This window comes from Streptomyces sp. NPDC058637 (genome assembly GCF_042717325.1).
Classification (GTDB): domain Bacteria; phylum Actinomycetota; class Actinomycetes; order Streptomycetales; family Streptomycetaceae; genus Streptomyces.
Window position 1 is genome coordinate 24,736 of sequence record NZ_JBHXRD010000041.1, and the last position, 41,347, is coordinate 66,082.

At 67.5% G+C, this 41,347-nt stretch carries 36 protein-coding genes and 8 pseudogenes; 24 read left to right on the forward strand and 20 right to left on the reverse strand.

From position 1 onward, the window contains the following. On the forward strand, window positions 1-513 hold a 513-nt coding region (locus ACFWVP_RS30625; RefSeq protein ID WP_384501232.1), incomplete at its 5' end, for a pentapeptide repeat-containing protein. A gap of 91 nt (window positions 514-604) precedes the next feature. After that, a complete protein-coding gene (locus ACFWVP_RS30630; RefSeq protein WP_384501233.1) occupies window positions 605-1,885 on the forward strand; it encodes a pentapeptide repeat-containing protein in 1,281 nt (426 codons plus the stop codon). 427 nt (window positions 1,886-2,312) lie between these two features. Here ACFWVP_RS30630 and ACFWVP_RS30635 read toward each other — a convergent pair. Beyond that, window positions 2,313-2,573 (reverse strand): annotated as a pseudogene (locus ACFWVP_RS30635) (conjugal transfer protein TraA); the annotation flags it as partial. A 1,026-nt stretch (window positions 2,574-3,599) separates the two neighbouring features. On the opposite strand from ACFWVP_RS30635, the gene ACFWVP_RS30640 reads away from it, so the two are divergent. Both ACFWVP_RS30640 and ACFWVP_RS30645 read left to right on the forward strand, forming a co-directional pair. Continuing rightward, the gene (locus ACFWVP_RS30640) at window positions 3,600-4,283 is read left to right on the forward strand and encodes a hypothetical protein (protein WP_384501234.1); all 684 of its coding nucleotides are present in this window, start codon (window positions 3,600-3,602) and stop codon (window positions 4,281-4,283) included. A gap of 838 nt (window positions 4,284-5,121) precedes the next feature. Beyond that, a complete protein-coding gene (locus tag ACFWVP_RS30645) occupies window positions 5,122-5,388 on the forward strand; it encodes a hypothetical protein (protein WP_384501235.1) in 267 nt (88 codons plus the stop codon). Window positions 5,389-5,507: 119 nt separating this feature from the next. Here ACFWVP_RS30645 and ACFWVP_RS30650 read toward each other — a convergent pair. The 3 genes and pseudogenes from ACFWVP_RS30650 to ACFWVP_RS30660 all read right to left on the reverse strand — a co-directional run. Next, window positions 5,508-5,946 (reverse strand): annotated as a pseudogene (locus tag ACFWVP_RS30650) (integrase core domain-containing protein); the annotation flags it as partial. A 58-nt stretch (window positions 5,947-6,004) separates the two neighbouring features. After that, window positions 6,005-6,346 carry a DoxX family protein gene (locus ACFWVP_RS30655; protein ID WP_384501236.1) on the reverse strand — a complete coding sequence of 114 codons (342 nt, stop codon included), beginning with the start codon at window positions 6,344-6,346 and terminating at the stop codon, window positions 6,005-6,007. Window positions 6,347-6,354: 8 nt separating this feature from the next. Then, on the reverse strand, window positions 6,355-6,651 hold the full coding sequence (locus ACFWVP_RS30660; RefSeq protein ID WP_384501237.1) for a hypothetical protein: 297 nt from the start codon (window positions 6,649-6,651) through the stop codon (window positions 6,355-6,357). Window positions 6,652-6,734: 83 nt separating this feature from the next. On the opposite strand from ACFWVP_RS30660, the gene ACFWVP_RS30665 reads away from it, so the two are divergent. The 3 genes and pseudogenes from ACFWVP_RS30665 to ACFWVP_RS30675 all read left to right on the forward strand — a co-directional run. Continuing rightward, a complete protein-coding gene (locus tag ACFWVP_RS30665; protein ID WP_384501238.1) occupies window positions 6,735-7,433 on the forward strand; it encodes a sigma-70 family RNA polymerase sigma factor in 699 nt (232 codons plus the stop codon). Between the two features lie 202 nt (window positions 7,434-7,635). Next, window positions 7,636-8,544 carry a MerR family transcriptional regulator gene (locus ACFWVP_RS30670; RefSeq protein WP_384501239.1) on the forward strand — a complete coding sequence of 303 codons (909 nt, stop codon included), beginning with the start codon at window positions 7,636-7,638 and terminating at the stop codon, window positions 8,542-8,544. A gap of 1 nt (window position 8,545) precedes the next feature. Further along, window positions 8,546-8,772: pseudogene (locus tag ACFWVP_RS30675) on the forward strand (hypothetical protein); the annotation flags it as partial. A 203-nt stretch (window positions 8,773-8,975) separates the two neighbouring features. On the opposite strand, the gene ACFWVP_RS30680 reads toward ACFWVP_RS30675, so the two are convergent. After that, window positions 8,976-9,296, reverse strand: coding sequence for a hypothetical protein (locus ACFWVP_RS30680; protein WP_384501240.1), 321 nt, complete (start codon window positions 9,294-9,296; stop codon window positions 8,976-8,978). Here ACFWVP_RS30680 and ACFWVP_RS30685 point away from each other — a divergent pair. Next, the gene (locus ACFWVP_RS30685) at window positions 9,272-9,781 is read left to right on the forward strand and encodes a transposase (RefSeq protein ID WP_384501241.1); all 510 of its coding nucleotides are present in this window, start codon (window positions 9,272-9,274) and stop codon (window positions 9,779-9,781) included. The genes ACFWVP_RS30680 and ACFWVP_RS30685 overlap by 25 nt on opposite strands. A 69-nt stretch (window positions 9,782-9,850) precedes the next feature. Here ACFWVP_RS30685 and ACFWVP_RS30690 read toward each other — a convergent pair whose 3' ends face one another. Further along, entirely contained in the window at window positions 9,851-10,747 is an 897-nt protein-coding gene (locus ACFWVP_RS30690; protein ID WP_384501242.1) for an arginase family protein, read from the reverse strand. A 201-nt stretch (window positions 10,748-10,948) separates the two neighbouring features. Between ACFWVP_RS30690 and ACFWVP_RS30695 the strand changes: the two are divergent. Beyond that, window positions 10,949-11,535 (forward strand): annotated as a pseudogene (locus ACFWVP_RS30695) (transposase); the annotation flags it as partial. Between the two features lie 37 nt (window positions 11,536-11,572). On the opposite strand, the gene ACFWVP_RS30700 reads toward ACFWVP_RS30695, so the two are convergent. The 5 genes and pseudogenes from ACFWVP_RS30700 to ACFWVP_RS30720 all read right to left on the reverse strand — a co-directional run bounded on the left by ACFWVP_RS30700 (window position 11,573) and on the right by ACFWVP_RS30720 (window position 15,990). Continuing rightward, window positions 11,573-11,983 carry a hypothetical protein gene (locus ACFWVP_RS30700; protein WP_384501268.1) on the reverse strand — a complete coding sequence of 137 codons (411 nt, stop codon included), beginning with the start codon at window positions 11,981-11,983 and terminating at the stop codon, window positions 11,573-11,575. A 53-nt stretch (window positions 11,984-12,036) separates the two neighbouring features. Continuing rightward, entirely contained in the window at window positions 12,037-12,495 is a 459-nt protein-coding gene (locus ACFWVP_RS30705; RefSeq protein WP_384501243.1) for a hypothetical protein, read from the reverse strand. A gap of 251 nt (window positions 12,496-12,746) precedes the next feature. Then, a pseudogene (locus tag ACFWVP_RS30710) lies at window positions 12,747-13,933 on the reverse strand (IS3 family transposase). Window positions 13,934-14,205: 272 nt separating this feature from the next. Further along, window positions 14,206-15,017 (reverse strand): annotated as a pseudogene (locus ACFWVP_RS30715) (IS5 family transposase). A gap of 382 nt (window positions 15,018-15,399) precedes the next feature. Continuing rightward, window positions 15,400-15,990: a TetR/AcrR family transcriptional regulator gene (locus tag ACFWVP_RS30720; RefSeq protein WP_384501244.1), complete on the reverse strand. Its 591-nt coding sequence runs from the start codon at window positions 15,988-15,990 to the stop codon at window positions 15,400-15,402. A gap of 150 nt (window positions 15,991-16,140) precedes the next feature. Between ACFWVP_RS30720 and ACFWVP_RS30725 the strand changes: the two genes are divergently transcribed. Next, window positions 16,141-17,160: an aldo/keto reductase gene (locus ACFWVP_RS30725; protein WP_384501245.1), complete on the forward strand. Its 1,020-nt coding sequence runs from the start codon at window positions 16,141-16,143 to the stop codon at window positions 17,158-17,160. A gap of 231 nt (window positions 17,161-17,391) precedes the next feature. Further along, window positions 17,392-18,234 carry an IS5 family transposase gene (locus ACFWVP_RS30730; RefSeq protein WP_384501264.1) on the forward strand — a complete coding sequence of 281 codons (843 nt, stop codon included), beginning with the start codon at window positions 17,392-17,394 and terminating at the stop codon, window positions 18,232-18,234. A gap of 425 nt (window positions 18,235-18,659) precedes the next feature. Here ACFWVP_RS30730 and ACFWVP_RS30735 read toward each other — a convergent pair whose 3' ends face one another. Continuing rightward, on the reverse strand, window positions 18,660-18,848 hold the full coding sequence (locus ACFWVP_RS30735) for a hypothetical protein (protein ID WP_384501246.1): 189 nt from the start codon (window positions 18,846-18,848) through the stop codon (window positions 18,660-18,662). A 521-nt stretch (window positions 18,849-19,369) separates the two neighbouring features. Here ACFWVP_RS30735 and ACFWVP_RS30740 point away from each other — a divergent pair. The 7 genes and pseudogenes from ACFWVP_RS30740 (at window position 19,370) to ACFWVP_RS30770 (ending at window position 26,935) form a co-directional block, all read left to right on the forward strand. Continuing rightward, window positions 19,370-20,590, forward strand: coding sequence for a sensor histidine kinase (locus ACFWVP_RS30740; protein ID WP_384501265.1), 1,221 nt, complete (start codon window positions 19,370-19,372; stop codon window positions 20,588-20,590). After that, window positions 20,577-21,248 carry a response regulator gene (locus tag ACFWVP_RS30745; RefSeq protein WP_384501247.1) on the forward strand — a complete coding sequence of 224 codons (672 nt, stop codon included), beginning with the start codon at window positions 20,577-20,579 and terminating at the stop codon, window positions 21,246-21,248. The genes ACFWVP_RS30740 and ACFWVP_RS30745 overlap by 14 nt, the downstream gene beginning before the upstream one ends. Before the next feature lie 264 nt (window positions 21,249-21,512). Then, window positions 21,513-22,784, forward strand: a complete 1,272-nt coding sequence (locus ACFWVP_RS30750; protein ID WP_384501266.1) for a serine hydrolase domain-containing protein — start codon at window positions 21,513-21,515, stop codon at window positions 22,782-22,784. Window positions 22,785-22,992: 208 nt separating this feature from the next. After that, window positions 22,993-25,212: an MMPL family transporter gene (locus ACFWVP_RS30755; RefSeq protein WP_384501248.1), complete on the forward strand. Its 2,220-nt coding sequence runs from the start codon at window positions 22,993-22,995 to the stop codon at window positions 25,210-25,212. A gap of 124 nt (window positions 25,213-25,336) precedes the next feature. Next, window positions 25,337-25,699, forward strand: coding sequence for an RRQRL motif-containing zinc-binding protein (locus ACFWVP_RS30760; protein ID WP_384501249.1), 363 nt, complete (start codon window positions 25,337-25,339; stop codon window positions 25,697-25,699). Between the two features lie 58 nt (window positions 25,700-25,757). Continuing rightward, window positions 25,758-26,054, forward strand: a pseudogene (locus ACFWVP_RS30765) (NUDIX domain-containing protein); the annotation flags it as partial. Then, window positions 26,051-26,935: a hypothetical protein gene (locus tag ACFWVP_RS30770; RefSeq protein WP_384501250.1), complete on the forward strand. Its 885-nt coding sequence runs from the start codon at window positions 26,051-26,053 to the stop codon at window positions 26,933-26,935. The pseudogene ACFWVP_RS30765 and the gene ACFWVP_RS30770, both read left to right, overlap by 4 nt. Window positions 26,936-27,426: 491 nt before the next feature. On the opposite strand, the gene ACFWVP_RS30775 is transcribed toward ACFWVP_RS30770, so the two are convergent. Beyond that, window positions 27,427-27,873, reverse strand: a complete 447-nt coding sequence (locus ACFWVP_RS30775; RefSeq protein ID WP_384501251.1) for a hypothetical protein — start codon at window positions 27,871-27,873, stop codon at window positions 27,427-27,429. Between the two features lie 757 nt (window positions 27,874-28,630). Here ACFWVP_RS30775 and ACFWVP_RS30780 point away from each other — a divergent pair. From ACFWVP_RS30780 to ACFWVP_RS30795, 4 genes and pseudogenes are all read left to right on the forward strand, one after another. Continuing rightward, window positions 28,631-28,774: a hypothetical protein gene (locus ACFWVP_RS30780; RefSeq protein WP_384501252.1), complete on the forward strand. Its 144-nt coding sequence runs from the start codon at window positions 28,631-28,633 to the stop codon at window positions 28,772-28,774. A 2-nt stretch (window positions 28,775-28,776) separates the two neighbouring features. After that, window positions 28,777-29,107: pseudogene (locus ACFWVP_RS30785) on the forward strand (helix-turn-helix domain-containing protein). A 1,302-nt stretch (window positions 29,108-30,409) separates the two neighbouring features. Next, window positions 30,410-30,637 carry a hypothetical protein gene (locus ACFWVP_RS30790; protein WP_384501253.1) on the forward strand — a complete coding sequence of 76 codons (228 nt, stop codon included), beginning with the start codon at window positions 30,410-30,412 and terminating at the stop codon, window positions 30,635-30,637. A gap of 171 nt (window positions 30,638-30,808) precedes the next feature. Then, a complete protein-coding gene (locus ACFWVP_RS30795; RefSeq protein WP_384501254.1) occupies window positions 30,809-31,042 on the forward strand; it encodes a hypothetical protein in 234 nt (77 codons plus the stop codon). 456 nt (window positions 31,043-31,498) lie between these two features. On the opposite strand, the gene ACFWVP_RS30800 is transcribed toward ACFWVP_RS30795, so the two are convergent. Next, window positions 31,499-32,575 carry an oxygenase MpaB family protein gene (locus tag ACFWVP_RS30800; RefSeq protein WP_384501255.1) on the reverse strand — a complete coding sequence of 359 codons (1,077 nt, stop codon included), beginning with the start codon at window positions 32,573-32,575 and terminating at the stop codon, window positions 31,499-31,501. A 650-nt stretch (window positions 32,576-33,225) separates the two neighbouring features. Between ACFWVP_RS30800 and ACFWVP_RS30805 the strand changes: the two genes are divergently transcribed. Next, window positions 33,226-33,762 (forward strand): hypothetical protein, encoded by a 537-nt coding sequence (locus ACFWVP_RS30805; protein ID WP_384501256.1) that lies wholly within the window; start codon window positions 33,226-33,228, stop codon window positions 33,760-33,762. A 633-nt stretch (window positions 33,763-34,395) separates the two neighbouring features. Then, window positions 34,396-35,505: an NAD(P)-binding protein gene (locus ACFWVP_RS30810; protein ID WP_384501267.1), complete on the forward strand. Its 1,110-nt coding sequence runs from the start codon at window positions 34,396-34,398 to the stop codon at window positions 35,503-35,505. 368 nt (window positions 35,506-35,873) lie between these two features. On the opposite strand, the gene ACFWVP_RS30815 is transcribed toward ACFWVP_RS30810, so the two are convergent. From ACFWVP_RS30815 to ACFWVP_RS30840, 6 genes are read right to left on the reverse strand one after another with little or no spacing between them, the layout of a single operon-like run. Further along, on the reverse strand, window positions 35,874-36,542 hold the full coding sequence (locus tag ACFWVP_RS30815) for a hypothetical protein (RefSeq protein ID WP_384501257.1): 669 nt from the start codon (window positions 36,540-36,542) through the stop codon (window positions 35,874-35,876). After that, a complete protein-coding gene (locus ACFWVP_RS30820) occupies window positions 36,542-37,459 on the reverse strand; it encodes a RimK family alpha-L-glutamate ligase (RefSeq protein WP_384501258.1) in 918 nt (305 codons plus the stop codon). The genes ACFWVP_RS30815 and ACFWVP_RS30820 overlap by 1 nt, the downstream gene beginning before the upstream one ends. Then, complete coding sequence (locus ACFWVP_RS30825; protein ID WP_384501259.1) at window positions 37,456-38,097, reverse strand: hypothetical protein; 642 nt, start codon at window positions 38,095-38,097, stop codon at window positions 37,456-37,458. The genes ACFWVP_RS30820 and ACFWVP_RS30825 overlap by 4 nt, the downstream gene beginning before the upstream one ends. After that, a complete protein-coding gene (locus ACFWVP_RS30830; protein ID WP_384501260.1) occupies window positions 38,094-39,341 on the reverse strand; it encodes a hypothetical protein in 1,248 nt (415 codons plus the stop codon). Before ACFWVP_RS30830 ends, ACFWVP_RS30825 begins: the two co-directional genes overlap by 4 nt. Window positions 39,342-39,344: 3 nt before the next feature. Next, the gene (locus tag ACFWVP_RS30835) at window positions 39,345-40,169 is read right to left on the reverse strand and encodes an ATP-binding cassette domain-containing protein (RefSeq protein ID WP_384501261.1); all 825 of its coding nucleotides are present in this window, start codon (window positions 40,167-40,169) and stop codon (window positions 39,345-39,347) included. 10 nt (window positions 40,170-40,179) lie between these two features. Further along, complete coding sequence (locus ACFWVP_RS30840; protein WP_384501262.1) at window positions 40,180-40,785, reverse strand: hypothetical protein; 606 nt, start codon at window positions 40,783-40,785, stop codon at window positions 40,180-40,182. Between the last annotated feature and the right edge of the window lie 562 nt (window positions 40,786-41,347).

Genomic DNA, 41,347 nt, shown 5'->3' on the forward strand with positions numbered 1-41,347 from the left:
AGATTGAACTTCAGCTTGGCGGAGTTTTCCGGCGCCACGGTGGACTTCGGCCTCACGGTGTTCTCCGGCGGCACCGCGGACTTCGCCCAGGCGAACTTCTCCAGCGGGAAGGTGGACTTCCTCGGTGCGGTGTTCTCCGGCGGCACAGTGGACTTCCGTCGTGCCGTGTTCTCCGGCGCCAGATTGAACTTCAGCTTGGCGGAGTTTTCCGGCGCCACGGTGGACTTCGGCCTCACGGTGTTCTCCGGCGGCACCGCGGACTTCGCCCAGGCGAAGTTCTCCAGCGGGAAAGTGCCCTTCCGCTACGCCAGGTTCTCCGGCGGCGCCATGAACTTTACCAACGCGGAGTTCTCCAGCCGCACCCCGGACTTTAACTACGCGGAGTTCTCCGGCGGCGCCATGGACTTTACCAACGCGAAGGGACCGGTCCCGACTGGGCTTCTCTCTGCCGTCAACACTCCTGTTCCTGCGACGGTCCTCCTCCCTTCTACTTGGCTGCCCACATCCCCGTAACACCGGTGGGGGCGTAGTCGGTCGTTCATGTCCTGGCAGGTACATGGGGTCCATCTGCAACCGCAGACTTCCGTGCCTGGTCTTCATCGTCATGACAGCCAGCCGAAGGTCGCGGTCCTCCCTGAACGAACAGAAGCTGCGGCTGGTGAAGCCGAGGTGGGCGTTCGGCCTCACGTTCGTCGGCGCGGTTCTGGTCGCAGGCGGCATCTTCTACGGCTTGGTGGTGCTGCTCGACTTCCAGGAGATCGACTCGACCGCGAAGCTCGACGCGAAGACGCTCTTCGACTTGGTGAAGCTTTCCTTCGGGGTGGTTGCCGGGGCCGGCGCGCTCGTCGCTCTGGTCGTCGCCTACCGGCGCCAGCGCGTAGACGAGGCCGGAGCTCACCGCGAAGCCACCCGACTGCACGCCGAACGCTTCTCCCAGGCCGTCGACAAACTCGGATCCGACTCACCCGCCGTCCGGCTCGGAGGGGTCCACGCCCTGGCCGGCCTCGCCGACGACGCCCCCACACAGGACCTGCGCCAGACATGCATCGACGTCCTATGCGCCTACCTCCGCCTGCCCTTCTCTCCCGATCCCGGTGATCTGCCCGACCCCTTGCCCGACGGCAGCTCACCCACCGAAGAACGACGCGACACCCACCAGGACAAGACCGACCGATACCACGCACTGCGCGAGGTCCGGCACACGATCCTGCGCCTCATCGGAGACCACTACCGCATTCCGCGGGGCACTCACCGCTCCTGGCAGGGCTGCAACCTCGATCTCACCAGGGTCACCATCGACGGCGATATGAACTTCTGCGGCGCGACGTTCTCCGGCGGCATCGTGAGCTTCCACGGCGCGACGTTCTCCGACGGCAAGGTGCCCTTCACCCGCGCAACGTTCTCCGGCGGTGAGGTGTCCTTCGCCGACGCAACGTTCTCCGGCGGTGAGGTGTCCTTCAGCGGCGCGGTGTTCTCCGACGGTGAGGTGAGCTTCCACGCTGCGACGTTCTCCGGCGCCGAGGTGTACTTCACCACCGCGACGCTTTCCGGCAGTGAGGTGTCCTTCAGCGGCGCGGTGTTCTCCCACGGCACGGTGGACTTCGGCGCCGCGACGTTCTCCGGCGGCAGGGTGTACTTCCGTGCGGTGTTCTCTGGCGGCCTGGTGAACATCAGCGACGCGACGTTCACCGGCAGCGAGGTGTACTTGGGCGGTTCTACGTTCTCCGGCGGTGAGGTGTACTTCAGCGGCGCGGTGTTCTCCGGCGGCACGGTGAACTTCAGCAGCGCGACGGGTTCGACTCCCGCTGAGCTCCTCGCTGCCATCGGTGCTCCCGTTCCTGCAACGGTCACCCTTCCTCCTGCTTGGCTGCCCCCAGTTCGATAACTCTCGGGGAGGCGTAATCGGTCGTCTTAGCTCCCTCCGGCCGATCGAGGCGAGACGAACGAAAGGGGCGCATCGGTGAGCCGATCCAATCCCGTCCAATCCGGATTACGCCCCGCATTTCGGGAGTGACCAGGGTGCCTGAAGCCGATCCGCTTCCCCTTCCTGGGCTGCACCGGCCACCGCTTACATATCCGGAGTCCACGCGCTGACGCGTCCTCAGAACCGTCCGCACAGCACCTGAAGCGGGGCACCACGACCCCGGACGCCGCAGACGAATTCGCACAGCTCGACGGCGACGGCGACGACTTCCTCACCATCTACGACCTCCACAACGCGGCCTTCACCTACTTCACCCTCCCCGTACCCCGCCGGAAAGCCACTACGAGCGCGAACTTGCCGTTGACTACGGCAGATGCGGCCGTCGACATACGGGTTCGCCGCTGTACGTGTCCAGGATTCTCGGAACCCGCGCGCTTCCCGCCTCCAGGCGCTCGCGCTCGATCCGGTCGGCGTCCGGGTGTCGGCCTTCCCCCAGGAGCAGTTCGGCCTGCCGCTCGATCACCACGTCCCCGGCCGTGAGGCCGACCGCGGCCAGGCCCTGGCCCCTCCAGATCCCGGGCGGGACACCGGCCTGGTCCTGGGCGGCGCGCAGCGACGTGCCCGCGGGGCGGTGGCCATCGCCGACCATCACGCCGCGGAAGTAGTAGCGCCACCCGTCACCCGGGCGGACCTCCGATTTGCTGATCACCGGGCCATGGAACACCGGCTTTGACCTGCGGAAAAGAGCGATCCGGGGTCCTTCCCGCCGGGCGGGAGGCCATCACCACCGAATCTTTACCGTGGGGCCCGCCAGGCGGGCCGTCACACCAGCCCGAGACGGTAAGCCGCCGACGTGTGCACAGTGCGCCGCATGAAAACGAATCTTCTCCACGGAGACCTCTGCCCGCTGTGCCGTCGCCCGCTCACGCGCCGCCCAAGGGTCGTCGTCCGCTCGGCTGGCGTGCCGTACCCCACACGGACCGACTACCTGCCCCACTGCACCCGCTGTACCAACGACCCGGTCATCGAGCAGAAGTGGAACGAACTGATGAACGGCCGCGACGGGAGCTGACGGCGGCCGTGCGAATACTGCGCACCGACCACACGAGCACCACCAGCCACGAAACACACAACGACCGACTCCACCGTCATCGCACGCACCAGCGCACCGCACCCCCGACAACCCACCACCCCTGACCGCGCCACGTCACCGACGCCCTTCAACACGAACAGCCGCCACCGCCCCCGGCCACCGGTCGGGGGCTTCGTGCTTCCCGGAGGAATTCGCCGTGCCCACGTACGAGACCCTGCCGCGCTTCACCGCCGACCTGGACCGACTCACCCCCGAACAGCGCCGTCGATTCCGCCGTGCCGTGGTGGCCTTCGTCGAGGACCTGCGCACCGGCAGCTTCCGCGCCGGCCTCCGCGAGCGCGTCCAGCGAACATCGGGCGTCTACGAACTGACCTGGTCCATGGGCACCGGCCCTCAGGACGTGCCACGTTCGGGTACGGGGCCGCTCGCCGCCCCGGCACTCCCCACATCATCTGGCGCCGCATCGGCACCCACGGGATTCTGGCTTGCCCCTGATTGGCAACCTACGGTTACGGGAGACTCGATCGTTGTAATCCGGCATGCACAGGCTTCCCACCACCAGGGCGTGGTCGTTGGTAGGTCATGCCAGAGAAGCAAAGTTGTCTGTCGTACGACGGAAATGAGAACCCCAGCGGCCTTGCGGTTCCTCCAGGACTGCAGGCAGTAGTCGACGCGCAGATCGAGGCGATCGCTGCCGCCTTGAGTCAGACGCTCAACCTCAACACGTCGCTGAATGAGGAGGTGGATCCGTGGCTACACCGCTTGCTGCGTGAGGCGGCTCCCCTCGTTCATGAGGTCGAGAAGCTGGGGGCGCTGCTCGTGGCGGGCGCCTTGGCTGCCGGATGGTCCGAGGAACAGGTCGCTTACTCCATGGACCGCCCCAAGGGGGACGTCAAGCACTGGCAATCCCAAGATGCCAAGGCAGCTATGACCGCAGCCGCTGGGGAGGAACTGGGTGACGACTGGAACATGGCCTCCGTCGAGGCTTACCTGCGCGCGAGCGCCGCAGTAGAGAACAAGAAGAGCCTACGCAGTCGGGCGTACCGGCTGATGTGCCTCCTCCTGCTGCACGACACCCCCTCCTACGCGGCCGACCGCCTGACGTGGGTAGATGACAAAACACGTCGCTGCATCAAAAACGGCTGGTTCCTTCAGGCCCGCCGTGCTGCGAGCAGCACTAACGCCACCGCGTCTGAATCAACAACGCCGCCGAAGCTTCCGGCCCAGGAAAAGGGGCCCGAAGCTCCCAAGATTCATAGTGCGTGACGGTGGAAAGCCACAGTTCTGACGGCGGCCGACAGCCCTGACCGCAGGACACGCAGCGGTCGCGTACGGGGCCGCCCTCCGCCCAGGCGCGCCTCACGCCATCTGGCGCCGTATCGGCACGCACGACATCCTCACCGGTCCGTGAGGCTCCACCAAACGGCCGGGCTCCCGGAAGCGGGAGTTCGGCCATTGCCTTGGAACGTTCGAGTTACTCCGACTTCGGAGCCTAATCGCCACCGCACCCGATCTCCCGCAGTTGGTGTCGACGACCACGCGTACCCGCCCAGTCATCCTGCGGCAGCAGCTGTATCAGTTCACGCAGTGCCGTCACGGAGTTCTTGAGCTCCGCCACCGCCTCGGAAACGTGTTGGGGAGCGTGGTTCCTCACCCTGCCCTCACGAACCAGCCAGAGAAGCCGGAACCGCCGTGCCCAGTCACGTACCTGCCGCGGAAGTTCCATCCGGCTGGCCTCTACTTCGAGAGTGCTCGGCACCCACACGCCCACGGGTGACCGAGGATCTGGTCAGCCCTCAGATCGAATTGCCGATCGCGTACCTGAGAGTTACTCAGGACGGATGGGTAGGCGGCTTCGATGTCGACCAGCTCGGACAGCTGGTCGACCTAACTGGGTGGGGGAACCTTCTTCGAGGTCCCCTGATGTTCCTCCACCGCGCCGATAGGCGGAACTGCTTGGAAGGATCCGCCGGCCGCCTTCATCAGGAGGGCGCCTTACAACCGCTAACACAATGACGTGGATCGGTCCTGTGACCGTGTCCGCGTCAGGAGTTGGGCGTTGTGCGGTCATGGGGACTTCGCCGTGGATCGTGTCGGATGACCTGTGGGAGCGGACTGCTCAACCTCGGTCTCCACGGTTCACGACGCGCTCACCCGCCTTACCACCCTGCGTCTGATCCAGCGCCCCGGCGGAACCACCCTCTACCGCGTCAATCCGCGGTTCTTCTTCGCACAGAACCCGGAGCTGGCGCAGCTCGCCATAGACGCACTGGATGCCCCAGACGTCCTGCCCGACGCCCGCGCCGGCCGTCCCCGCCGCGCCTCCCCTGCCGACGCCCAGCGCCGCCGCCAGGTACGCCCCGTCTCCTGACTCCGCGCCACGACCCCTAGAAACCGCCGGCGCAGGGGAGAGGCCGTCGTCGCTCCGGACTGGCCAGGGCACTGGCAACCGTCTCGCCACCCTGAGGGTGGCTCGCTGCCATCCGAGGGCTAGCTGTACGAGGCCATGACGTTGGTGACGCGTGGGTCGAGCACCGCGGCGGGTGGCTTGCCCCCAGCAGCGCCGTGGGGCCGGTGGTAGTTGTAGTGCACGTTCCAGATGCCGACGGCATCTGACCGGTTGCTGTTCGGAGGTCCAAGTGCGCGAGTAGAGGAATTCTTCGGACAGGATCCGGTTGTACCGCTCGACCTTCCCGTTGTGCTTGGGCGTGTAGGGCTTGGTGCGCTTGTGCTTCGCGCCGAGCAGCGCGCGCCCGAAGGCATCTGCGCGGTAGCAGGCACCGTTGTCGGTGATGATCCTCTCGATACGGGTGATGCCGTGGGCGGCGAACCAGGCCCTGGCCCGGTGTAGGAATGCGATCGCGGTGGCAGCTTTCTCGTCGGGCAACGGTTCGGTGTCTCTGCGGCGACGTGCGCAATCGGACGCGTTTTACAGCGTTCGATCAACCGGCGGCGGCCTTCCACGGAGAGGGGTGCGTTGGCGTGTGTCATATTTTGCCCACGAAGAAGCCGGTGCTGGCGACTGCGAGTAGCAGGTAGCCGCCCGGGAAGGCGATGTTGTAGAAGACGCGTGCGCGGACGTGAGCCAGGACCGCGCCGATGAAGAACGCGGTCAGGCCGATTCCTGCCGCCAGGCCCAGCCAGTGGACCCCGGACAGCCCTATGAGAAGGCCGGCAGCGCCCGCGAGTTTGAGGGTCGCCAGGTACGGCACCGCAGCTGGCGGGAGTCGAACCTCTGCAGAGTTCGCCAGCACGAACGGTGCCCGCGCGTAGTCCGCGATCGCAATCAACGCGTTCGCAACGATGCATCCAACAGTGGCGACAATCATTACGGAGCTCACGAGTTGTACGACCCCACGACGGTGAACGGTTCTGGTAGAACCGGCGCTCCCACGGCGCGGCTGATCAGGTCTCGTAGCTGAGCGGCTTGCGGCAGTCCCATCAACGGATTCTCTGCTGCCTCCTCCGTCTCGAGGGCCAGGATGAAATCCTGCCCCGACTCACTGGAGTACGCCGTGTACACCACGCTCTGGGGCGATGCCGCGTGGAGGGCGGCGAACACCCTTACAAGTTGCGACCGGACCTCGGCAGCTGTGCCGCTGTCGGTGCGGAACCGCACCATCTGTAGGCTCATGACGTTGCCATCTCCTCGGGATGCGAACAAGAACGGGTTGAACCAACCGTCCTGACGTCCGCAAACCCGGAAAGGTGACACCCATGCCGATCACGGTCGAAGAATTCGAGACCGCACGACCACATCTGCTGTCGGCTGCCCACCGCATGCTCGGCTCGGCTCACGACGCCCAAGACGCCGTCCAAGCGGCGTGGCTGCGGGTCATGACTGCCCGATCCTCACCATCGATTGAGAACCCGTCAGCCTGGCTCACGACGGTCACCGCCCGAGTCTGCTTGGACGAGCTGCGTGCCCGACGCCGTCGCAACGAAGCGCCGCTGCTCGCGGACGCCATCCCGGCCGCAGAACTGGCCGCGGACGAAGCAATCCTCCGCACAGAGGACGTCTCCCGGGCGCTCATGGTCCTGCTGCACCAGTTGACCCCGTCCCAACGGGTGGCGTGCGTCCTGCATGACCTGTTCTCTGTGCCGTTCGACCAGATTGCGCACGTGCTGGGCGGGACAGTGCCCAGTGCCAAGAAACACGCCAGCAGAGCTCGACGACGCCTCGATAACGCCCAGCACGCCTCGGAGCAGGACAGTCGACCAGACCAGCAGATCGTCGAAGCCTTCCTGTCAGCAGCCCAAACCGGGGATACGCGCAGAATGATCCAGCTGCTCGCGCCCGACAGCGTCCGCGACGCCGACGCAGCACTCCTGCCTCTGTGCGACATCCTGTGGGTTCCCGTGGTTCTTGCCAGGGCCCTGAGCCCCTGGCCTGGGGCTTCTCTCTCGCTCGCGTGATCGGCCGGTCAGTGACGTGACTTCGGGATTCCCGAAGCTTTCTCGTCCGATCTGATCAGTCTGCAGTCTGGTCGAAGGCGAGGAGGCGCATGCTGTCGGCGCTGGCGGTGGTGAGAAAACTCGGCAGAGCTCTGGAGAACTCACGGGATGTCGCACTGAGGCACTTGAGTCTCCAGCCGCCGGAGGGTTGAGGATCTAGCTCATGGACGACGAACGCCCCGACGTGCTCACCATTGGCCGGCTCGCGCGCCGCACCGGACTTCCGGTGCGTACCCTGCGCTTCTGGTCGGACGAGGGGGCGGTGCCGCCTGTGGCCCGCTCCGCGGGCGGCTACCGGTTGTACGACGCCGAGTCCGTGGCCCGCGTCGAGCTGGTCCGCACCCTGCGGGAGCTGGGCCTCGGGCTCGACGACGTGTGCCGCGTCCTGAGCGGCCGCACCACGGTCGCCGAGGTCGCCGACGCGCATGTGGCCGCGCTCGACGCGCAGATCCGCTCACTCAAGGTGAGCCGGGCCGTCCTGTCCACCGTGGCGAAACGGGGTTCGACCGTTGAGGAGACAACACTGATGAACCGGTTGGCGCGGCTTTCCGCGGCCGAGCGCAAGCAGATCATCGACGAGTTCAAGGAGGAGGTGTTCGGCGGCCTCGACGACCCGCGCCTGCGCGACCGCATGCGCACCTTCAGCATCGAATTGCCCGACGATCCCACATCTGAGCAGGTCGACGCCTGGATCGAACTGGCGGAATTGGTGCGGGACCCCGGTTTCCGCGCCCGGTTGCGCACATGGATGGAGCTCAACACGCCCGTACCGGGGCAGGGCCGTCCCCCCGGGGCGTCCATCTGGTGGGCCCGGCAGATCGTGCAGACCGTCGCGGAGGTCAGAAAAGGCGGGGTCGCTCCCGAGGGGCCGGCAGTGGCCGAGGTGCTGTCCGAGCTGTTCGGTGAGGCCGATCGGGCCGCCGTGCTGCGCAGCCTGGAGGCGGGGATCGAGGCAGGAGCGGAGAATTACCGCAGGCTCGTCGCCCGTGTGCGCGGGCAGGATTCGTCGCCCGACGCGACCGAGGAGCTGGAGTGGCTGGCGCGGGCCCTGCGCGCCGCGGATCAGACCTGACCTAGTGCTCGGCCTCGGCACGGGGCAGGCCGCCGACCTCGCGGTGCCGCTCGACCGGGACGAGCTGATCGCCTACGGACCGCGGCTGTCCGACAACGGCGCCACCCGGCTGGGGACGGCGGCGTTGGTCTGGAGGCCGGACCCGGACACGGCCCGCGCCATCCCGACCCCGGACCGGTGCGCCGACCTTGGGTGCACAACTGGCAGTTCGGCAGGCGGTCACGATGACCGAGGACATCCAGGCCGACGTCACCGCCGAGACCCTTCGGATCCCTCAGCATCCTCGTGTTTCACCCGAACCCACGGATGCATCGGCCTGACGCACACCGGCGGACCCGTGGGTTCGCGCTGAAGGACCTCCGGTTTCCTCGAACCCACGGAGATCTTGGGGTGCCGGTAAGAACGCTGTCACCAGCCGCAAACGAGGGGTGCTACGTCCTTCGACGTGCGGCGGGGTCGCGTTCGGCGACGTGCCGGACGACCGAGTCGAGGCCGGGGCGGGCGTATCGCTCCAGGGAGCGGACGGAGGCGTGGCGGGAGCGGGCCAGCAGCATCGGGGTCGAGGTGCCGTCCTCGGCGTCGTGTGTCAGGGCGCTGTGCCGGAGCCGGTGAAGCGTCCACCCGTCCAGGTCCTCGATGTCGTCGGGTGAGGCGAGGGCGTCCCATACGGACAGACGTATGCGCTTTACGGGAACGGCCTGGAGTCGGTGTCGCCCCGGTTCGGTGAGTGTCCAAGCGGGCGCGGCACCCAACAGGAACGTCCTGCACCCCGGCTTGGTGTTTCCCGCTACGGCCGAAACGGTGTCGTTCCCACGCGGTCGCTCTCTACGCTGACTGGCACACCGTCCCCCTGTCCGCCCCCGGCGGGCAGTACCACCAACGCAAAGCCACCTTCGGGGATTTGTGCACTGGATGCCCTCTGCGTGAGCGGTGCACCAAAGCCAGGGCAGGACGCATCCTGACCATCCGACCGCACCACGGCCTCCAGACAACCGCCCGCCATCAGACCGCCACCGACCCCGGCTGGCAGGCCGACTACCGCCGCTGGCGGCCACCGGTCGAACGGGCCGTCGCCTGGCTCGTCCACCACGGCAACAGGCGCCTGCGCTACTGCGGCACCATCAGGAACGACACCTGGCTCCACACCCGAACCGCCGCCCTCAACCTCCGCCGACTGATCAACCTCGGGCTCACCCACACCAGTGGCACCTGGCACCTCGCACCGGCCAGCACATGACCACGGGGGCTGTCCGGCCTGACGGCCGGACAGCCCCTCATCAAGATCTTCATCGGTCTTCTATTGCGGTCAGTGGAAGGTGAAGGCCGTCTGGAGGATGTCGGCGAGAAGGGCGGCACAGGAACCGTCGGGGTCCAGATCAGGATCGTAGATGGTGAGGTTGAGACCGACGCACCGTTCCGACTGCACCAAGGTCTTCAGCAACGGGGCGAGTTCGTGAGGCAGGAGCCCGCCAGGGTCGGGACTATCGACGGCAGGCATCACGGACGGGTCCAGCACGTCTGCATCCAGGTGCACCCAGAACCCTTCGGTGACGGGCCCCTCGAGAGTCTGCAGAACCGCGCCCGCCAATTCCTCGGCGCCCCGGGCCCGGATCTCCTCGACCGTCGCGTTCATGATCTTCAACTCTGTGAGCTCGGCCCGCTCTTCGTCATAGTCCCGGATGCCGAGGACTCGTACATCCTCGTCCTTGAAGTATGGCTGCAGCCCTTCGAGGTTTGTCAGGTCCCTCTGGCCACGTCCCGTTCCGATGGCTAACTCCTCACCGCCGGCAGCACCGATACGGTCGGAGTTCCCCGGGTGCCGAAAGTCCGCAGAACCGTCGATAACGGCGAGCCCGTACCGTCCGATGCGGCGCAGGGCGAGTGAGGCGCCGAGCTGGATGGAACAGTCCCCGCCCAGGACGACGGGGAAGTCCCGTGCCCGGACGTGGTGCTCAATGCGGTCGGCGAGTTTGCGCGTGTACGCGGCGATAGCCTGAGCGTTGAACACGCCGTCGCCCATCGTCCAGTCGCCGCGGTCGTAGCGGGGCGGAACCAGGACTCCGCCCTCATGCGCCCCGAGCCGCTGCACCAACCGCTGCTCGCGCAGCGCGCCCGCCAGTTTGTAACACCCGGGCACGGTGCCCTCGGCGGGCGGCCGGAGGCCGAGATTGGACGGAGCGTCAATGACCACGAGACGGCGCATCTGATTAGTCTGACAGCAAGGGACAGTGCGAGCCACACAAAAGCCCTGCATAACCGGAGCACTTGCCACCTCGTCCACACCACATCCGTCAGCTCACCGTCCCCATCGCAAGACCAATATTGAGCGCGCTCTCCCCGGCCGAGGGGACTGAATGGGACTGTAAAGCGTTCGACGTAACTCCCGATCATGGAAGATGCATCGATGACCAGCAACAACGTGACCGAGACCGAGCCCGTCGAGCCGTCTGAGACGGCGCCGTCGAAGTTTGTGGACGACCGGCTGATCGACGAGCTGGTGGGCCGGGCTCAGGCCGAGGGCCTGCAGCTGACCGGCGAGTGCGGGCTGCTCCAGCCGCTGACGAAGCGGCTCCTGGAGTCGGCCATCAGGCCGAGCTCACCGACCACCTCGGCTATGACAAGCACGATCCGGCGGGGAAGAACGGCGGCAACTCACGCAACGGCACCCGAGCCAAGACCGTGCTGACCGACGTGGGCCCGGTGGAGATAACCGTGCCCCGCGACCGCGAGGGCTCCTTCGAGCCGAAGATCGTCAAGAAGCGCCAGAAGCGCTTGACCGGCGTCGAGATGGTCATCTCACTCGCGGCGAAGGGCTTGACCACCGGTGAGGTCCAGGCCCACCTTGCCGAGGTCTATGGCGCCGAGGTGTCGCGCCAGACGATCTCCACGATCACCGACAAGGTCCTCGAAGGCATGGCCGAATGGCAGAACCGTCCCCTGGACGCCGTCTACCCGGTGGTCTTCATCGACGCCATCCACGTGAAGATCCGGGTTCTGTCGACGATCTTGTGATCCGGCCGGTCCGGACTCATCGTGCGAGCAGGACGCGTTTGCGAAGGAGATCGAGGCCGGCCCGGCCGAACATCTGGCACTTCAGCATCTTCAGCCGGTTGATGTTGCCTTCGACAGCGCCGGAGCTATGCGGCAAGGACAGGCCGTTGCGGACGGCGGCGAAGTCGCGGCGAAGGACGCCAGCGGGGCCAGGGTGTCCTGTTCGGCGCCAGTGATCCAGTCCTCGAAGGCGGTCGCCGTGGCGGCCGGTCATCATCGCGGCGAACTTCCTGACATGACCGGTGAGCCGGTCCAGCTCGCGATCGCGCTCACGCAGCCGATACAGCTTGCCGGCGTCCTCGTCCCGCAGCGCCACGGCGGTGACCGAGGGGGCGATGCTGTTCGCTTTCGGAGCGTGCGGGTCATTGATGTAGTCGACGCGGGCCATGACTCCAGCCTCGCACGATTGGTCGCTAGCCGTACTTGGACCTTTGCGGCCGCTCAGGTGCCGGTCTTGCGGATCTCGAACCCGTACCACTTGTCGGGGAGGGTGGCGAAGTAGAGCACTGGCTGCTCACCACTTCGTGCCACACCCAACTCCTCGACCTCCGTCTTCTCGGAGAATGACCCGCCGGCGTCGACGTACAGCAGGATGCTCGCCACGCTGTCGCTGTCCCCTACGGCCTCCCAGGTCCCGCTCCCGGACAACTTTCCGTCACCGGGGGGCGGATCGATGAAGCTGAAGATGACGGCGCTGCGCGGGATGCCGGTCATCTCGAACCGGCCATCCGCTTCCAGCTCAACCCGTGCCCCGTCGTCGCCGGTCCATGTGCCGACAATCCGTGCATGTTCGATTCGCTCGGGCCGCTCGGTCAAAGCGGCGAAGCAGCCTCCCACTGTGACCAGGGCCAAGGTGATCACGGCCGTGACGGCCTTGCGCCGAGAACTCCAGGACTTCACGATGCGCCCGCCTTACTTGTAGGCCCCCGCCCTCAGGGCGGATCCAGTGATTGGTGCCTCACAGTTGGCTCCACTGACAGGACGTGCTGATGGTCTCGTTCGCCCCCTTCAGCCCGCTCGCACACCCTAAGCAGCATGTTTGGCCGGACAGCCCTAGAGCGTTTCTTTCGGATCATCCGATCGTTGGTCTGAGTGTGCCGTTGACTGACGCCCAGTGGGCGGGGGCCTTGACCCCGAATCCTGAACACGGGTTATGCGGCTTGCACCAGCGTAGTTGGTGTGCGGTGGAGGGCGTTCTCGAAGGCGATCGGTGATCGTTGTCCGAGGTGGGAGTGTCGGCGTCGATTGTTGTAGCGGTGGAGCCATCGGAAGGCATCGAGTCGGGCCTTGCGCTCGGTCGGCCAGCTCTTTCGTCCTTGCAGGGTCTCGCGTTTGAAGGTCGCGTTGGCGGACTCGGCGAGTGCGTTGTCCGCGCTGGACCCGACCGCGCTCATGCTTTGCCGAACCCCTGCAGGCTTGGGCGAAGGCTCTGCTCGGGTACTGGGCTCCGTGGTCGGTGTGCATGATCGATCCGGCGAGGCTGCCGCGGGTTCGGACTGCCGCCGCGAGGGCGTCGGTGACGAGGTCCGCGCGCATGTGGTCGGCGATCGCCCAGCCGGCCAGACGGCGCGAGGCGAGGTCGATGACGGTCGCCAGGTAGCAGAACTTCCCGCCGTCGATGGGCAGGTAGGTGATGTCGCCGACGTACTTCGTGTTCGGCTCGTCCGCGGTGAAGTCGCGGCCGATCAGGGCGCCTTGGCCGCGGCCGCGTCAGAGACGGTGGTGCGGTGCCGGCGGCGCAACCGGACTCCTTCGATTCCCGACGCCCGCATGATCCTGGCGACCCGCTTGTGGTTGACCGCCTCACCGTTCTCCTCGCGCAGCTCGGCGGTGATCCTCGGGGCTCCGTAGGTGCCGTCCGATTCCTGGTGCACCGCCCGTATCCGGGCGGCCAGGCGGGCGTCGGCCACCTGCCGAGCGGCCCGGTCAGCGGCTGTCCGGCGCCAGTAGTAGAAGCTCGAGCGGCTGACGCCAAGGATGCTGCAGAGCCGCTTCACGCCGTAACGGCGCTGGAGGTCGGCGACACACTGGAAGCGGTTCACCAGCGCGTCTCCCCGGCGAAATACTTTGCCGCTTTGCGGAGTATTTCGCGTTCCTCCTCCAGCTCGCGAACCTTCTTCCGCAAGGCGGCGTTCTCCGCCTCCAGCGGCGTCGGCGGCGAAGACGGTTCCTGCGTCCGCCGTCCCCGGGGACGGCTTACCCCGGCTGCCCGGACCCAGTTCCGCAGGGTCTCCGGGTTGATCCCCAGATCGGCGGCGACCGACCTGATCGTCGCTTCCGGCCGCGACTCGTACAGCGCGACCGCGTCCGCCTTGAACTGCGGCGGATAGTTCTTCATCACTACGAGATGTCCGTTCTCAGATCCTCAGGATCCAGTGTCTCGTGTGTTCAACGTCAGGGGTCAAGGCCCGAGTGCCAGCTCCCCATGTTGCTCTCCTCTGCGGCGAAGCCGTACGCCGCCATGACGGTGACGGCCTCCTCCCGGCCCATCCCGAAGCGCAGTGGTCCAATGGTCTGACGTGGGACATACGTCCACTGATCCCGCTCGGAGTCCCCGAGCACCGTCCAGTAATCCGAGTTAACGACCTGATGATCGCCTAAGACCGTGTCCTACATGGTCAGTTTGAGGAACCGTTTGTAGCAGCAGAGAGCGGCTGCGAGGCCGAGAAAGGCCAGGTAGTTGCGGGGATTTCGTTCGTAGCGGTGGCTGAGTCGACGGTAGCCGGTCAGCCAGGACATGGTGCGCTCGATGACCCACCTTCGGCGGCCGAGTCGTTCGCTGGACTCGATGCCCTTGCGTGCGATGCGGACCCGATGTGTTTGCCCCAGAGCCATTTCCGCAGGTGAGGGATGTCGTACGCCTTGTCGGCATGTAGGCGGACCGGTTTGGATTCGGTCGCGTGGGATTCGTGTCCCATGTGGAAATGGGACAGCATCGGCTTCAGGGCCTGGCTGTCGTGGGTGTTGGCCGCGGAGAGTCCGACGCGTAGGGGCAGTCCGTCCGCATCGGACAGAACGTGCATCTTGGAACCTGGCTTGCCCCGGTCCACGGGGCTCGGACCTGCAAGTTCGCCCCTTTTTAGCGCGAACGTGCGCGGAGTCCAGGACCGCCCGAGACAGGTCGATCAAGCCCTGTTCATCCAGTAGCTGGAGAATCTTCTGATGCAGCTGGCCCCACACGCCAGCTCTCGACCAGATGACGAACCGACGGTGCACGGTCGACTTCGACGCCCCGAAGCACGGCGGCAATGCCCGCCAGGCGCATCCACTGACCAGCACGTAGATGATCGCTGCGAAGACAGCCTCATCATCGATGTTCGCAACCCCGCCACCTTGCGGCCGCACGCGCGCCGACGGCAACAACGGCCTCGCTGCTCCCACAGCCCGTCCGGAACGATCCATCCCCACCGTCCACTCCCCATAGCGAACACAACGACCAACTGACCATCTAGGACACGGTCTAAGAGGTCGCACAGATAGGCAGGTTGGGGAGTCCCTGGCGACAAGGCGGACACCGGTCCTGGTGATCACGAAGTTGCGACGCTCTGTGATCACTGGGCAGACCTGCGCACGTGCTGCCGTCATGCTCGAGTCTGAGCCCAGGTGGTGGCCGGTTTCAGCTGAGGGTTTCGCCGTCGTCGATGGTGATGTATCTGACCGGTGACGTAGTTGTTGACCATGGGGAAGAGGGCCGCGGTGGCGGCTTCCTCGGTGGTGCCGAAGGCGACCGAGGGGAGCGGTCGATCCGGGGTGGCGGTGATCGCGCGACCTCCTGGCAGAGCCGCACGCGCGAGGTCGCCGAGGTCAGTGGTGTGGTCGGCGTAGCCCTGCGATGAGCAGTTCGGTCATCCGGCGTGCGTCGTAGCGGGGATCGCTGTCCGCGCCGATGCAGAGGTTACCGACGCCACGCATGAGCTGATACGCGTCGATGTCGGGGCGGATCTCGCCGGCGACGGCTGCGGCTTCGAGCAGTTCGGTGCAGACGGGTAGGAGACGGTCGAGGAAGTAGGCATGCAGCGCCTCGAAGCCGGCGTTGTCGGCCTGTAGCACAGAGGCGAGTCCGTGTTTGGCCACCAGGAAATCGACGAAGAGGTTGATCCACTTCCCTAGGGCTGTGTGCGGAGAGCTAGTCGCCAAGAGGGCCGGACCGGCATCGGCGCAGGCGTCGACTTGATGCCGGTAGACGCCGATGATGAGGTCCGCTCGCGTCGGGAAGTGGCGGTAGATCGTCCCCAGCCCGACGCCCGCCTTGGCCGCGATGTCGCGTACCGGCGCGTCCACGCCTGACGTGACGAAGACCGCGGCGGCCGCATCGAGCAGGGTTTCCTTGTTACGTCGGGCGTCCTTCCGCCCAGACGGGGCCGCCTGTCCTGTGCCCTCGCAGCTGTCGCTCACCACGCGTTCCTTCCACTCACCGCTTGCAAAAACGGAACCATGTTCCGTATGGTTCCGGAACGAGGTTCCGTTTTGCTCATAATGCCAGAGCAGGAACCCGGTAACCAAGCCATGTAATGCACCACGCTTCCCCCATGAGGAGACACGGTCATGCAGTACCGCACCTTGGGCCGCACCGGTGTGCAGGTCAGCACCCTCGCGCTCGGCGCGATGAACTTCGGAAAGATCGGGCGCACCACCCAGGACGAGGTCACCGCCATCGTCGACGCCGCGCTGGAGGCGGGGATCAACCTGATCGACACTGCCGACGTGTACAGCGGCGGCGAGTCGGAGGAGATGGTCGGCAAGGCCATCGCCGGGCGCCGCGAGGACATCGTGCTGGCCACGAAAGCGACCATGCCGATGGGCGACGAGCGCAACCGCCAGGGCAGTTCGCGCCGCTGGCTGGTCACCGCGCTGGAGGACAGCCTGCGTCGGCTCGGCGTCGACCACGTCGACCTTTACCAGATCCACCGGTGGGATCCGAACACCAGCGACGAGGAGACCCTGTCAGCGTTGACCGACCTGCAGCGCGCGGGAAAGATCCGCTACTTCGGCTCCTCGACCTTTCCCGCCTACCGCATCGTGCAAGCCCAGTGGGCCGCCCGCGAGCACCACTTGAGCCGTTACGTCACCGAACAGCCCAGCTACTCGATCCTGCAACGCGGCGTCGAGACCCATGTGCTGCCCGTGACAGAGCAGTACGGGCTCGGCGTCCTGGTGTGGAGCCCACTGGCCTCGGGCTGGCTGTCGGGCGCGATCCGCGAGGGCAGGGACATCACCACCAGCCGCTCAACGTTCATGCCGCAACGCTTCGACACCACCACCCCCTCCAACCGGGCCAGGCTCGACGCCGTCGAGCGGCTGGCCGGAGTCGCCGACGACGCCGGCCTGACGATGATCCAGCTCGCGCTTGGCTTCGTGACCGCGCACCCCGGCGTGACCAGCGCGCTCATCGGCCCCCGGACGCCGGACCACCTGCACTCGCAGCTCGCCGCCGCAGACACCAAGCTCCCCACCGACGTACTCGACGCGATCGACGCCATCGTCGCCCCCGGCGCCGACCTCGCCGCACACGAGAAGAACGACACCCCGCCCGCGCTGCTCGACCCGTCCCTGCGGCGACGCTGATCGTCCCAGCGACAGCCTCCATCCTCTGGCGCGACATCACGAAGCTGCAGCAGTAGACGGCGATAGCACATTCCGCTTCATAGTCTGCCTATGGGACTTCCATCACCTGGCGGCCCATCAGTAATCCGCCGCACTCACGCAGACAGGCGGCGTGGGAAGTCCCCGGCGACAAGGCGGGCCCAGGACCCGGTGATCATGGAGTTGCGACGCTCTGTGATCACTGGGGGACCTGTGCCCGTGCTTCCATCATGGCTGACTGACCCGCTCTGGGACCAATTCGCGGCGTTCTTGCCTGAGCGCCCTACGGTCGATCCGTCCCACCCGCTGGGGTGCCACCGCCGCCGCATCAGCGACCGGATCGTGTTCGACAAGCTGTTGCAGCTTCTGCGATTCGGCTGCTCCTACCAGGCGATCTCCGACACGACCTGCTCGGCGACCACCATCCGCAACCGCCGCGACGAGTGGATCCGGCTCGGCATCTTCGCCCGGCTCAAACAGATCATGCTGGAGTCCTACGACCGGATCGTCGGGCTCGTGCTCGACCAGATCGCCATCGACGGCTCCATCACCAAGGCCCCCGGCGGCGGCGAGGTCGCCGGGCCCTCACCGGTCGATCGCGGCAAGCAGGGCTTGAAACGCTCAGGCATGACAGATGGTTACGGGATCCCACTCGGCCGGGTCCTGGCCGGGGCGAACCGCCACGACTCACCGCTTCTCGCGCCGACCCTGGACCTGCTGGACGACCTCGGGCCGCTGCCCGACGACATCACAGTCCATCTGGACGCCGGCTACGACTCGGACATTAGCCGCACCGAACTCGCCGCCCGCAACCTGCACGGCCGCATCGCGCACAAGGGTGAGAAGGCGCCGATCCAGGCGAGCCAGCGGTGGCATGTCGAGCGCACGCACGCCTGGCAGAATGTCTTCCACCGCCTTGCCCGCTGCTACGAGCGCCGTGCGACCGTCATCAACGCCTTCTTCGACCTCGCGGACACGATCATCACCATCCGTAGCCTGATCCGCCGAGCCTGGACCACCCACCGCTGGGACGACCGCCCCAAGCGACGCCCATGAGCGCCCGCCTATCTGCGGGAGCTCTAAGCCGTCGAACTTCGGCACACTCCGGCCGGAAGACCGAAGAAGTGCCCTAGCGGTGACGCCGTGGCCCTGATCGACTCCGTCACCGCTGGATGCCTCTTCGCCACGGGCCGCGTCCCGGGCGACTTTATGGATATCGCTTGGACTCCTGCGGCGATATGTCCGGCGCGCTCGAGGAGGCGTCGCAGATGCGATCAAGGCTTCATCGAGTAGCACCCGAGGGGCGGTCTGACGATGCGGAACGTCGTCGACCTGGCGCAGGAGCACAACTGGGACGCCCTGCGTCAGATCGCCCGCCACTGGGGGACGACGACCGGGACTTCAAGCGGTACGCGTGGGGGCTGAACGAGGCCCGGCGGCCGTGGAGGCCTGAACCCCAGCCGGGCCGGGCACGTCTGGGCTCAGACCTGGTAGAGACCCCACGCAACGGCGGCCACCGGCACGAGCAGACAGCCGACGCCGACCGCGAGGCAGACCTGCGCCAGGATCTTCAGCATCTTGTTCTCCTGGGCGCGGAACGCCGCGAAGCAGGTAAAGCTCACGATCGCCAGCACCGGCAGGGTGATGAACACCAGCCCCAACGCAGCCATGCCGTCCCCCTCGTCGCCGCACACCCCCCACGGGCTCCGGCGGGGGTCACCATACCGCCCGCCGGTGCACGGCGAGCGTGCCGCCGTGCGCCCGACCACACGACCTGACCAGCACACCCGAACTCGTCGACACTGTGGGCGAGTACGGAGTTCCCGTCGTGCTTGCCGACGTGCCGAGCGACGAGTGCGAGCCCGGCGCCACTGGCACGAGCCCTCCGGTGATCACTGAGCGTAGAGAACTCCATGATCACCCAGGCTCGTGCCTGCTCTGCCTCCGGGACCTGATGAGCCACCCGGCGCACCTACTGCCGGAAGCTCTTACCGTCGAGACGGCGGTCGGACCGTCAGCCTCCGTGGACGAAGAGACCGTGCGGACGGCCGCCGACGAGGTGATCACCCTGCTGACCGCTGCACGCTCACCGGTCCTCTGTGAGACGGACCGAGCCACGTCAGCGCGAGAGTGGCTCTTTGGAGTGATGAAGGCACACGTGCGAAGCCATAGTGTCGGACGGATGAGAGTGATGGACGGCAGGTGGCCCGGATGGGGCGCTGACGCCGGGTTGGTCGTACTGACGTGTCTGCCGCCGCTGCTGTCGCAGCCGTACGTGGACGCCTCCAGGCCGGCATGGGCATCGCTCATGGCGTACGAGGCAGTGGGCGTGGTCATCCTGCTGCTGAGGCGGCGGCTGCCGGCGACAGCCTTCGTCGTTGGTTTCGCGGTTCTTGTGGCGGCGCTGGTGGGAAGTGCGGGCGCGGGGGTCAAGCTGTCTCCGCTGGTCTTCCTGCCGCTGGCGGTGCTGCTCCACAACCTGGGCAACCACTGCGCGAGCTGGCGGCGGACGGTGTCGGCGGTCCTCGCCGTCGTCGTGCTGGGCCTGGCCGGTCTGTGGCTGAACCGGATGACGACCGACTCCGGTGACTTCCAGGGCGGTCTGGACGTCTTGGCCGTGCTGGCCCCGATGCCGCTGGCGTGGGCGATGGGATTCGCCGCGCGGACCCGGCAGGCGCTGCTGGCCGCGGCCGAGCGGCGGGCGGCCGACGCGCGCCGGGCACAGGCCCTGGAGGCGGCGCAGGCCACGCAACGCGAGCGGACACGGATCGCCGGTGAGATGCACGACGTGGTCGCGCACTCGCTGACCCTGCTCGTCGTGCACGCGGAGACCCTGCGGGCCCGGGGCGGCGAGCTACCCGACTGGGCCCGTGCCCAGATCGACGGGCTGGCGGCGGCGGGCCGGCAGAGCAGCGGTGAGCTGCGTGACCTGCTGCGGATGCTGCGCCACCCCGCAGACGCGGTGCCGCTCCAGCCCGTGCCGGACCTCGGTGAGCTGGACGCGTTGCTGGACAGTCACCGTGCCGCGGGAGGAACGGTCGAGCTGACGATGGGCGTCGCGCCGGGGTCCGTGCCGGGCCCGGTGCAACTGGTGGTGTACCGCATCGTGCAGGAGGCACTGGTCAATGCCCGTCGGCACGCGACCGGGGCACCGGTCCGGGTGACCGTCGACGGCATCGACGGCATCGACGGCATCGACGGCATCGACGGCGTCGGCGGTGGAGCGCTGCGGTGCGAGGTCGTGAACGGCCGCGCGGCGCAGCGCGGCACGGCCGGCGCGGGCATCGGGCTCGGCCTGGTCAGCATGGAGGAACGGGTGGACGCGCTGGGCGGCGCATTCGTCGCGGGCCCGACCCGTGACGGCGGCTTCCGCGTCGCGGCCACGATGCCGTGGGAGCGTGCGGGTGTCTGAGCAGATCAGCGTGCTCGTCGTGGACGACGAGCCGATCATCCGCGCCGGACTGAGCGCGATCCTGGAGAGCCAGGCGGACATCACCGTGGCGGGCACCGCGGACAACGGTGAGGCAGCCGTCGAGGCGTGCGCGCGGCTGCGGCCGGACGTGCTGCTGATGGACATCCGTATGCCGCGCCGTAGCGGCCTGTGGGCGCTGGCCGAGCTGGGCCGCCGGGGACTGACCGGTCCGGGGCGCAGCCGGGTGCTCATGCTGACCACGTTCGACCTGGACGAGTATGTCGACGACGCGCTGGCGGCCGGGGCGTCCGGCTTCCTGCTGAAGAACAGCTCGTACGAGGAGCTGACCGGGGCAGTGCGTGCCGTGGCAGCCGGGCACAGCGCGTTGAGCCCCGCGGTGACCCAACGGGTCATCGAGGGCCATCTCAGCGGCCGGTGGCGGCCCGACGACCTGGAGCTGGCCCGGCTGCGGGACCTCACCGAGCGGGAGGTCGACGTGCTGCGTCTCATCCGGGACGGGCTGAGCAACGCCGAAATCGCCGACCGGCTCGTGGTGAGCCTGCACACGGTCAAGACGCACGTCAGCCGCGTGCTCGCGAAGACCGGCTGCCAGAGCAGGGCACAGGCGGCGGTACTGGCCAGGAACACCCTGTCCTGATCCCCGGAGGGGCGGGGCACCGTACCGGGCGGGGTCATTCCTTGGAGTGACTCCGCGTCGGCGGGAAGCCCGCCATCGAGCGATGTACCGGGGGCGCGCCACTGACTGAATGGTTGTTGTGCACGGGACCCGCCGGAGGACCTCTCATCGGGTGACTGCCGGGTTTCTCGACGCACGCAGCACACCGTCACGCGCCGAAGGGGAATCATCATGTCCGCATCCACTCTGTCCCGCCGTCACCGGATCCGCCCGAGGGCGCTGACCATGGCGTTGGCGACCTGCATGGGCGCAGCGCTCGTGAGTTGCTCGGACGCGGGGTCGGGTGGGGCCGGGCCGGCGGCCGGGCGGAGCTCGGCGAGCCCGACGGCCGACGCGCGGCTGGCCCGCCTCGCGCAGCAGGCGGCGGACACCGGCTCCCTGGGTGTCATCGCCCGCGTCGACTCCGGCGACGGGAAGCCCGTCGAAATCGCGCAGCAGGCCGCCTGGACGGAGGCCGACTACCGCATCGCCGCCGACGACCGGTTCCGGGTCGGCTCCAACACCAAGACACTCACCGCGACCCTCGTCCTGCAACAGGTCGCCGAGAAGAAGATCAGCCTCGACGACACGGTGGAAAAGTGGCTGCCCGGCCTGGTCGAGGGCGCCGAGGATGCCACCGTCCGGATGCTGCTCAACCACACCAGCGGCCTGGGTGACTTCCTGCTGACGCCGGAGTTCCTGCCTTCCCTCACCGGCCAGGAAAAGCGCACCTGGACACCGCAGGAGCTCCTCGCCATCACGCCCGGGCAGGACCCGCCGGCCGAGCCCGGCGAGACGTACTCGTACAGCAACGCCAACTACGAGGCGCTCGGGCTCATCCTGGAGAAGGCCACCGGCACCAGCCTGGCCGAGCTGATCGAGAAGAGGATCACCGAGCCGCTCGGTATGGAGGACTCGTTCCTGGCGACGAGCGCCGACTGGGACGCCGAGACCGCCGAAGAGGCCGGCGACGAGACCACCGGAACGCAGCACGTGTCCGGCTACGAGCCGAACGCCGAGCGCCTCAGAGCCATCCTCTCCGGGACCGTCGACCTGCCCGAAGGCGTCGGATTCACCGGTCCCGAACGCTCCGAGGACACCGTCGACACCTCCGCCGTCGACCCGAGTTGGTCCTGGGCGGCAGGCGGCATGGTCTCCACGGCACAGGACTGGCAGCGCTTCCTGACGGCGCTGATCTCCGGCGAACTGCTGCCCGAGGGGCAGATGAAGCAGATGCGCACCACGGTCGACGCTCCAGAGGAGGGCGGTGGCTACGGACTGGGCCTGATGAGGGTGGACACCTCCTGCGGCACCGTCTGGGGACACACCGGCGGCCTGCCCGGCTACTCCAGCGAGATCTACACCGACGCGAGCGGCCGGCACAGCGTCGCCGTCCTGACGAGCACGAACTTCGGCATCAAGGACGAGAAGGCCGCCACCGCGAACAAGGCCCTCGTCGAAGCGGCCACCTGCCAAATGCTCGGCAAGCCGCACCCCTCGCAGAGCCCGGCCGGATGACGGCCGTGAACACCCGCCGGCACTGCCTGTACCGGCGGCCCTCTCGCTGACGACCGGTCCGTGACAGCTGCCGTCACGCGCGCCCCGCACGAGAGGCCGGACGACCCACCTGTAGCGGCGCTGAGCACCGACGCCCGTGAGGGCCGCACCCGGTCGCACAAAGCAACCCATAGCCCCTTACGCCCCTCACACGAGAGTTGTACCCCTCATGGCCACTCTTCTCCACAGGATCGGCCGCCTCGCCTTCCGGCGGCGCGGACTCGCGGTCCTTCTGTGGGCTGTCGTCCTGGGCGCCGTCGGCGCCGCCGCCGTCAGCACCACGAGCACGAACACCACGGGGCTCACACTGCCGGGCACGGAGTCCCAGCGTGCCATCGACCTGCTGGACGAGAAGTTCCCCGCAGCCAACGCCGACGGTGCCACGGCCACCATCGTCTTGCGGGCCCCGGACGGGCAGGGCATCGATGACTCCGGCCCCGCGGAGGCCGTGACCGTCACCCTAAAGGGGATACGGGGCTCCTCCTCCCGTGTCGCGGACGTCAGCGACCCCTTCACCGACGAAACCGTAAGCGAGGACGGCACCACGGCCTACGCCCAGGTGACCTACACCGTCAAGGAGACCGAACTCACCGATGCCGAGTACGACGGCGTTGACCGGGCCATGAATGCCGGACGCGACCACGGGCTGACCGTCGAGGGCACCGGCGACGCCCTTCCCACGGCCGGCGAGAGCAGCACCCCGGAGATCATCGGCTTCGCGCTGGCCGGTGTCATCCTGGTCATCACCTTCGGCTCGCTGTCCGCCGCGGGCCTTCCGCTGGTCACCGCGCTGCTCGGGGTCGGCGTGAGTTTGGCCACGATCACGGTGCTGGGCTCCGTGTTCGACATGGACGGCAACACCTCGATGCTGGCCATGATGCTGGGCATCGCCGTCGGCATCGACTACGCGCTGTTCATCATCTCCCGCTACCGCGCCGAACGCGCCGCCGGATACGACGCGCGGGAAGCCGCCGCCCGTGCCAACGGCATCGCTGGTTCCGCCGTCGTCTTCGCCGGCCTGACTGTCGTCATCGCCCTCGCCGGACTCGCCGTGGTGAACCTGCCCGTCCTGACCACCATGGGCATGGCCGCGGCCGGCGCCGTCGCCGTTGCCGTGCTGGTCGCCGTCACACTGGTGCCCGCGCTACTGGGTTTCGCCGGCGACCGGGTACTGGGCCGGTCCCGCGGGCGGACGGCGGTACACACCTCGCCGGTGGCGGCAAGGCGTACGGTCGCGCAGCGCTGGGTCGGTCTGGTCCTGCGCAGGCCGGTGGCCGCCCTGCTCATCTCGGTGATCGGCCTCGCCGCCGTCGCCCTGCCCGTATCGGGCCTCAAACTCGGACTTCCCGACGACGGCTCGCAGCCCACCTCAACCACTCAACGCAGGGCCTACGACATGCTGGCCGAGTCCTTCGGCCCCGGCTTCAACGGCCCCTTGACCGTGACCGTCGACGACAGCGACCCGCAGGCCGCGCACGACGCCGCCGACACCCTGGCCCGGGACGTCGGGGAACTGCCGGACGTGGCGGCCGTGACCCCCGCGACCTTCAACGAGGCCGGTGACACCGCCATCCTCACCGTCGTCCCGAAGAGCGGTCCCAGCACCGACGCCACCAAGGACCTGGTCGCTGCCATCCGGACGTTGGCAGCCGACACCGAAGCCGGCACCGGTACCCGCGCCATGGTCACCGGCACCACCGCGCTCAACATCGACATGTCCGACAAGTTCAGCGGCGCGATGGTGCCCTACCTGGTGCTCGTCGTTGCCCTCGCCTTCCTCGTGCTCATCCTGGTCTTCCGCTCGCTCCTCGTCCCCCTCAAGGCCGCCCTCGGCTTCCTGCTGTCGGTGCTGGCCGCGCTCGGTGCCGTCGTCGCGGTATTCCAGTGGGGCTGGCTGGCGAACCTGATCGGCCTGGAGCAGACCGGCCCGGTCACGAGCCTGATGCCCATCCTGCTCGTGGGGATCGTGTTCGGGCTCGCCATGGACTATCAGGTGTTCCTGGTGACCCGCATGCGTGAGGCGTACGTCCACGGCGCCGACGCCCATACCGCTATCGAGTCCGGCTTCCGATCGAGCGCCACGGTCGTCACCGCCGCCGCCCTCATCATGATCGCGGTGTTCACAGGCTTCGTCGGCTCCCACGATCTCACCATCAAGTCCATCGGATTCGGCCTCGCGATCGCGGTCGCCCTCGACGCCTTCGTCGTCCGGATGACCATCGTGCCCGCTGTACTGGCCCTGCTCGGCGACCGGGCCTGGCGGATGCCGCGCCGGCTCGACCGCCTCGTTCCAGACGTCGGCATCGAAGGCGGAAAACTGACCGACACCGCCCCGCCGCCGTCGGACCAGACGCCGAATCTCACCCGTTCCGGAACCGCACAGCGCTGATGTCCCGCCCGCAACGGCGTATGCGGGACGGCCCGTGTGGCAGGTGAGGATGCCCGGGGGCGGCGCCCCGGCACGGACACGGCCCCTCGTGAGCCACTTTATACAACCCGCCACACTCTCCGTCATGACACAGTCACTCCCCCGCGGGTTCCCTGGATTCCAGCGTCAGTTCGTGACGAACCCGCTCGCTTCGCGCCCCGGGGGCCAGGAACCTGTCGCCCGGATCGAGTGCCGCGGCGGCAAGCGCTTCGCGTGGCTGTACCGGATCGACCCGGCGAAGCCGAAGCTCCCGATGACTCTCGTTAAGGAAGCCGCGCTCAACAAGGCGATGGCTGCCCGTCAGCAGTGTCCCGGCCCCTGCGGCCGGCGCTATTTCCACTGCATCCCGCTCAAGACCCTGGGGTCCTGCATGGAGTGCTACGACGGCACGCCCGCGGACCCCGCCTCCTACATCGCTCCCCCGGCCAAGCACCTGCTTGCCGCATGATCCGAGAGGACACCAGCTCATGACCACCGACACCACCGACACCGGAGCCTAAAGAACCGGCGGTCATGTGGACGTCGGAGAGACGAGCGTTGTCGCCGCTGCGCGAGCTCGAGGAGGAGGCCGGTATCGCCGTTCCGGTCGCAGCCCTTCGGCAGGTGGGTGTCTTCGACGACCCCGGCCGCGACCCGCGCGGTCGGTACGTCAGCGTCGCCTACACGGCACCCTGCCCGCGCCCGTTCCGCCGACGGCAGGAGACGACGCCACGGCCGCCCGCTGGTGGCCCCTGGACGCGCTGTCCCACCTCGCGTTCGACCACGCCGACATCCTCACGGCCGCCGCGGCCCCACTGAAGTGACCGTCCGCCACCTGCGCGCCGCCCTGCTGCTGGCCGCCGCCGTCGCGCTCAAGGCCGGTCACCTCAAGCTCCACACCGACCGGCACCGCATCGAGATCACGGCCCGGCCCCGGCCGGACTGCCCGCGCTGCCACGGCGAGGGCGACTGCTGGACCAGCGGCGCCTTCCCCGAGATGGAGGCGTGCGGCTGCTGGTCCGACCGGCGCGAACTCCGCGCGGCTCCTGCCCATCCCGGCCTGGGACGAGCCGTTGTTCTGAGCGCCACCGCCCCCGGCCGGAGACCGGCCGGGGGCGAAGGCACCACGGGGCGTCCGCAGCATCGGCAAGAGGCCGGACGCCCCGCACCCCACCCCGAATCCGAGATGAGGAACACACCCAGCATGACCGATCGCCTCCGCGCCATCGAAGGCCTCGCCCTGGTCGCCGCCCTGACCGCCGTCTTCGACGGAGTCCACGCACTGGGCGACCACTTCGTCCAGAGCAGCCACGACGCGTCGACCAAGGGCATGCACGGTTCCCACATGGTCTACAAGAACGACGGTTCCCCGGTGGAAGAGAGCCCCTGGCGGTACGGCAAGGAAGGCCGCACCTGCACCGCCAGCGCCTGTGGCCGCCGCCCGGTGTGCCGGCACGTCGCCAGCTACAGCGCCGTACAGCTCGCCGTCACCCGCACCCTCGGCTACCGCGTCCCCGTCAGTGCCCTGCTGACGGGTGCCGCGATCAACGCGATCACCCACGGAATCCTGGACAGGCGCGAACCGTTGCTGTGGAACCCCGGGGAATTGCATCGGATGCGCGATCCGTACAGGCCCCATGCCGCTGCGTTGCGGAAGTCTAGCGTCCTCGTTCTGTCCGACACGTTGATGCGACCGAAGCCCTGACCTGGCGGTTTGGTAGCGATCAGTCATTAGATGCATGATTCTGCCCTCTGGCGAGAGGGGGCGGGGTGTCTGACGGTAGGCGTGAAGTTGCTGGCTCGGCTCGGCTCGGCTCGGCTGGAGCTGGTCTCGGGGGTACATCTGCTGCACCCCGAGGACGCGGTGTTGGAGGCGATGCTGGCGGGATGGGCACGCCAGCAGATCGGCGGCCGTGGCCTTCAGAACAAGACGGTCCACGACCGTCGCAAGATCGTCGAGCACATCCGCAGCGTCCTCGTCGCCAGCGCCGCCCTGCCCAAGCGGGACGAGCAGATGGTCCGTCTCGAACGGCACGTGAAGGACCTCGTCACTTCCCATACGACGGCCGAGGGACGGAAGATCCTGCACCGGTACGCAACTTGGCACCTCCTGCGCCGGCTTCGCCGTCGCAGCCGGGGCAAGGAGACCACGTACTACCAGCTCCAGGTCGCGCGGCAACACCTGCGGGCGGGCGTCTACCTCCTGGACTGGATCGAAGGCAAGAATTTGACCCTTGCCACCTGCCGGCAGGCCGACCTTGAACGTTGGATGACCAGCGGCGACGCCCGTCTTCGCCAGGAGGCAGGCCACTTCGTGCGCTGGGCCCTCGCCCAGAAGATCGCCCGCGATCTCAGTTTTCCGGCCGAGCGATGGAACGGCCCTCCCAGCCGATGGACGACGAGGCCCGCTGGGCCACCGCCCGTCGTCTGCTGCACGACGACACCCTCAAGCCCGAAGACCGCCTCGCTGGCTTGCTGTTGCTCCTTTATGCCCAGTGGCCCGCTGCGATCTCCCGGCTCACCGTCGACCACATCGACGAGACGGACGGCGGCGTCCGCATCCGCCTCGGCCCTGTCCCGGTCGAGCTTCCTGCACCCGTCGCTGAACTGGCCCTCCAACAGGTCGAGGTTCGCCGCAGCCATGCCGTCCTCGGCCGCACGGACTCGCCCTGGCTCTTCCCTGGAGGCCAGCCCGGCCGCCCGATCAGCGCCTGGGCCATGGGCGAACGACTCCGCAAACTCGGCATCCGGCTCGCCGAGGCCCGCTCGACCGCGTTGTTCCAGCTCGCTACCGAACTGCCCGCTGCGGTCCTCGCCGCACCCTCGGCATCGACATCACCGTCGCAGTCAAATGGCAGCGAGCCGCCGCCGGTGACTGGGGCGCCTACGCAGCCGAGATCAGCCGAAGGAATAGCTCATGAAATGCGCCGTCGACGGCAGAGAGGGGGCATCGCGGTGCTTCGCCGAGAACCGTGCACCAGCTCAGGCGCACCATGGAACACGGCAAGCGTGGGGCGCCATGCCTTCCGGACACAGAGTCTTGATCACTTTCTTGCGGATCGCTCGCCATGTCCGCAGGGAACACTCCAGGTGGACCCGCAGCTCAACCGCTTCCCGGTCGCCGCTGTTCTGACCAGGATGTTCGAGGGCCCACTGTTCTGCCAGAAGGTCGTACATCTCAGCGGTCGTGAGGTCGCTATCGGGATAGGTGCGTGCGACATCCAACTTGACGATCTGGGCACTCCGGGAACCTGCAGTCCGGTCGACCATGCCCCTGACCCATGCCAGCCCCTGCTCGTCTGCATACAGGCCGAACCTCAGATTTCGCGTCCTCATGATGGCGCCAACCTACTGATCCTCAGCCTTCGGTGGCAACGCGATATCTCTCAATGGCCAGGGCGTGAGGCAGGCATTCCGAGAGTTCCAATACCCGAGCCCACCGTTAGCGGTCAGCGACGACTTCGCGAACACGATGATGCTCAAGGCCATCGACCTGGCCTTCGGCAACGACTCCGGCCTCGCGGGCCAGGAACGGAACGGATGACGATGACGGTCAAGCTCGACTACAAGTGGCATCTGCGCGAGGTCATGGCGACCAAGGGCATGTTCTCCACCACCGACCTGCGGCCTCTGCTGGCCGAGCGGGGCATCGACCTGTCGGCCAGCCAGATCTACCGCCTGGTGGTCGAGACGCCGGAACGGCTCAAACCTCAAGGTGCTGGTGGCCCTGCTCGACATCCTCGGATGCTCGATGGACGACCTGATCGAGCCGGTCGCCGCGGACAGGCCCCGGGCGAACAAGGCCGCGGACGGCACCGAGACCACCGGCGTCGGCGGCTTCCGGCCCGAGCGGGCCCGGATCGTCGGGCCGTCGTGACCACCATCCCGAGGGCCGAGACGGACCCGAACGCGGTGATCGTCGACCTCGTCGCCGCGGTCGAGCCCGACCTGCCGCCGCAGATGGTCCAGCTCGCGATATCCCAGGCCGTACACGCCAAGCCGCGTGCTGTCCTCCTGGCCCGGACGCTGGAGCGCGATCCCGGGCTGCTGACCTCGGGCCGGGCCGAAGGCCCGGCTTCGGTTGAACGCTTGATTCGCCTTCTCGCGCAGGCCGGCGCCGTCAACGTCGTCCGGCCGCCCTGCTCGTGCTGCGGCAGGATGGGGCCGCTCACGAACACCAATGGCTCTGGCCTGCGGACCTGTGCCCCATGCGGTGGGAGACGCCCGGACAGTCCTTGGGCGTGCGGCGGCTGCGGCAACAGCAAGACTCCGCGCTACGGGCTGGACCGCTCCGGTCGTGAAGTCTGCCGGTCCTGCTACCAGGCCGAGTGCACCGAGGACCCGGCCGCCGACCTCCTGAACTACCTCAGCAGCCCTGCCCTCGGGCTCGGCGAGTCCGTTCTCCAGGAAGTGATCGCCGGGGTCACCAAGGGCGGCACCTCCATCACCCGGCGCCTGCTCTGGGACATTCAGAACCGGCCGGGGCTGCTGGCCGGGCAGGCCCACCACCATGGGCCCCGGACTCTCCTTCTGGCCGAGCGACTGCACCAGGCCGGCGCCGACGGTGTCCCGGCGCCGAAGTGCCCGCACTGCGATCGCACCGTCCGGCTCAGCCACTCCATCAAGCGGCTCCGGGTCTGCGGCACCTGCTACAACCGCTCGACCGCCAGGCCCTGCACACACTGCGGCCGCTCCCGACCCATCGCCGGACGCACACCCGACGGCTCGCCCATCTGCAGCGACTGCCGCGACAGGGACGCCACCTGCCAGGAGGAATGCGTCGGCTGCGGCCGTCACCGGGCCGTTTCCGCACGCACCGAGAACGGGCCACTCTGCAAGTCCTGCCGCAAACCGCCCAGGATGCAGTGCGGCACCTGCGGCAAGGTCCGCCCCTGCCTCCATGCCGCCGCCGGCACCCCGCGCTGCCGGGCCTGCCTGACGAAACTGGAGCCCTGCACCGACTGCGGACGCACCTTGCGCGTGGTCGCCCGGACACCTCGGGGGACCGTTCTGCGAAAACTGCTGGGAGGTCGCCCCAGAGGCCCGCAAGCCGTGTCAGTGCGGCACCGTCGAAAAGCTCTTCCACCACGGCCTCTGCCGCCGATGCGCCGGCGAACGCCACCTGCGGAACCTGCTGACCTCACCGGACGGCACCACCCGGCCCGAACTCGACAAGATCGTGGACGCGCTGCTGAACTTCAACTCCCGACGGACACTGCTCTACCTGCGGGAGTCGGCGACCGCCACCCGCCTGGGCACCGACCTCGCCTCCGGAACCTGTGAGCTCACCCACGAGGCCCTCGATGCCCGCAGGGCCAGGCAGAAGGACATGGCCCTCGACTACTTCCGCGCCGTCCTAGGCTCCAACCCCGCAGCCACGGCCAAGGCACTCCCGCCGGTCCACTGACCGCCGACGTCCCGCCAGTCGCGCTGAACCGCTGACGAGGGCCTCGCCCAGATCGCCGCGGCGACTGCCGCCGACGCCGCGCACCGGGCGGCGAACACCGCGTACTCCGTCGACCACGGCCAGCTCCTGAACAAGGCGGAGCGGTGGCACGGCTACGAGGACGGGGACGCCATGTTCCACATCGCCCCCGGCGCAGTCCTGTTCTTCACCTACATCCAGGGCCGCTACCCGCACGCCAGGTTCACCCTGCTGACCAGCAAAACGGACGAGCAGATCGACATCCACACCATCAGCGACGTCCACCGCCACCTCACCAGCCCGCCCATCCCGGATGCCGCCGCGCCCAAGGCCCCCAGCGTCACCGCAGTGGCCACGGAGCCCGCCGCCGACAGCCCCGCCTTCTGAACGAGGACCGACGTGCCTGTGTGCCGTCCCAGCCCGCACCCGGGCCGGGACGGCACACAGGACCGGCCAGCCCGGCCCCACCCCCAGCAGGAAGAGGGACCGGCCCCTCTTTCACCTCTCCTGATTCGAACCCCCAACCACCCTGAAGGAGAACGAACGTGACCTTCCAGCAGCTCGACACGACCATCCCCCCGCGGGCCGTCATCGTCCTCATCGGCGCGGCCGGCTCCGGCAAGTCCACACTCGCCTCCACCTGGTCCCCGAACCGAAGTCCTGTCCCTCGACCACTACCGGGCTCTCATCTCCGACTCCTTCTCTGTCAAGTCCAGCGTGTTGAGCTGAACTGGGGCAGAGGGTTCAGTTGCCTCCGCCCTGAGCCTGTGTGAGAAGCCGCAGCCGCCAAGCGCGCGATACTCCAGTCCGCTTGGCGGCTCCATTAGGCCGTATGACCGGTGGTCAGCGGTTGTCGTCGAGTTCTTGGTGCATCTGAGGCTGGTCGTCCTGGTCGTGGGTGAGTGCGTACTGCTCGATCTCGTTGAACGCCTTCGAGGCGACTCCCAGGAGGTCCTTGTAGGGGTTGACGCCGACGGTCCGCTGGGCGGCTCCGCCGAAGAGGCCGCCGGCCGTTCCGCTGACGAGGCCGTGGCCCGCAGCGAGCGGCTTGCCCGCGAGGTCGAGGGGGCTCTTGGGCAAGCCGGCCATGTCGGCGTACTTGTCGGTGAGCGCAACGCGGGTCAGCGCGATGTAGGCGTCACTGGCCCCGGGCTTCAGGAGGTCGCGGTAGAACTTGATGGCCTGGGCGGTCATGAAGACACCGTCGTCGGTCTTCTTCCACTCCGTCTCCCGCTCCTGGTTCCACAGCCGCTCGGCCTCGTCGGCGTCCTTGGGAAGCTGCCAATTCTCCGGCGTGCCGAGGTAGTGGTTGACGTAGTGCCAGGCGCACATGAAGCCGCGGGCGTCGTCGGCGGAGACATCGATGCCGAGGTTCCTCATGCCCTGCAGGATCTGGGTGCTGAAGACGCAGGCGGCGCCGGTGGTGTACTTCTGGGAGACCGGCTCGCCCCACTTGTCGTAGTCCCACTGGCCGCTCTGCTTGTGCAGTTGCCTGACCGAGGCATGCACGAGGCGCACCTTCGTCACGGTGGCGGCCAGGGTCCCGTCGCGCATGGCGTTCTTGTTGCCCATGTCGATGAACAGGCGGGAGGACTGCGACAGCCTTCGGCCCGGTCCCTCGACACCTCCGAGGCGGCCGGTGGAGCGCAGGGTGAATGCCCCGGTGGGTGCGAGGTAGGTGCCGATGAGGCCGACGGTGCCCTGCAGCATCGAGGCGGTTCCGTGGTGGTGGCCGAAGAAGCCCTCGGCGGCCTTGACGTCTGCCTCGCTCCAGTCCGGCGGTGGGGTAGCTGCCTCCCGCAGGAACTGGGCCAGTCGATCGGGAAGCCGCGACAAATCCGTGTCGGGCTTGAGCGTTCCGATCGTCCGGAAGAGGGCGTTGATCCCGTCGACCTCCCTGTTCTCGAGGAGGTCGGTCACCAGCGCATCAGCCGCAGGATCTCCGACCCTGCTCGCAGCCTCCAACTCGGCTGCAACCGTTGCCGTTGTCAACGCCATATCAATACTCCTCGATATTCATCCAATTGACCATGCAATGGGTGACCTGCGCACAGACACGCTCCCGCCCAGGGGGCGCCCCTTCGTGCTGCGCGAGAAGACCCCTGGATCTCTGCTCTCGCAAAGGGAGGCCCATCGTGCGGGCTGCTCGATGGGGGTGGGCGGGAAGGACTCGTGTGACAAGATCACTGCACTTCGATCTTGCCGCTATCGTCGCCGCGAGTTGGTCACCCAATAGGAGTAAGGGGGCGTGCGCCCCGCGTGAATCAGGGAGTGCGCGGAGACTGTCGTTTCGGTCGGTGGCGTGTTGTGCTGCCCGTGTTACCAGGCCGCAGCCGGGGGACTGCCGGGTTGACGAAGCCCCTTCAGCAGGTGGCGCCCAAATGTCTTCGTCCAAGCCGCGGTGGCATCCTGCTTGCCAGGTTGGGCGAGTAGCAGCACTCCGTCCGCCGTGGAGAGCTCCGAGCCGGACAGCGGCACCGGTCCACCCCGGATAGCTGGCTCTCCTCGATCGGGTGGTCATCTCCCGAAAAAACGGTTTAGCACAAATCTGGCCCGTCAAGATCGCCCGTATGACTATCCGTCGCTGGGCCGCTGCCGCGGCCGCTATCTTTTCCGTCGCAGTCCTGACAGGGTCCGCGCAAGCCGCACCCACCGCCGCCCCCGTCCCATCGGGGCCTGTTGTCATCACCAACGACGCCCACACCAACTACCTGGTCCCCGACGACACGGTCGGCAACGCCGGCACCTTCCTGCAGGTCTACTACCGGCAAGACCATCCCTTCCCGCGCACTTTTCAGTTCGAGCAGGTGAACGGGCGTCCCGGAATCTTCCACTGGAAGAGCGCCCGAACCGGGAACTGCGCCGATGCCAGGGCCGGGGAGCCGGGGGGCTCGGTGTACCTGGCTGCGTGCACGACGAACAAGTCCCAGTGGTGGATCCTCAGGTCCACCGACGAGAGCCCTGCGCGGTGGGTTCTGTCGCCCTTCCTGAACGAGGAGGTTGCCGTCACCGGCCTGTTCGGGGACGACAACTACGCACCGCTGCGTGAACTGCCCAACCCCAACTCTCCAACTACTTCGCAGATGTGGCACTTCACCCGGCAGTGATTGCGTTGTCCTTCGGTGCTGCGTTCCGCGCAGGGCTGCGCCCCGCCCTACGGCAGGGCCCTGCGCGGGAAGCCGGTGGCTGAGCGGCACGGTGATCAGCTGCCGGATGTGGGCCGCCGACGGCATGTGGGAATGGGTCCTGACCTCGAAGTCTCGTGACGGTCCACCGACTTAGTCGGTGGACCGACTTCGTGCTGTGGGCCGAGGCTGCACAGGCCGAGGGCCCGATTGCCGTCCCGAGGTGGCAAGCCCCTGCGCCAGCCGAGGCGGTCCCCCTTCGCCACGTAACTGAGTCGCAGAAGCGACGAGTCCGCTGTTGTGGCAGGCCCACCGCCCGGCCCGTGAGGGCGGGCAGGGCTGGCTTTCGGTCGGAACGGGGGTGATGCCGGGGGGTGGTCCAGAGTCGTTGGGGCTCACCCACCGGGGCGTGGACGGTCTCTACGTCGGTGGCGGTGATGTCGAGCGGGCCGAGCCCGGGGCCGCTGAGCCGCCGGGGCTGAGAGGGAGGCTCGTCCGTGACGCAAAGCAGATTAATGATCTACTCGTCGTCACTGGGTGGAGAGGGCCCCGCTGTCGCTGGAGGCCCCGGTAGAGGATGTGGTGGTGTCCGTGGGGCGGGGCTCGCGAGTCGCGGTGCTGGGTGGTGGCGTGGCCGGGTTGACAGCGGCGATGGAGCTGGCGGAGCGCGGCTTCGAGGTGACGGTGGTGGAGCCCGCCGGTTGGGGTGGCAAGGCCCGCAGTGCGTGGGTGCCGGGGACCGGCAGAGGCGGACGGTTCGACCTGCCCAGTGAGCACGGGTTTAGGTTCTTCCCCGGGTTTTACCGGAGTCTGCCGGACACGCTGCGCCGTATCCCGGTCGACGGCAGCACGGAAGGGGTGGCGCGGAATCTGCGGGAGGCGACGCAGATGCTTTCCGCGCGCTCGGGCCGGGTGGGTGAGCGGGTCACCGATGTGTCCGCGGCTGCGGGTGCCCGGACTCCGATGGAGTTCCTGCGTTCTGTCGGGTTGGAGGCGGGTGGCAGGAGGCTGACGAGCGAAGAGCTGCTGTACTTCGCGAACCGGATGCTCGTCTACATGACGAGCAGTGATGAGCGGCGGCTGGGCCAGTGGGAGTCGACCTCGTGGTGGGACTTCGCCGCGGCCGACGGCGCCTCCGAGGAGTACGTCAAGGCGTGTGTGGTGGGCGCGACCCGCACCGTGGTCGCGGCGCGGGCCGAGGTCTGCAGCGCGCATACGGTCGGTGGGTTCCTGGAGGCTTTTAGTTACGGGTTCCTGGGCCGGGGCGAGGAACTGCAGCCGGCGGACCGGGTCCTCAACGGCCCCACCAGCACCGCCTGGATCGACCCGTGGATCCGTCATCTGGCTTCCCTGGGGGTGCGGCTGGAACTGGGATGGGGGGTCGAGCGGTTGGCCTTGAGCGGTCGCCGTGTCACCGGGGCTGAGATACGCGGCCCGCGCGGTCGGCGCCGGGAGCTGGAAGCTGAATGGTTTGTCTGCGCGCTGCCGGTCCACCGCGTCGGCGCGCTGCTGGACCGCGGGCTCGCGGAGGCCGACCCGGAACTCAAGAGTGTGGCGGGCCTGCAAACGGACTGGCAACCACCCGGACAGAAGGAAGGATCCGCTCTTCGAGCGCGCGGCGCGCCAGGCTCTCCGCTACCTCGTGGTGGTTGGCCATCTTCGCCAGGTGTCTGTCGATCTCACCGAGGACGTGCGCGGCGATGTATGGAACCGCGCGGCCGGTAAGGGTCAGCGCGGTGAACTTGTCTTCTCGGCCGCCGCTCTTGGCCAGAGCGCAGGCTTCCACCAGCAGCGCGTTGGTATCGAGGACGGCGAGCAGCATTGGCCGGTCCAGCACCATCGGGTTGATCGCCGCTCCGGAGGGGACCGACGGCGGCGGTGCCGAGTTGGCACGATCGAGTGTCATGGGGGTAAGTACTCTCTCCAGGGCCAGCCCTGATCGTTCGCCTCCGTGGGCGACCGCATAGGGCTGGCTGTCAGGGGAAGTCAGATGCTCACAGCTCCGAGCAGCATCCCAGCACGGTCGTTGTCGATCGTTTCTACAGATGCTGTGTGAGTCGTACCCGGCCTGGGACGTTCCGGGCCAGCCGAAGTCACTTCGGGGACAGGGGCGCCGAACAGCTCGTAGAGGTCTGGCATTTCTTTTCCTTTCCGTTCATGGGTGTCGGACTGGTCGTGCTGAGAGCGATGCTTCCCAGCACGGTGAAGAATACGAGCGCGGCGACCACTACCAAGGTGACTGCGTCACGGAACACGGTCAGGAACGTCCTGACCGTCTCCTCTCCGGTGCTGACCAGTTCTACGTATGCCTCCGCAAGATCTGAGCGCAGTGGCCGAAGTCCTTGGGCGGCGAGTCGGGTGTCGATGCGTCCGAGGACTGCGCGGGCCGAGAGGATCGAGGCCGCTCCTGCGACCGCGAGAAATGCCAGTGCACAGGACACGCCCCACAGGCTGATGAGCGTCCAGTGCCGTTGAAGTACATCGGGAAGTTTGCTCACGACAGCTGCGGTGAGCGCGAGCGCGACCGTCGCGAGAGCGCCGGCCCGGGTGCGGATCCGGTCCATGTCCGCCATTTGTCGGTCGAGCTGGCGGCGGCCCTCCTCGATTAGGAGGGTCAGTTCGTCATCGCTGAGGGGGAGGATGTCGCGTGTATGGGGCTCGGGTTCCGCGAATGTGGGCATGGTTCGCCCGGGGTGGAACAGGGCCACGCAGTAGTAGAGGTAAAGGCGGGCTTCGGCGAATCGCCCGCTGATAACAGGCATCAGGTCCCTCGCAGCCAGCTGGCCATCAGGTCAGCGATCTGGGAGGTCATCTTGTCGGGTAGGAAGAGCCACTGGCCGCCGGGGTTAAGGTCGATGAAGGCGAGTCCGTCTTCATCCACGATCCAGTCCTGGCAGGTGAAGCCGGTCTGAAGATGCTGGGCCAGGCGTACCGCCTCTCGTTCGGTGCTGCCCCAACGAGAGGCGGGGACGAATGAGCGGTGCGCTTGGTCAGCTTGGCGCCAGTCGAGCGGCAACCCGACGGCCTCAAGTTCCGCAGTCCAGGCACGGTCGTTCACGGTGACTATCCGCAGGTGCGTACGGGCAGTGAGCAGCTTCTGCGCGAGAAAGGGCGCACCGAGCAAGTCAGCTCCCGCCAGGTCCTGAGCGGTTACGGCACGCGTGTGCACGACTTGGCGGGGGCCCGCTTCAGCCGTGAAGTTACCGGGACCGAGTGGTTTGATGACAAAGGGCTCACCTAGCTCGGCTGCCAGATAGGCAGGGTCCGTACAAATGAAGGTGCTGGGGACGCGCAGCCCGATGGTGTGGGCGGCCTGATACTGCACGAGCTTGTTTTCGGCTGCGAACAACGCGTCTACGCCGCACATCCATGAGACGCGGGCTTCCCGAAGCAGAGCGGCCAGCACCGTCATACGGGCGGCGAGGCGGGCGGCTCCCTTGCTGCCCAGGACTGTTCCCGCGTCCCATTCCGCAGGAGCCAAGCTCCTGATCCAGCCGCGAGCCTGTACTTCTGACGAGAGCTGGACTCGCTCGCCTGCCAGGTCGATGAATATCGCCCGTGTCGGGCTCAGGCGGTGCAGCACGGTGGGCAGCGTCTCAGCGTCGATAACGACAGTGCCTCGTTTCGGAAGCCTGGAGACGACAGCGGTGACATGCGGATCTGTTGCGTCACCGATCACGACTGATGTGACCGGATGACACCCGAGACCCACGTCCGGAACAGATCCGGCTCCTCGCGACCCGGCGCAAGAAGTGACGTTGCCGCGATTCCTGCGACGAGCAGGAGCAGGGAGGTGGCGGCGGCGAGAGGGGAGGTCGCCTCGTGCAGGGGCCAGGTCCAGGGGAAGGGGCGCCCGCCGGGGCCAAGGCCGATGAGTGCGCAGAGGACGGGCACGAGGGCGACGGTCAGAGGGCCGTACATGTGGCCGGCGAGGTATTGGACGATGAGTCCGGTGCCCAGGTATCCGAGGAAGTTTCTTGCCGCGGCGAGGGACATGGAGGAGTCAGCCGCGTAAGTAGCACCGAGGCCCATGGTGGTGGACAGGAGGGTGGCTGCTGCCAGCATGCCTGCCTGGTATCGGGCCACGGGGCGGACGGCGGTGGTGTCGTAGAGGCGGGGGACCCGGTTGAGCGCGTGCAGAGTGAGCGCCGCGGGGATGGCGGGGAGTACGAGGGCCACGGGGATTCCTGCGCTCATTCCGGCGAGGAGTGAGGGGATCGGCAGGGCGGAGCCGCCGAGGAGTGGTACCAGCAGCATGGTGGCGATGAGGACTGCTGCGGTGAGGGGTGTGGCGTGTGCGCGGTGCCACCAGTTCACGATGTGGCTGCCTTGGTGTAGGAGGCGGGGGCGAGGTCGGGCAGGACTTTGCAGTCGTGGACGGAGCGCATGTTGCGTTCGTACCAGGCGTGCTGGGCTTGTGTGGGCAGGGCGCGGATCTGTTCGGCGAGGGTGATCGCTTCGAGGGGCCAGCGCTGGGCGAGATCGCTCTTGGGGACGCCGCCGGTGAGGGAGAGCCAGGCGTATATGGCGATCATGGCTTGGTCGCCGGGGTATGCGGCGCCTTGGCGCAGGGCGCACGGGGGTGCTTCGTTGGGCAGTGGGCTGGTGGCGATGTTCGAGGCTACGTTGGCCTTGTCGGGCTGGGGGTCGCCGAACTCGATCTGCCGGGCCGGGGTGACGCCGACGGTCGCCAGCTGAGCGGTGGTCTCCTGGGCCCAGTGGCTGATGTCTGCCCGTCGGGTGTTCTGCTCGGGCCACAGACAGATCTGCGGGTTCTGTCCTGTGCAGGTGCGCAGTGCGGTGTCGCGGGCCTGGGTGCCCTGGAATTCGAGGGGGACGGCCAGGGCGAGCGCCACGGCGGTGGCCACGGTGAACCCGCTCAGGGACAGCAGCGGGCGCCAGCGTTGCTGGCGCGGTGCTGAGCTGAGAACGACAGCCGTCATGATCGCGAGGGAGAAGGTGACCGTGGCCGCCAGGCTACGGATGGAGGGTTCCTGGTCGAGGCCGCAGCACTCGGTGACGCCCTGTCCGTTGAGGTGGCGCAGCCAGGGCAGACCGCCCAGAGCCGCCGGCCAGAATCCCCACAGGTATCCGAAGATCAGCATGGTGGCGGCGCCGAGGAATTTTGGCATGCGGGCGCCGATGAACCAGCCCAAAGCGATATGGGCCACGATCACGCTGTAGGAAACGGTGAGGATTGCCGGGTTCGGGAAACCGGACGTGGAAGCCACCGATGTCAGGACGACGACGAAAGGGGCGATCATCGCGATCAGACCGAGTACGGCGATAGGTCCGAGGTGCAGGACCGCCACGCTGAACGATCCGCGGGCCGGAGCCAGTACAGTAATTCCGCCCTGTTTGATCCGGGCTGCTTCCCAGGCCGCTCCCGCCCCGCACGCCGCGCTGATGAAGCCGACGACGACCGTGGTCTGGGAGCTGATGGAAGGCCAGTAGGCGATGGCGGACTCGGTGTTCTGGGCGCTGAACCACACCAGCACGGGAATCAGGACGAGGGCGGCCCACATGGCAGGGCCCGAGCGCAGAAGTGTTGAGATACGCACAGTTCAGACCTCCCCTCGGACCAGGCCGCGATACGCGCTTTCCGCCCGCCGCTCGTACGGGGTGCCGACGGGGGCGGTGGAGAAGAAGTCGCTCACCGGCCCTCGGAACACCGGCCGGCCCCGGTCGAACACGATGACGGTTTCGTAGATGTCGGCAAGGTCTTCGGTCTGGTGCGTGGAGACGATGAAGTGCACCGAGCCACTCAGTTCCGCCAGCAGATCCCGGAAGACACCGCGCTGGACAGGGTCAAGGCCCGCGGTCGGCTCGTCCAGGAGAACGATCTCGGCCTGATGCACCAGCGTCTGCGCAATGCCCAGACGCCGCAGCTGGCCTCCGGACAGCTCATGGCTCCTACGCTGGCCCAGTTCCGTGAGGCGGACCTTTTCCAGCGCTGTGGCCGAACGGTCCCACGCCTCTCGCTTGGACAGGCCCTTCAGCCAGCCCACGTACGCGGCCTGCTCCCGCACGGTCAGAGCCGGGATGGCCTTCACCTCCTGCGGCAGCCAGCCCACCTTCTGCCGGAAAGCCCGACGGTCCCGCCGCCGGACGCTGTCCAGGCGCCCCAGCGTGACTCGCCCGGATACGGGGGTGAGGGAGGACGCCCCGAGCGACAGCAGTGTCGACTTCCCGGCTCCGTTCGGGCCGAGGAGGACTGTGCACCCTTGCGGGAGGTCCATCGTCAGGCTGTCGAGCACAGGAGTGCAGGCCCGGTAGGCAAAGGAACAGTCCGTGTAATGCAGTGGCACGCAAAACCCCAGGTGAGTGACGACTTTCAGGTCCAGACGATGGTGTGGGGTGTGTGGTTGCAACCACACACCCCACACCATCGTGAACCAGTCAGTACCGCACAGTGACCGTGGAGACGCTCAGGAACGCGGCCGTGGTGTCCTGCCCGTTCAGACTCGAGTAGTTGAAGTAGTACGAGCCCGCAGCCTTGTCACCGAAGCTCGACGTGTCGCAATAGTTGTTGTCCCTGTTGACGACCGTGTCGGGCAGGCCCCCGACTACCTTCTTCAGCTGGAGCCCCGCGTAGGTGAAACTGCCGTTGTCCACGGAGCAGTCAGCGAACTTCACGCTCGTCGAGACGCTGTCTGTGTTGCCATCAGTCCACTGCTTCGACTCCTTGCCCGGCTTCCACGCAGTGATGTAGCTGGTGTAGCCACCCTGCGCGAACGCCGGCGCGATTCCCAGCACTCCGATGACCGCGGCACTCGCCGCAACAGCTGCTATCCGAGACGTACGCATGGTTCCCCCCTCATCGCACCCAGCAGTCAGCCCGATGCGTATCGATGTCATTCGCAAATTCGGCATCGTGACCGTACGACAGCGCAGCGTCGCGAATCTGAATGACTGTTCGAGCGTGTCGCGCTCGACAGATACACCCTGCGTGATCGACTCCAGCGTTTCCGTCGCAACGGGGGTTTGGCGCAGCGACCCGTCCACCAGGCGCTGAGACCCGGGGGTCCCTTTCCTCGCCCTACTCCGCTTAGCAACGGGCGCGGATCCGGGCGGATGGCGAGAGCCATTTCCACGGGCACAGAAACAACCGTGCACCAGCACGTGAGTCACATTCCGCCTCGCAGCCCACTTGCGCCCCTCTTCCACCAAAATGGACTCAAACCCTCCGCATGTAGCACTCTCTCGACGTCGCGCTCGGTTGCCGTAAGTAGTCGCCTCAGCATCAGACCAAACCTTGAAGTTGCCCTCAAACAGGTCGGCTGTTGTCCGAGACCCTCGTCAAAGCCTGCGAGCTCGTCTCCCCCGATCGGGCCGTCACGCTGGTGCAGGCCCCGTCTCCAGAGCTGTCAGAGCAGGAATCTGGAGATGGTCTGCAGTGAGACATCGGCCCGGCTGGTACCGGTGATGGGTCGGGGCTGCATGCGGCCGGCGCCGACGGCACCGCCTGGCACGTCAACACCGCCGGCGACATCTGCCGGTACACCGGCGACCAGCCCAGCTGACCCCGCTTCCTCGTGCGTGCGGGCCCCGACCGGAAGAAGGCCTG

Excerpts from the sequence above, each read along its gene's own strand:
- ACFWVP_RS30665 (WP_384501238.1), top strand. The coding sequence starts at position 6,735 with ATGCCGATCACGGTCGAAGAATTCGAGACCGCACGACCACATCTGCTG.
- ACFWVP_RS30760 (WP_384501249.1), top strand. The coding sequence starts at position 25,337 with ATGACACAGTCACTCCCCCGCGGGTTCCCTGGATTCCAGCGTCAGTTC.
- ACFWVP_RS30700 (WP_384501268.1), bottom strand. The coding sequence starts at position 11,983 with ATGGCCCGCGTCGACTACATCAATGACCCGCACGCTCCGAAAGCGAAC.
- ACFWVP_RS30740 (WP_384501265.1), top strand. The coding sequence starts at position 19,370 with ATGGACGGCAGGTGGCCCGGATGGGGCGCTGACGCCGGGTTGGTCGTA.
- ACFWVP_RS30630 (WP_384501233.1), top strand. The coding sequence starts at position 605 with ATGACAGCCAGCCGAAGGTCGCGGTCCTCCCTGAACGAACAGAAGCTG.
- ACFWVP_RS30735 (WP_384501246.1), bottom strand. The coding sequence starts at position 18,848 with ATGGCTGCGTTGGGGCTGGTGTTCATCACCCTGCCGGTGCTGGCGATC.
- ACFWVP_RS30805 (WP_384501256.1), top strand. The coding sequence starts at position 33,226 with ATGACTATCCGTCGCTGGGCCGCTGCCGCGGCCGCTATCTTTTCCGTC.
- ACFWVP_RS30660 (WP_384501237.1), bottom strand. The coding sequence starts at position 6,651 with ATGAGCCTACAGATGGTGCGGTTCCGCACCGACAGCGGCACAGCTGCC.
- ACFWVP_RS30690 (WP_384501242.1), bottom strand. The coding sequence starts at position 10,747 with ATGCGCCGTCTCGTGGTCATTGACGCTCCGTCCAATCTCGGCCTCCGG.
- ACFWVP_RS30775 (WP_384501251.1), bottom strand. The coding sequence starts at position 27,873 with ATGGCTGCGGCGAACCTCGACCTGTTGGAGGGCCAGTTCAGCGACGGG.
- ACFWVP_RS30640 (WP_384501234.1), top strand. The coding sequence starts at position 3,600 with ATGCCAGAGAAGCAAAGTTGTCTGTCGTACGACGGAAATGAGAACCCC.
- ACFWVP_RS30815 (WP_384501257.1), bottom strand. The coding sequence starts at position 36,542 with ATGCCTGTTATCAGCGGGCGATTCGCCGAAGCCCGCCTTTACCTCTAC.
- ACFWVP_RS30670 (WP_384501239.1), top strand. The coding sequence starts at position 7,636 with ATGGACGACGAACGCCCCGACGTGCTCACCATTGGCCGGCTCGCGCGC.
- ACFWVP_RS30750 (WP_384501266.1), top strand. The coding sequence starts at position 21,513 with ATGGCGTTGGCGACCTGCATGGGCGCAGCGCTCGTGAGTTGCTCGGAC.
- ACFWVP_RS30725 (WP_384501245.1), top strand. The coding sequence starts at position 16,141 with ATGCAGTACCGCACCTTGGGCCGCACCGGTGTGCAGGTCAGCACCCTC.
- ACFWVP_RS30835 (WP_384501261.1), bottom strand. The coding sequence starts at position 40,169 with ATGGTGTGGGGTGTGTGGTTGCAACCACACACCCCACACCATCGTCTG.
- ACFWVP_RS30655 (WP_384501236.1), bottom strand. The coding sequence starts at position 6,346 with ATGATTGTCGCCACTGTTGGATGCATCGTTGCGAACGCGTTGATTGCG.
- ACFWVP_RS30795 (WP_384501254.1), top strand. The coding sequence starts at position 30,809 with ATGTTCCACATCGCCCCCGGCGCAGTCCTGTTCTTCACCTACATCCAG.
- ACFWVP_RS30755 (WP_384501248.1), top strand. The coding sequence starts at position 22,993 with ATGGCCACTCTTCTCCACAGGATCGGCCGCCTCGCCTTCCGGCGGCGC.